Below are 55,212 nucleotides of genomic sequence, written 5' to 3'. Positions count from 1 at the left end.
GGCGACACGGACATCTGGGCCGCGATCTCGTCGTTGCCGAGACCGCTCGCGATGAGGACGACCACGTCCCGCTCCCTGGGGGTCAGGGCGCCGAAGCGCTGCAACAGCTCCCGGTCGACCACCGGGGGCGGCCGGTCGGTCATGTGGCCGATGAGCGCGGCCGTCGCCGCGGCCGACAGCGCGCCGCCGCCGGCGACGACCTCGGTGATCCCGGCGACGAGTTCGGCGGGGCTCACGGTCTTGCTCAGGAAACCGTTGGCGCCCGCGCGCAGGGCGGCGAGAACGATGTCGTCCTGGTCGAAGGTGGTCAGCACGATGACCCGCGTCTTCTCGGCGGGATGCTCCGCGCGGATCCGGCGGGTGGCCTCGACACCGTCGATGCCGGGCATCCGGATGTCCATCAGGACCAGGTCGACGGGGTGCTCCCGGAGGAAGGGGACGACCTGGAGTCCGTCGGAGAGATCACCCACGACGACGAGGGCCGGGTCGAGCCGGAGCATCACCCGGATCCCGGCCCTGATGTCGTCCTGGTCGTCGACGATCAGGATCCGTGTCATCGGACGACGGCCCCCAGGGGGCTGAACTCCGCGTGGACGCGGAACCGCCCGTCGTGGCTGTCGATCGTCAGGCGCCCGCTGGACGACTCGACGCGTTCGCGCATCCCGACGAGTCCGAGTCCGCTGCCCGGGCCGGAGCCGCGGGGTGCGGGACCGACGCGGTTCTCCACGCTGACGCGGATCCTGCCGTCGTGCTCGCGCACGTCCACCGTCGCCGTCCCCTCTCCGTGCCGGTAGGCATTGGTGAGTGCTTCCTGGACGACCCGGTAGACCGTCACGCCGACGCTGGGCTCCACGAAGCCGGCGGGGATGTCGAGGGAGGGCCGGACGTCGAGCCCGATGCTCTCGAAGGAGGCGATGAGTCCTTCCAGGCCGCTGAGAGCCGGGGTCGGCCGGAGCGCCTCGTCGTCGGAGACCTCGTCCCCGAGGCGGAGGAGCGCGAGGATGCGCTGCGTCTCGACGACGACGGTGCGGGCGCTCGCCCTGGCCGACACGAGGGCCTGCCGGGAGGACTCGGCGTCCTCGGGCAGCCCGATCTCCGCCGCACCGAGGTGCAGGCTCAGCATCGCGACCTGGTGGCCGATGACGTCGTGGAGATCCCGGGCGATCCGCAGTCGTTCCTCGGTGACCCGTCGGGTGGCTTCGATCTCACGGGTGGCGATGGCGCTCTCGGCGCGTTCCTCCAGGATCCACCAGTGGGCCCGGTGGATGCGGAGCGCGGCCCCCGTCGCGCCTCCGGCCACGGCCGAGAACACGGCGGCGGCCCCGACGACCGCGCCGCCCCGGAACCCGCCGAGCGTCATGAACGCCCCCAGGAAGAACGCCGCCACGATGCCCGTTCCGGCCAGCGGCTGCTTGCCCCTGAGGGTGACCGAGAACAGGACGAGCACGGCCATCATCCACACCGACAGGGGGTCGTGGCCCACCGCTGTGACGGCGAAGGACGCCGCGCTCGTCACGACCAGTCCCGCCCACGGCCTCCACCACGACAGCGTGACGCCAACGCCGGCGAGGAGCACGGCCAGGGCCGTCGGCCAGTCCGAACCCCGCAGGACCACGGCCGCGATCTGCCCGGTGAACGCCAGCGCGGCCAGTGCGTAGGCGCCGCGGTGCAGCACCTCGGGGCGGCGGACCCACAGCGGTGCCGCGAGCACGTCCTGACTGTTCTGCGCCTTGACCATGAGCCGATTGTCGTCCACGGGTGCGGCGGGCGTGTACTTCGAACGATGTAGACCGCGCGGCCGTACCGGTCGACCGGGACGGCGGGGACGCGTGCCGTCGAAGCGGAGGGCGGAACTACTTCGTTCGAAGTACGCGGCCCTTCCCGAGGCGCCCGAGACTCGTCCTCGAGGCGACCGCCTCACACCGTCACGATCACCACGGGACACCCGATGACTCAGACCACCGTAACCTCGGCCACTTCCCCGACCCCGGCCACGACGACGCCTTCCGGGCTGCGATCGCTCCACCTGATCCGGGTCGTCTTCTCCCTGATCTGGGTGGCGCTCCTCGCCACGACCTCCGCCTCGCTCGTGTCGGCGGACAGTCCCACGGTGATCGCGGCCGTACTGCTCGTCGTCTACCCGCTGTGGGACGTGATCGCCACGCTGCTCGAACGCCGCCTGGCCGGCGGCGGCGCCGCGGACCGGGTCGGTACCGTCAACATCGGTCTCGGCCTCGCCGCCACGGCAGGCATGGTCAGCGCCGTGTTCTCCACCATCGGGACGGCCCTCGTCGTGTTCGGCGTCTGGGCCCTCCTCGCCGGAGCCGTCCAGCTCGTCGTGGCGATCCGGCGCCGGCGCAGCGTCGGCGCCCAGTGGCCCATGGTGATCAGCGGCGCACAGTCCGTCCTCGCCGGCGCCACGATCGCCGCCACGTCCGCCTCCGCGACGAGCAGCCTGTCCACCGTCGCCGGCTACTCGGCCTTCGGCGCCTTCTGGTTCCTCGTCTCCGTCGTCGCCCTGAGCGTCCGCGGCCGCCGCGCACAGCGTTGACCAGCGACTTTCCGGCCACCTTGAGGTGAGCCCTGGCTTCGACGGCGGTCGTCGGGCACCGGCGGCGGGCCGGTGGGAACGGTGTGCGGCCGGTGAGTGTGAGCCACGCCGCAGATTCCGCCGGCCCGCAACCCTAGCCTCGGCTGGGCGTCCAACGTGAGGGGACAGCCGTCCCCCGACACCTAGGGCCTCGAGGTCACGCACATGTTCGAACATCACGACACCTTCGGCGCGAGCGCGCCGCCCCGGCTGCCCGGCTGCGGCCCGTTCTTCGCCGGGGCCTCGATCCCACAGACGCCCGGGTCCGGCCGGGGTTGCTTCCGGGGGTGGTGCGTCCCACGTCACGCCCGCGCCGGCACCGGCCGCGCTCGGCTGAGCGCCGACCTGATCACCGTCGTACGGGCCGGCCGGACAGGCGCCCGTACGACCGGGCCGTCGCCGGCGAGGCGTCGCGGCCACCATCCGGGCCGGGCGGCTGCGTCAAGGCGGCGGGACCCGTCAGCGAGCCACCGTGTCGGCCCGCTGCTCACGCAGGACGCGCTCCCGCAAGGTCAGCCCGACCTGCCGTATCCAAGCCACCGGGAGGAAAACGTCGCCGGCGGCACACAGGACCGAGGGTCTCGACGTCCGCTCTCCCCCGCGGACTTCGAGACCCTCACCCGATCCCGGTCAGGTCATGCCTGGGTGAGCACGATCTTCTTCCCTGCGGCCCGTCCGTTGACCACCCGGACGAACGCGGCCGGTCCCTCGCTCAGCGGCACGGTTTCCGGTACGAGTTGCAAGGTTCCCGCGGCGGTCCGCTCCGCCAGCCGGGCAAGCTGCGCGCCGTTGGGCTCGATGTAGAGGTCCCAGCTCGTGATGCCCCGTTCCTCCGGCGGCGCGTCCGAGGTCAGGGAGCACAGCCGGCCGCCGTCCCGCACCAAGGGCAGGGCGGCGACCGCCGTGCCGGCGGCGATGATCAGGGCGGCGTCGAACCCGCCGCGCACCTTGGCCGGCCAGTCCGGGTCGTGGTAGTCGACGACCTCCACCGCCCCCAGACCGAGCAGGCGCTTCTCGGCGGCGGGGGACGCGGTCGCGGTCACCTCGACGCCCTCGGCCGCGGCGAGCTGGACGGCCAGGGCACCGGTGGCCCCGGCTCCGTTGGTGATCAGGAGCCGCTGCCCACGGCTGAGGTCCAGCTTCTCCAGGGCCTGCAGCGCGGTGAGTCCGTTCACCGGCAGCGCCGCGGCCTGCACGGCGTCCAGCCCGGGCGGGCAGGCCGCCGTGTGATCCGCGTCGATCAGAACGCGTTCCGCCCAGAAGCCGCTGCCCGCGGGCAGCGGGGCCTCGTGCGCGAGCACCCGGTCGCCGACGCCGAACCCGGTGACACCCGCGCCGACGGCCAGCACCTTCCCGGCGCCCTCCACTCCCAGCGCCGCCGGCGGGCGCAGCCCCACGTCCCAACTGGCGTCGATCGGCAGTTCGTCCCACGGGCCGACCCCGGCCGCCTCGACCGCCACCAGGATCTGACCGGGCCCGGGAGACGGCGGTTCTGGCAACTCCAGCAGGGTGACTTCCTTCTCCGCCCCGAGCACTCCGCACGCCTTCACAGCAGCTCTCCGTCCTCTCACCGGGTCCGGCCGACAGGGAGTACGGGCCGGAAACCGACAGCAGGCACCAGTGTCGACCTCGGGACGCCCAGCGAGGGTCGTTCGCGGTCGCGGCAGCATTCGTGTCGAGCCCAGGCAGCCGGCGTCCAGGACGTGTGGTCCAGTTGACGAGCGACCGGCTGGGCCATTCGTGGAACGGGGCACCCGGACGGCACTACGACGCGGCCACCGGACCCCGTGCACGGTCCCACGACTACGGCCGCGGGCTCCCGGGCGCCGGAACACCGTGGCCGATCAGGCGGCGCAGCGAACTGCGAGCACGGTCGCCGGTCACCCGCTGCCGGTCACCCGGCCGGCGGACCCCCGCCGCCCGGCACACCCGCCGAGCGACCCGCGACGCAGCACCCAGGTCGCGGTGCGTGGGGGAAGGAATCGCACGCCCCCGCGCCGGCCCGAGTCATTCCCCGGACGTGCTCCGGGCCCGCCGCTCCGGTGCAGGGTGGTCGACTTGGGCCGGTGCCGAGACCGGCACATGACCAGGAGTCGGCCTCGTCCGGTCGGCCAAGGGTCCGCATGGCGTGCGCCGACGCGTGGCGGATGGCGGACGGGCAGGGTGCGGGGGCGGCCCTCACCAAGAAGTCGCCGTGCCCTGATGTCGGAGGCCGGCGGCATGATGAGCCCCGTGACGCACAGCGCAGAGATGCACCCGGACCGGATCCCGGGCTACGACGGCGGCCCTCTCGCCCACCTTCCCGAGCTCCTTGACGAGCCCCTGTTCTGGCTGGGGCACCTCTACTCCTGCGTGCAGAGCGAGGAGGCCGAGGAACTCCTGTTCGGCGCTGACTTCGACGCCGCCGAGGACTTCCACCGCCGGCTGTCCGGACGTACGGACTGGCCCACCTTCACCGTCCCGGTCACCGCGGGCCGCCTGCACATCGTCCACCGCAACCTCGAAGGAGACATGGGCACCGACTACCTCGTTCACCACCCCGGCTGGGACCGCGCCGAACTGCTCGCCCGGGACGACGGCCACTTCATGGGGCCCGGCCTGTCCTGGCCCGAGCTGGCAGCAGCCGCGGACAACGGCTTGAGCGGCGGCTCCACCACCGACCCGAACAGTCGCCTGCTGCTCCTGTGGCCCGCTTTCGGAGACGACGCCGTACCCGCCGCGGCCTCCGAACGCCTGGTGGCAGCGCTGCGCGCCCGAACCGCGGTGGAGGACCCCGAACAACTCGCGGCCGCCCTGTTGGAAGGCCAGGGTGCCTGCGGCCCGGCGCGCTGGACCGCAACCGGGGACGGGCCGCGCATCAACGACGGCCGCTACTCGTTCCGCAACCCCGCCAACCGCTTCGCCCTGCCGCCGGACCGCCTCGCCCGGGTGACGACAGCACTGGCTCCCTGAGCAGGGTTTCGGCGTGTTTGCGTGAGGCCAACGCGCCCCGCACGATGGCCACCTGGCGCAACCTTGCCATCGGCGCCCTACGGCTCAACGGCCCCCGCGACATCGCCGCCGGCCTGCGGCACGACGCCCGCGACGTGACCCGTCCCCTCACGCTCCTCGGGCTCACACGACCAGGAACCGGCATCCCGCCGAATCCCTGCCCACAGACCTACTCGCCCGGCAGGACTCGAACGAAGCCCTCGGTCCACTCGTCCTCATCGAGCTCGTAGGGGTCGAAGTAGAAGCACTCCGGTTCATCACGGAAGCCCGGGAGCAGCCGAGCCTGCCGCACACGCTCCTCCACCCGTTCGAGGGTCGAGTAGATGCCGAGCAGCTTCACGTCGTCACCATCCGACTCATCACAGAACACGCCACCTCCATCGACGTGCACGGTCGAGCCGTCGTCGCCGGCTTCGTTCTGGTGGCCGACATGCCACAGCGGATACACGATCACGGGCGCGAAGCTATCAGCACTCGGGTTCATGGGGCCCGCGCTGTTCGGCCCGCCTCACCTTCCAGAACCCCGAGATCACGAACCGGGCATCACGCGCCTTCGCTGAGACCCTGGCTCCCTGAGCGAGGCCGTCCTGGGACGACCTCCGCAACGACGGCAGAGCCTGAGGGGAGCGGCGCCCTGGCCGGGGGCCGGTCGGTCGGTCTCAGCTCTTCTCGACCTTGATCGAGGAGACCCTGTCGTTGAACTCACCGTCGAAGCGGGCGAGGTCGGCCGTCAGGACCAGCGAACGCCCCTTCAGGCCGGGATCGGTGTAGAGGGTGACCTTCCATCCGGCCGGGACCCGCACCGAGCTGATGATGTCGTCACCGACCTGCTCATCGGTGAGCACGGTGTACGTGCCCGCCTCGAGCTCCGCGGCCCGCCCTCCGAAGTCGTGGTGCTCGAAGACCCTGGGCACGGGTGAATCGGAAAGGCTTTTCCCGTCGATGAAGGAGCTCAACGAAAGGGTGGCCCCCTCGCGGATGCGCTGTTCAAAGCCGAATCCGAGCTGCGATTGGTCGTTTGCCTTCGCCATGCGGCTGCGCTCCTGACTTCTCGGCACTGTTGCCAGGGACAACCGGCCCATGCCGCGTTTCGGCGTCACGGACTGGGCACCCGTTCGAGCGTATGAGCGGGTCACGTCGGGTGGCGCGCAGGCTTGGCCCGATAGGGCCACACGGATGCCTCGTGCCCTGGACAGGGCCGGTTTCCCGTGCGCAACAATTCACCCCGTGCGGAAATCCTCACGATGGGGCAAGGTGGAACCGAGGGCCGAAGCGCCGGGACAGCGCCTCTTCGGAGCACAGGCTCCGGGGCGCACCGACTTGATTGCTGCTGCTCGGTGCCGGACGTCCGCACCGACCCACGGCACAGGCCCCTCGCCACCGGATCGGAAGCGCTCCGGACAGGCATCCGCCCGACCGGATGCCTATCGCACCGGTGGCCCGTCATCGCGTGAGGAGCGGCAGGTGGAAATAGAGAGGGCCGACACGGCGGTCGTGTTCATTGACCCACAGAACGACGTTCTGAGCAAGGACGGAGCGAACTGGGACGCGGTGGGGGCGAGCGTCACGGAGAACATGACCGTCGAGAACATGGAGAGGATCTTCGAGGCGGCGAAGAAGGGCGGGTACGAGGTCTTCATCTCGCCCCACTACTTCTACCCGACGGACAACGGGTGGCGAATGAACGGGCCGCTCGAGACACACGAATTGGAGACACACACGTTCGCGCGGTCGGGCCAGCTCGATCTGACCGGGTTCCGGGACTCCGGGGCGGACTGGCTGGAGCGGTTCAAGCCCTACATCGAGGACGGCAGAACGGTCGTCGCCAGCCCGCACAAGGTGTTCGGACCGGAAAGCAATGACCTGGCACTGCAACTGCGCAAACGCGGAATGCAGAGGATCATCCTCGGCGGGATGCTGGCGAACATGTGCGTCGAGTCCCACATGCGTCACCTCATCGAGGAGGGATTCGAGGTCGCCGTGGTCAGGGACGCGACGGCCGGGCCCCGGCACCCGGTCTGGGGCGACGGCTACCAGGCGGCGATCATCAACTACGGCTACTTCGCGCATGCGTTGCTGTCGACGGACGAAGTGATCGACAAGATGCACTGAGCCTTTCCACGGTAGCGCCCGCGATAATGGCGTGGTCCGGATCAAGAAGACCAGCGGGGGGCGCATGTGGCCGGGTTTCGGGTGAGTCGGGGGATGCCGCTCCCGAAGTGGAGGAAACCGGCGATCGCTGCCGAGGTCTACGCGAAGTGCGTCACTCCCCGCGGCGAAGCGACCCTGGTCCGGGAACGCGGGCCGCGGACCCGTCCGGAGGGACCACGCCGACGCGGTGGAGAACTGGACGGTGTCCCTGCGGCAGGGGGAGGCCACGCTCACGGTGCACCGGCTCGTGGCGGATCCCGTGTTGCTCCGGTGGCGGGTCCGGAAGGGCTTCGAGGGTGAGGTGGACGGGGAACCGCTCCGTTTCAGCGGTACGTCCGCGTTCCGGCGTTCCCGCCGATCGGTCACGTACGAAGGACCCGCGATCGACGTCCGGATCGTGCCGCGCGCTTTCAGCCTCCGGCTTGTCGTGAAGGGGGCGGAGGCCGGCTTCCGCTCAGGGAACAGCGTGTGGGAGCTGCCGGAACCCACGGATCACGCCGTGCTGGCCGCCTGCCTCTTCGAGTGGGCCGGGCTGGATCACCTGCTCGGGACACCCGTGCTCCGGGACCTGTGACAGGCCGACGCGAGCTTCGCCGTTGCTCTGCGCGGGCCTGGCCCCTGGCTGCCCGGGGACGGATTGTCAGTGGGGCGGCCTAGGGTGGGGACGACCAGGAACCGCGACGAGAGACTGGAAGTCCCATGACGACCCTTTCCGACCGTCCGAACACCGCGCTGCTCGTCATCGACGTGCAGAACGGGGTGGTGACCGGCTCCCACAACCGGGACGACGTCATCGCGAACATCAACACCCTGATCGGCAAGGCGCGAGCCGAGGACGTGCCGGTGATCTGGGTGCAGCACTCGGACGAGGACCTCGAGAAGGGCAGCGAGGGCTGGCAGTACGTGCCGGAGCTCGTGCGTGAGGAGTCGGAGCCGCTGATCCACAAGCTCTACGGCGACTCCTTCGAGGACACCGAGCTGGAGGCGGTGCTCGCCGACCGCGGCGTGGGCCGGCTGGTCGTCACGGGCGCCCAGACCGACGCGTGCATCCGCTCGACCCTGCACGGGGGGCTCGTCCGCGGTTACGACGTCACCCTCGTCGGCGACGCGCACACCACGGAGGACCTGAGCTCGTACGGGGCGCCCGCGCCGGAGCAGGTGATCGCGCACACCAACCTGTACTGGAAGCACCAGAACGCCCCCGGGCGCCGTGGCGGCACCCTCGACACCGCCGAGGTCTCCTTCGCGGCGGCCGACGCGGGCTGAGCCCGCCGGGCCCTACGGTCCGCCTCGGAGTGGGCCGTGCGTGCGGCCCACGCCGACGGGACCGGGCGGACGGCGTCCGGTCAGAGGGCGCCGCGGCCTGCGTGGACCGCCGGGGCGTGGATCGGTCCCGCCGTGCCGCTGAGCGGGGACCCGGAGCCGCCGCGCCGCCCCGCGATGATCTCGGCGGCGATGGACACCGCCGTCTCCTGCGGGGTCAGGGCACCGATGTCGAGCCCGATCGGCGAACTCAGGCGCGTGAGTTCGGATTCGGTCAGGCCCGCGCGCCGGAGCCGTTCGAGGCGGTCCTCGTGGGTGCGCCGGGAGCCCATCGCCCCGACGAACCCCAGGAACGGCAGCCGGAGCGCCACCTCCAGCAGCGGTACGTCGAACTTCGGGTCGTGGGTGAGGACGGCCACCATCGTGCGGGCGTCGACGCGGCCGGCCTCCGACTCCGCCGCGAGGTAGCGGTGCGGCCAGGCGACGACGACCTCGTGGGCGTCGGGGAAGCGGGCCGCGGTGGTGAACACCGGGCGTGCGTCGCAGACCGTGACCCGGTGGCCGAGGAGCGCGCCCTGCCGGGCGAGGGCGGCGGCGAAGTCCGTGGCGCCGAAGACCAGCAGACGGGGCGGCGGCGCGTAGGAACGGACGAAGATCCGCCGATCGCCGTGGCGGCGCAGCCCGCTCGTGCCACGGGCCAGCATGGCGCGGGCGTCGTCGGTGACGGCGTCGTCCAGTGCGGCGGAGCCGAGCCCGCCCGAGCGTCCCTGGGGGCGTACCACCAGGCGTGTGCCGGTGCCGGGGCCGGAGACGGTCGTGGCCACGGCGACGGCCCGGCCCTCCGCCATGTCGTCGAGGACGGCGGGCAGTTCGGGGAAGCCGGCCGGGGAGACCGGCTCGACGAACACGTCGATGGTTCCGCCGCAGGTGAGACCGACGGCGAAGGCGTCGTCGTCACTGATCCCGTACTGGTGCAGTTGCGGCGTCATCGTACGGACGACCTCGCGCGCCACCTCGTACACGGCGGCTTCGACGCAGCCGCCGGACACGCTCCCGGCGACCTCGCCCCCGGCGGACACCGCCATCGCCGCGCCCGGGGGGCGGGGCGCGCTGCGGTAGGCGGCGACGACGGTGGCGAGTCCGACGGTGCGTCCCTCCTCGTACCAGGAGCGGAGGGGGCCGGCCAGCTCACGCATCGCGGGCCTCAGACGAGCCAGACGACGAGCAGGACCAGCACGACCACCGCGACGGCGGCCGGGATCGCCCGCTTGAGCACGGCGCCCCTGGCGACGCCCATGAGGTCGATCGGCTCCGGCTCCGGCGTGGTCCGCACCGGGGCGGGGGGCGGTTCGGGGGCTGGTTCGGGGGAGGGCTCCGGGGCCGGCGGCGCGCCGTCCGCGTCATGCCGGGGCTCGCCCTGCGCCTCGCCTTCCGCAAGGTCTCCCGCGGCCGTGGACGGAGACGGCGCCACAGCCGCAGCCGGGACCGAGGCCGCGGCCTCGCCCCCACCGACCGTCGCCGGCTCCGGGGTGCGCTCCTGCGCCAGTTGCCGCTCCAGGGCCTCCACGAACTGCCCGAGCAGCTTCCGGCTGACCTCCTCGATCATGCCCTTGCCGAACTGCGCGACCTTGCCGGTGATCGTCAGCTTGGTCCCGACCGTCACCAGCGTCGATTCGCCGTCGGGAACCAGCCGCGCGGTGATGCGCGCGTCCGCGTTCCCCTGCCCGCGGGCGTCGCGCCCGCGTGCCCGCAGCACCGCCGTCCGGCTGCCGGGGTCCTGCTCCTCGAAGGCGGCGGTGCCCTTGTACTGGACGGTCACCGGGCCGACCTTCACCTTCACCAGCCCGGTGTACGTGTCGCCGTCCCGCCCGGTGAGCTGGGCGCCCGGCATGCAGGGCGCGATGCGCTCGACGTCGGTGAGCAGCGCCCAGGCCTGGTCCGGCGGCAGGCTCACTCGGAACTCGTTGGTGAAGTCCATCGAGGGCAGACCTCTCTTCCGGTGGGGGCGTCGCCGGCGGTCCCGGACGGTGCCCACACCTTGGGCCCGCCGCCGCGGGCCGTCAACGCGCAGTTCAGCGTTCGCTTAAGACACCGGCTCCCTGGGCCGGACCGCCTCCGCGGTGTCCCGGACCGGCGGAACGGATTGTGTCGCAGGGTAATTGACGGTCCGTCACGCTGTTGGGGGCCTGTTCACGCGCCGTACAGCGTGCCGTGGCGTCCCATGAGCCTCCGTTGCCGATCATTCGTTCCTTCCGGGACGGCACTCGGGCAGGGGGACGGGAGTGTTCGACACGATCGCCGACTTCTTCGGCGGGCTGAGCGACGGGCAGATGTGGGCGGGCGCCGTGGTCTGCGCCGTCAGCGCCAGCGTCGTGGCCTTCTGGCTGGACCGCTACCAGGGCTGGCGGCGCATCAGCTGGAGCGAGGTCTACAACGGGCCCATCAACAAGCACATCAACAACCAGCCGCCGCCCGGGATGTGGGAGATCCACTGGCAGGGCCAGCAAATCAGCGAGGGCAGCCTGGTCATCCTGGAGGTCCGCAACTCGGGGGTGCAGACGCTCGAACCGGAGCACTTCCCGGGGCCGCTGACGTTCACCTTCGCGGGCCGGAAGGTCGTGCACTTCAAGGTCCGGGACGCCAACGAGACGCTGGAGACGGCCCTGCGGCCGCGGGTGCCCGTGCAGTCCGCCCCGGTGCCGGCCGACACCTCCCCGGCCGCCGCCCACCCTGCCGGGGCCGACTCCGGCCCCGCCGTCCGGCAGTCCGCCGCCGAGGACGCCCTGCCGCGTACGGACACGATCACCCTGCCGCTGTTCACCCTCAACCGGCGCGACCGCTTCCGCCTGCTGGTGCTCCTGGAGGACAGCCGGAACGGCTCCACGGCCAAGCCGCCCAAGATCACCGCGGGCGGGAAGGTACGCGGCGGGCGCATCAAGCGGACCGCGGGCCGGGCCAGGCGCCGGTGGGCGGCCGGCATCGTGGTGATGCTGGTGGCGGCCTTGAGCCTGGGCGCGGGCACCTACGCGAACAACCGCAGCCTCGCGCTGAACGCCACCTGCTCCGGCAGTGAGCTCACCGTGGCCGGGTCAACCGCCTTCTCCCCCCTCGCCCACCAGGTCAAGGAGTCGTACGAGGAACGCTGCACGGGGGCCAGGGTGTCGCTCGAGGCGACCGGCAGCCGCCAGGGGCTGGCGAAGCTGCGGGCCGCCCCGGCCGACGAGACCATCGCGATGGTGGACACCGTGCCCGGGCAGCCGCCGGAGAAGGGGCTCGACGGCCACCACGTCGGGGTGCTCGTCTTCGCCGTCGTGGCCAACGAGGATCTTTCCGACGACCCTGAGCTGTGGGAGCGCGGGCTGACCCAGGAGGAGCTGCGGCAGGTGTTCGCCGGAGGCACGGTGGACGACGCCGACGAGCGGTTCGAGCAGCCGCCCGTGGTGGTCGTCCGCGCGGAAGGCTCCGGGACCCGGGACGTCTTCGAGGAGCGGGTGCTCGGCACGCGCCCCACCACGCCCGCCTCCCCCTGCCCGGTCCCCGAGCGGAGCAGTGACGGTTCCGACGGGGCAGACAGGGCCGACGCGGCCGACGACAAGGGCTCCGCGAACGCCCCGAGGATCTGCTCCGTCGGGTCCACGATGGAACTGCTGGACTACGTCAACCGCACCAAGAACGCCGTGGGTTACGCCGAGGCCGACGCCCTGCCCTTCTTCCCGCACGTCCGGACCGTCCCGGTCAACGGCACGGCGCCCACGAGGGAGAGCGTGCTCGCCGGCGACTACCCCTTCTGGGCCTCCGAGGTCCTCTACACCCGCGAGGACGCGACCGGGATCACCCGCGCCTTCCTCGACTTCCTGCGCAGCCGCGGCGTCTCCAAGCTCCTCGAGGGCCGGGGCTTCCTGCCGTGCCGGGAACTGGAGGACTCCCGGGTGGAGGAGATGAAGTGCGGTGACGGCTGACGCGCGCCGGCGCGCGGGGGCGGCGGCGGGTCAGCTCCAGAGGGTGACGTGGACGGGCGGCCGGAACTCCGTCAGCGGGACGCCGTTGGAGCGGGCCAGCAGGGCCTGGGTGGCGGCGGGGGTCGTGACGAACCGGCACAGTGCGGCGGCGACGGCGGAGCGGCGGTCCGGGGCGAGTGTGCTCGCGTAGAGCATGCCGTTGACGGGCAGGCCGAGGACGTCGAGGACGACGAGGTGGGAGCGGCGCAGCTCCTCGCGCACGACGTGCAGCAGGGCCAGCGTCACCCCGTCGCCCGCGGCGACGGCGTTGAGCGAGGCGGTCACGCTCGGGAAGGCGGTGGCCTTGGCGGGGTCGACGCCGATGCGGGAGAGGAGGGCGCCGGCGAGGGTGTCGGGGTCCATGCCGGCGGGGCCGAGGAGCCAGGGCTCGCGGCTGAGCCGGCCGGGCGCGATGCGGGACTGCTGCCGCAGGGGGTGACCGGGCGCCGCGACGACGACCAGCTGGAAGCGGAGGAAGGGCACGGACTCGATCGCCGGGTGCGCTGCGGGCGCGGGCCCGATCGTGACGTCGGCCCTGCGGTCCCTGAGGAGTTCGCCGAAGACCCCGACGGGCACCGCGAGGGTGTCGGCGTCCAGGTCGGGCTGGCGCCGCCCGAAGGCCGCGAGCAGGGCGGGGAGCACCTGCTCGGCGCCGGTCTCGGTGGAGGCGACGCGCAGTTGGGCGGTGCCGGCGCTGGCCTGCCGCACCCGGTGGCGGGTCTCCTCGGCCAGGCCGACGATCTCGGCGGCCCCCGCGGCGAGGCGCTGGCCGCCGGGGGTCAGGCTGATGCCGCCGCCGGAGCGGATGAACAGGACGTCGCCCAGTTCGCGGCGGAGCGCCGCGACGGCCCCGGAGACGGCGGGCTCGGTGACGCCCAGCGACTCGGCGGCGGCCTTGACCGATCCCAGCCGGGCCACGGCGACGAAGGCCCGCAACTGCGTGAGCGTCATGGGGACATTACATCTGTTCGAGCGTCAACTGTCGCAGTCCGTATTAACCATTCTCTTCAGTTGCCGTTGACCGGTCCCGTCCGCGGCGCGAGTGTTCCCCCCACATGCACCCCGCAACGACCCACACCGTCCACCGTCCGGGCAGGGAAGGAGGGTGCCGTGCAGGTACCCGCTTCGTTCGAGTACCAGCGGGCGCAGAGCGTGGAGGAGGCCCTGGAACTGCTGGGGCGCTTCGGCGAGGAGGCAAGGGTCCTCGCGGGAGGGCACAGCCTGCTCCCCATGATGAAACTGCGTCTGGCCGGGCCGGAGGTGCTCGTCGACATCAACGACCTCACCGAACTCGACCACATCGACGAGACCGGCGGCGAGCTGCGGGTCGGGGCCCTCACCCGGCACCGCACCCTCCTGGAGTCGCAGCTGGTCGGCCGGCACTTCCCGATCATCCACGACGCCGAGCGGGTGATCGCCGACCCGCCGGTCCGCAACCGCGGCACCATCGGCGGCTCTCTGTGCCAGGCCGACCCCTCCGAGGACCTGTCGGCGGTGTGCGCGGCGCTGCACGCGGTGGCCGTGATCCGCGGCGCGGACGGCGAACGCGTCGTCCCCATGGCCGACTTCCACCGCGGCCCGTACGAGACGGCGATCGGCGCCGGGGAGATGCTCACCGAGGTGCGCTTCCCCGTACGGCCGGGCTCCGGCAGCGCCTACGAGAAGCTGGAGCGCAAGGCCGGCGACTGGGCGGTGGCGGCGGCCGGGGTGGCGCTCTGCCTGGACGGCGGGCGCATGACGCACGTCGGGGTCGGTCTGGCGGCGGTCGGCGCCGACGGGCTGCACGCGCAGGCGGTGCAGGGGCTCCTGGAGGGCCGTGAGCCGTCGCCGGAGCTCGTCGAGGAGGCCGGGCGCGTGGCGTCGGCGAGCTGCTCGCCCGTCACCGACAGCCGCGGGAGCGCGGACTACAAGCGGCACCTGGCCGGAGAACTGACCAAGAGGGCCCTGCGGCGCGCCGTCGCCCGGGCCGCCGCCCCGGCCACGGCCGCGAAGGAGGGATGACGGACGTGCGGATCACGGTGAACGTCAACGGCGAGGACCACACCCGTGAGGTGGAGGCCCGCCATCTGCTCGTCCGCTTCCTCCGTGACGACCTGGAGCTGACCGGGACGCACTGGGGCTGCGACACCAGCAACTGCGGGACCTGCGTGGTGCTGATGGACGGCGAGCCGGTCAAGAGCTGTACGGTCCTGGCCGCCATGGCCGAGGGCCACGAGGTCCGCACCGTCGAGGGGCTCGCGGACGGGGACCGGCTCGACCCGGTGCAGCAGGGCTTCATCGAGGAGCACGGGCTGCAGTGCGGCTTCTGCACCCCGGGGATGATGCTCAGCGGCCGGGCGCTGCTGGACCGCAACCCCGACCCGACGGAGGACGAGGTCCGCGAGGCCATCTCGGGGCAGCTGTGCCGGTGCACGGGCTACCTCAACATCGTCAAGGCCATCCGGTGGGCCGCCGCCCACGAGTCCGCCGGCCGTGAGGAAGCGGGGAGCCAGGCATGACCACCGTCGAGGAACCCGCGGGCCCGGCAGCTCCCGCCGCCGCTCCCGCCGCCCCCGCCGAGGAGCGGCCGATCGGCTTCGGCCGGATGAAGCGCAAGGAGGACCCGCGCTTCGTCCGCGGCAAGGGCCGCTACGTGGACGACGTGAAGCTGCCCGGGATGCTCCACGGGGCGGTGTTGCGCAGCCCCTTCGCGCACGCCCGGATCGTGTCCGTCGACACCTCCGCCGCCGAGGCGCACCCCAAGGTGAAGGCCGTGATCACCGGGGCGACGCTGGCGGGGCTGGGCCTTGCGTGGATGCCGACGCTGTCGATGGACACCCAGGCGGTGCTCGCCACCGACAAGGTGCGCTTCCAGGGCCAGGAGGTCGCCTTCGTCGTTGCCGAGGACCACTACGCGGCCCGTGACGCCATCGAGCTGATCGACGTGGACTACGAGCCGCTCGACCCGGTCGTCGACGCCCGCCGCGCCCTCGACCCGGCCGCGCCGGTCATCCGCGACGACCTGGAGGGCCGTACCGACAACCACATCTTCGACTGGGAGGCCGGCGACCGGGCCGCCACCGACGAGGTGTTCGCCGGCGCGGACGTCGTCGTCGAGCAGACGATGCTCTACCCGCGTGTGCACCCCGCGCCGCTGGAGACCTGCGGCGCGGTGGCCTCCATGGACCCCGTCGACGGCAAGCTGACGCTGTGGACGACCACCCAGGCGCCGCACGCGCACCGCACCCTGTACGCGATGGTCGCGGGGCTGCCCGAGCACAAGATCCGGGTCATCTCCCCCGACATCGGCGGCGGGTTCGGCAACAAGGTCGGCATCTACCCCGGTTACGTGTGCGCGGTGGTCGGCTCGATCGTCACGGGCCGGCCGGTGAAGTGGGTGGAGGACCGCTCCGAGAACCTGATGAGCACCTCCTTCGCCCGCGACTACCACATGACCGGGCAGGTCGCGGCGACCCGCGAGGGGCGGATCCTCGGGGTGCGCGTCAAGGTCCTCGCCGACCACGGCGCCTTCAACTCCACGGCGCAGCCCACCAAGTACCCGGCGGGCTTCTTCCACATCTTCACCGGTTCGTACGACATCGAGGCCGCGCACTGTGAGGTCACCGGCGTCTACACCAACAAGGCGCCGGGCGGGGTGGCCTACGCCTGCTCCTTCCGCGTCACCGAGGCCGTCTACCTGATCGAGCGCATGGTGGACTGCCTGGCCGCCGAACTCGGCGCCGACCCGGCGGAGCTGCGGATGCGCAACCTGCTGCGGCCCGAGCAGTTCCCATACCAGAACAAGACGGGCTGGGAGTACGACTCCGGCGACTACCCGGCCTGCCTGCGCAAGGCGATGGACCTCGCGGGGTACGAGGATCTGCGCCGCGAGCAGGCGGAGAAGCGCGAGCGCGGCGAACTGATGGGCATCGGGCTGTCGTTCTTCACCGAGACGGTCGGCGCGGGCCCGCGCAAACACATGGACATCCTGGGCCTGGGCATGGCCGACGGCTGCGAGCTGCGCGTCCACCCCACCGGCAAGGCCGTGGTGCGGCTGAGCGTGCAGACGCAGGGCCAGGGCCACGAGACGACGTTCGCGCAGATCGTCGCCGAGGAACTGGGCATCCCTCCCGAGGACATCGACGTCGTCCACGGCGACACCGACCAGACGCCGTTCGGCCTGGGCACCTACGGCTCGCGCTCCACCCCGGTGTCGGGCGCGGCCGCCGCGCTGGTGGCGCGCAAGGTGCGCGACAAGGCGCGGATCATCGCGGGGGCGATGCTGGAGGTGTCCCCGGAGGACCTGGAGTGGACCAAGGGCCGCTGGTCGGTCAAGGGCGACCCGGCGATGACCCGGACGATCCAGGAGATCGCCCTGGCGGCGCACGGCGCGCTGGAGCTGCCGGAGGGCGTCGAGGGCCATCTGGAGGCCACGACGGTCTACAACCCGCCCAACCTGACGTTCCCGTTCGGGGCGTACGTCTGCGTGGTCGACGTCGACCCGGGCACGGGCGCGGTGAAGGTGCGCCGGTTCATCGCGGTGGACGACTGCGGGACGCGCATCAACCCCATGATCATCGAGGGGCAGGTGCACGGCGGCCTCGCGGACGGGGTCGGCATGGCCCTGATGGAGTTCATCGGCTTCGACGAGGACGGCAACTGCCTGTCCGGCTCCTTCATGGACTACCTGCTGCCGACCGCGCTGGAGGTGCCGGCCTGGGAGCTGGGGCACACCGTGACGCCGTCCCCGCACCACCCGATCGGCGCCAAGGGCATCGGCGAGTCCGCGACGGTCGGCTCGCCCCCGGCGGTGGTCAACGCGGTGCTGGACGCGATCGGCGTGCGCCACGCCGACATGCCGCTCACGCCCGGCCGGGTGTGGCAGGCGATGCGGCACGGCCAGGTCGAGGCGCCGCAGTGAGCGGGGCTCCGGCGCTGGACGAGCGGATCGCCGAACTCACGGCGCCGCACGTCCCGTTCGTCCGGGCGACCGTGGTGCGCGCCCGCCGCCCGGCGAGCGCGCGCCCCGGCGACACCGCCGTGGTGCTGGAGGACGGCAGGATGGAGGGGTTCGTCGGCGGCGTCTGCGCGGAGGCGACGGTCCGCGCGCAGGCGCTGCTGACGCTGGCGAGCGGCGAGGCGTTGCTGCTGCGGATCTCCCCGGAGGCGGCCGAGGAGGACGCCGCCGGGGCGGCGGAGGCCGAGGAGGGGGCGCTGAGCCTGCGCAACCCGTGCCTGTCGGGCGGCGAACTGGAGATCTTCCTCGAACCCCGGCGCCCCGTCCCACGGGTCCTCGTACTGGGCGACACGCCCATCGCCCGCGCCCTGACCGGCTTCGGCCCCGCCCTCGGCTACGAGGTCGCGGGGCCCCCGGCCGGGGGGTTCGACGCGGAGGCGCTCGCCGGCGTCCACGCGGTCGTCGTGGCCTCGCACGGGCGCGAGGAGGAGGCCGCGCTGACGGCGGCGGTGCGCGCGGGAGTGCCGTACGTCGGCCTGGTGGCCAGCCCGCGGCGCGGGGCGGCGGTGGTCGGCGGGCTGGACCTGACGCGCGAGCAGCGCGAGGCGGTCAGGACGCCGGCGGGCCTGTGGATCGGCGCCCGCACACCGGGCGAGGTCGCGCTGTCCATCCTCGCCGAGGTGGTCGCCTCGGTGCGGGGCGGGGACGGGGGGCGGGGCCCGGCCGCCGCGGAGGTGCCCGCGGGCGGGCCGGAGGGCGGGGAGGGCGCGCCCACCGCGCTCGACCCCGTCTGCGGGATGACGGTGGCCGCCGTGCCCGGCACCCCGTACTCCGACGCCGGGGGCGAACGCCGCTGGTTCTGCTGCGAGGGCTGCCGCACCGCGTTCGAGGCCGGCCGCGGCGACCGCGCGGAGGCGCGGTGAGCACGTTCACCGAGCGGCGCGTCCCGGACCCGGCCGGGCTGCGCCGCGCCCTCGACGAACTCGGCTACCTCGCGGACCCCGGACTGGTCACCGCGCTGTTCCTGGCGCTGCGACTGCCGCAGCCGCTGCTGCTGGAGGGCGAGGCCGGGGTCGGCAAGACGGAGGCCGCGAAGGCGCTGGCCGAGGTGCTGGGCGGACCGCTGGTGCGGCTGCAGTGCTACGACGGCCTCGACGCGGCGGAAGCGCTGTACGAGTGGAACCACGCGCGTCAACTGCTGGGCATCCGGCTCGCCGAGTCGCGCGGTGAACGGCTGGCCGAGGCCGACCTGTTCACGGAGGAGTACCTGCTGCGGCGCCCGGTGCTGACCGCGCTCACCCATCCGGGCCCGGAGCCCGCGGTGCTGCTGATCGACGAGATCGACCGGGCGGACGACGACTTCGAGGCGTTCCTGCTGGAGGTGCTGGCCGAGTCGGCGGTGACGATCCCGGAGGTCGGCACCGTCCGGGCCGTGGTGCCCCCGGTGGTGGTGCTCACCTCGAACCGGACCCGTGATCTGCACGACGCCCTGAAGCGGCGCTGCCTCTACCACTGGATCGACTACCCCGACCCCGAGCGCCTGGTGCGGATCGTCCGCCGCCGGGTGCCGGGGACCTCGGCGGAACTCGCGGAGGCGATCTCGGCGGCGGTGCGGCGGCTGCGCGGCCTGGGGATCCAGAAGGCCCCGGGCATCGCCGAGAGCATCGACTGGCTCGCGGCGCTCGCCCTGCTCGGCGTACGGCGGCTGGACGCGGAGGCCGCCGGGGCGACGCTGGGCACGCTGCTGAAGTACCGGGAGGACCAGGAACTGGTGCGGGAGCGGGGCCTGGAGTGGCTCGTGGGCAGCGGCCGTGACACCTGAACCGGCGTCCGCGCCACCGGTGGGGCCGCCGCTCCCGCGGTTCGACACGGCCGAGTTCGGCGGCCGGCTCGGTGAGGCGCTGCGCCGCGCGGGCCTGCCGGTCACCCCCGACCGGACGGTGTGCTTCCTGCGGTCGCTGCGGCTGGTGCCCCCGGTGGACCGCGACGCGCTGTACTGGACGGCGCGGCTCGCCTTCGTCACCGACCGGGAGCTGATCGCGCCCTTCGAGGGCGTCTTCGAGGCCGTCTTCGGCGGGCTCGGGGGCGTACCCGCGGAGCGCGGCGACCGCGCCGGCGCCCCGCAGGGCGCCGGCGAGGAGGGCGTGCGGGCCCCGTCGCCCGGCGCCCGTACGGCACCGGGCCGGGCCCCCGCCGGCGCGGGTCCGGTACGGGTGGCGGGCACCTCCCGCACCGGGGAGGACGCGGACGGCCCCACGGGGACGGCGCCGACGCTGGGAAGCACCGCGGAGGTCCTCGCGCACAAGGACTTCGCCGCCCTGGAGGCCGCGGAACTGGCCGACCTGGACCGGCTGATGGAGCTGATCGCACTGCACACCCCGCTGCGCAGGACCCGGCGCCGCGACGCCGACCCGCACGGCCGGCGGGTGGACCCGCGCCGCACGCTGCGCGCGATCCGCGCGACGGGACTGGAACCCGTGCGCCTGGCCCGGTCGCGCCACCGGACGCGGCGCCGCACGCTGGTGCTGCTGTGCGACGTCTCGGGCTCGATGGAACCGTACGCCCGTGCCTACCTCAGGCTCTTCCCCCGCGCGGCGGCGGTGGGCGTCGCCGCCGAGGCATTCGTCTTCGCCACCCGCCTGACCCGGCTCACCCCGGTGCTGCGCCACAGCGGGCGGTACGGGGTGGACGCGGCGCTGCGCCGGGCCGGGGCCGCGGCCCCCGACTGGTCGGGCGGCACCCGGATCGGGCACGCGCTGGCGGAGTTCAACGACCGGTTCGGGCGCCGGGGCATGGCACGAGGCGCGGTCGTGGTGATCTTCTCCGACGGGTGGGAGGGCGAGGACCCGCGGGCCGTGGGACGCGAGACGGCCCGGCTGCGGCGGCTGGCCCACCGTGTGGTGTGGGTCAATCCGCGCAAGGCGGCTCCGGGGTACCGCCCGCTGGCCGGCGGCATGGCGGCGGCCCTCCCCCACTGCGACGCGTTCGTCAGCGGGCACACCTTCGCCGCGCTCGCGGAGGTGGCGGAGGCGATCGGCGGGAGGACGTACCGGGACGGGCACCGGAGCGCGAACCGCGGGGGAACCCGAACACGCCGAAGTGCGGCGGGAAAAGAAAGGGAATGGGGAAGCGGACGGGGGCCGGGCTGACGGGAAACGAGATCCCGGCGGCCCGGCCACCTGTTCTCACCTTCGTTCGCTGGTATTTCAGTCCCGGTATTCGCGGGAATCGCGGTACGGGTCGACCTGACCGCCTCCGAATGCCTCGAAACGCGAGGCGGGTGCCGGGACGTGATAAGTCGCCGGCGCCGCGTGGCGCGGGGCTTCGGGGGCCGGACGGTTCTCGTGCGGCAGGGGCGTGAATTCCTGCCGCGGCGCCGTCCGGGCGTTCCCGGCGGCCGCGACGGGATTGACCAGGACGGCGAAGAGGACGAGCAGCACCTCGATGCCGCGGCCGATGACGAGCGGCGCGACGAGGGCAATGCCGGTGACGCCGTCCCTGCTCGCGATGCCGGTCACGCTCCGCACCGTGACGGCCGTCATCCCCGTGTAGTGCATGCCGCTGATGGCGATCGCCATCACCAGCGAGGCCCCCACCGTCGCGCGGGGCCCGGTCACCCGCAGGGTGAACCACAGGGCCGCGGTGGCGGCCACCACCGCGACGCGGGCGGCGCCCCGCGGCGATGTCGCGGGGGACGCCGCGGGCGTTCCCAGCGAGGACAGCGCACGTGACCGTCAGGTCGAAGCCGCTGCCGCGCTTGGGACTCCAAGCCGGACTGAGGCGTGACGTACGGCGGCGCCGCTACGGCCGCGCGCGGTGCCGGAGGGTGCTCGCGTACGCGCGCAGGAGGGTGAGCAGGGCGGGGCCCAGCGGACGCGGCGCGGGCCGCCGGGCCAGCGTCGCGCCGGCGCGCTCCGCGCTTCGCAGCCGGTGGCCCTGGAGCGTGATGAGGGCGCGCACCATGGGCCGGTTGGGCCCGGGGACGAGGTCCACCAGTGCGCGCGCACCGGCGAGCCCCGCCCGGACCAGCCCGGCCTGCTCGCGGACGAGGGCCGAGACCTGCTCCGGGCGCGACTCCGGTCCGGAGTCCCGCTCCAGCGCCGCGCGGTCCAGGCCGTGGCGGGCGAGCGCGTCCTCGGGGACGCCCAGCCGCCCTTCCGCGAGGTCCTCCGCCATGTCCTCCAGGAAGTCCAGTCGCTGGGCGGCCTCGATGAAGGTGCGGCAGGCGGCGCGGTAGGCGTCGAAGCCGCCGTCCGGCGCGAGCAGTCCCGCGACCAGGAGGAAGGCGGGCAGCGAGTACGCGTCGACGTAGGCCTGGAAGTCGTCCTCGGTGGCGAAGCCGCGCCACTCGGCGTCGGCGGGGGCGGCGACGAGGTAGTCCGCGACGATGCCGCGCAGCACCGGCCGCCGGGTGACGGTGTGCGCGAGGGCGCGCGTCAGGGCGTCCGCCGGGTCGGCCCCGGCGAGGGCCGCCGTGACCTGCTCCTCCCATGCCCCGAAGGCACGGCGGCCGTCCGCACCACGGTCCAGGAGGTTGTCGCCGTGGTGCATGAAGGCGGTGGCCGCGAGGGCGTCGGGGACGAGCGGCGCCGGCAGCAGCAGCCGCACGGCCGCGTACGAGGCCCGGTCGAAGCCCGCGACCACGCCGCGTTGCGCGGTGTACGCCTCGCGCAGGGCGGGGTCGGTGATGCCGGCCCGGTCGAGGGTCTTCCGCCAACTGGTCATCGCGCCGCCCCACTCCCGTCGTCCGCCGGCCGGACACCACCGATGATCACCCAAACGCAGAAAAACCCGCAAACTCACTGGCGTGATCCCGCCGCACCCCCGCTGACCTGGGCCACCCCCCTTCCGGGAGCGGGCAGAAACGGGCGTACTCCGGCCTTGTACGGGCTGACCGCCCCGCTCCCCCCGGCGGTATAAATCTCGGGCGGGCAGAAACGGGCGGCCGATGCCCGAACGGCCATGACGGAACCGGGACCAGGGAGGTGCGGCCATGCGCGGCGACGAACGGCAGCACAGGATCCTCGCGCTGGTGCGGCAGGCCGGACGGGTGGAGGTCACGGCGCTGGCCGCGGACTTCAAGGTCGCACCGGAGACGATCCGCCGCGACCTGAGCGAGTTGGAGCGGCGCGGACTCGTCCGCCGTACCCACGGCGGGGCGTACCCCGTGGAGAGCGCCGGCTTCGAGACCGACCTCGCCCGCCGCGAGACCCACCAGGTGGAAGGCAAGCGTCGGATCGCCGCGGCGGGGGTGAAGCTGCTCGGCGAGGCGGAGACCGTCTTCGTCGACGAGGGCTACACCCAGCAGTTGCTGGCGGCGCTGCTCCCCACCGACCGGCCGCTGACCGTGGTGACCGCCTCGCTGCCGACCGCGGCGGCGGTCGCCCAGTCCCCCGAGACCACCGTGCTGCTGCTCGGGGGCCGGGTACGGGGCCGCACCCTGGCCACCGTCGGCTCCTGGGCCACCCAGATGCTGTCCTCCTTCGTCATCGACCTGGCGATCATGGGGGCCAACGGCATATCCCGCGACTTCGGCCTGACCACCCCCGATCCCGTCGTCGCGGACGTCAAGGCGCAGGCGGTGCGCTCCGCGCGGCGCCGTGTGCTGGTCGGGATCCACACCAAGTTCGGCGCCTCGAGCTTCTGCCGGTTCGCGGAGGTCGGCGACTTCGAGACGATCGTCACCGACACGGGCCTGCCGGCCCCCGAGGCCCACCGCTACTCGCTGCTCGGCCCGAACGTCATCCGCGTCTGACCCACCGCACCTCCGTCCAGCCTGCGCGCGAGCCGCCGCAGGTCGCCCCGGCACACCCCGAAGCGCCCGGCACGCCGGCGCGCCGCCGGGTTCCCCCTCACAGGAAGGCCTCCCCATGCCCAGGACCGACACCGACCGCGGAAGGGCGCCACGGCGCCGCCCCACCGTCCCGCTCACCGCACTCGGGGCCTGCGCGGCCCTGCTCGCCACCGGCTGCGCCGGGGCGGGCGGCAGCGGAGGGGACGACGGGGGCGGCGGCGCCTCCGTGAACGTCCTGATGGTCAACAACCCGCAGATGCTGGACCTGCAGAAGCTGACGGCGTCGGACTTCACCAAGAGCACCGGCATCAAGGTCAACTTCACCGTCCTGCCGGAGAACGACGTCCGCGACAAGATCAGCCAGGAGTTCTCCAGCCAGGCCGGCACCTACGACGTCGCCTCCATCAGCAACTACGAGGCACCGATCTACGGCAAGAACGGCTGGCTGGCCCCGCTGGACGACACGGTCGCCAAGGACCCGGACTTCGACCAGGCGGACGTCCTCCCGTCGATGCGGGAGAGCCTGACCGGCGCCGACGGCAAGCTCTACGCCGAGCCGTTCTACGGCGAGTCGTCGTTCCTGATGTACCGCAAGGACCTGTTCGAGGCGAAGGGCCTCACCATGCCCGAGCGCCCCACCTGGCAGCAGGTCGCCGACCTCGCGGCGAAGGCGGACGGCGCCGAGTCCGGCATGAAGGGCATCTGCCTGCGCGGACTGCCCGGCTGGGGCGAGGTGATGGCGCCGCTGACCACCGTCGTCAACACCTTCGGCGGCACCTGGTTCACCAAGGACTGGCAGGCGCAGGTGAACGCGCCCGCCTTCAAGAAGGCGACGAAGTTCTACGTCGACCTGGTCCGCGACCACGGCGAGGCGGGCGCGCCGCAGGCCGGCTTCGCCGAGTGCCTCGGCGCCTTCCAGCAGGGCAAGACCGCCATGTGGTACGACGCGACCTCGGCCGCCGGGATCCTCGACAGCGCCGACTCCCCCGTGGCCGGCAAGGTCGGCTACGCCCCGGCCCCCGTGGTGAGGACCGACAGCTCCGGCTGGCTGTACACCTGGGCCTGGGGCATCCAGAAGGCGAGCAAGCGCCAGGACGACGCGGCGAAGTTCGTGGCCTGGGCGTCCGGCAAGGGGTACGAGGAGCTCGTCGGCAAGAAGCTCGGCTGGGCCCGCGTCCCCGCGGGCAAGCGCACCTCCACCTACGAGAACGCGGACTACCTGAAGGTGGCGGGCCCGTTCGCCAAGGCCACCGAGGAGGCGATCGCCGGCGCCGACCCGCGCGACCCCGGCGTCCAGCCGCGGCCCACGCTCGGCATCCAGTTCGTCGACATCCCCGAGTTCCCGGACCTGGGCACCAAGGTCTCGCAGGAGATCGCCTCGGCCATCGCCGGGCGCACCTCGGTGGACGCGGCGCTGGACAAGTCCCAGCAGCTCGCGGAGAAGGTCGCCGCCCAGTACCGGAACGGGTGATTCGGCCATGAGCGGTACGTCGAGTGCCGTCACCGAGGAGGTGCGCGGCCGGGCGGCGGTCCGGGCGGTGCCCACCCGCGCCGCGGGCCCGGGCCGGGCCGCGGCGTGGGCGCGCCGGGCACCCCTGATGCCGGCGCTGGTGTTCATGGTGGTCGTGACCCAACTGCCCTTCGTGGCCACGCTGGTGATCTCCTTCATGGACTGGAACGCGCTCTACCCCGACCGGCGCGGCTTCACGAGACTGACCAACTACGCCGATGTGTTCGGGGACGCCGACCTGCGGGCGTCCGTGCTGACCACCGTCTGGCTCACGGCCGGCGTCGTCCTCGTCAGCCTCCTGCTGGGACTGGGCCTGGCCCTCCTGCTCGACCGGCGCTTCCGCGGCCGCGGGCTGGTGCGGACCCTGCTGATCGCGCCGTTCCTGCTGGTCCCGGTCGCGTCGGCGCTGCTGTGGAAGCACGCCCTCTACAACCCCGAGTACGGGCTGTTCAACGGCGCGCTGACCTGGCTGTGGCAACTGTTCGGCAGCGAACGCCCGCCGCAGCCGGACTGGATCACCTCGATGCCGCTCGGGGCCATCGGGGCGTCGCTGGTGTGGCAGTGGACCCCGTTCATGATGCTGATCCTGCTCGCCGGGCTGCAGAGCCGCTCCACGGAGGCGGTGGAGGCGGCCCGGGTGGACGGCGCGAACGCCTGGCAGGTCTTCCGCTTCCTGACCCTGCCCCACCTGCGGCGCTACCTCGAACTGGCCGCACTGCTGGGCTCGATCTACATCGTGCAGAACTTCGACGCGGTCTTCACCCTCACCTCGGGCGGCCTGGGCACCGCCAACCTGCCGTACACGATCTACGAGTCCTTCTACAAGGCGCACGACTACGGACGGGCGTCGGCGGCCGGCGTCGTCGTGGTCGCCGGGACCATCGTCGTCGCCACCCTCGCGCTGCGCCTGGTGTCGACGCTGCTGAAGGAGGAGTCCTCATGAGCACCGTGGCCGCGCCCGGTGTCCGCAGGCGTCGTTCCGGCTCCCTGTGGGGGCTGGTCGCCTGGGCCGCCGCCCTGCTGTTCGTCCTGCCGATCGCCTGGATGGTGCTGACCTCGCTGCACAGCGAGACGGACGCCGCCACCAACCCGCCCTCCCTCGGCGCCGGGCTCACCCTGGACGGCTACCGCGAGTTCTTCGGCGCCTCGACCGGCGCGAGCCCCTGGCCCGCCCTGGTCAACTCGGCCGCGGCGAGCGTGGTCTCCACCCTGCTGGTGCTGGCGCTGGCGGTACCGGCCGCGTACGCGCTGTCGATCCGGCCCGTCCGCAAGTGGTCCGACGTGCTGTTCTTCTTCCTGTCGACGAAGATGCTGCCCGCGGTGGCCGGACTGCTGCCCGTCTACCTCGTGGCGCAGGACCTCGGGCTGCTCGACAACGTCTGGCTGATGGTCCTGCTCTACACCTCGATGAACCTGCCGATCGCGGTGTGGATGATGCGGTCCTTCCTCGCCGAGATCCCGGTGGCGATCCTCGAGGCCGCCGCGATCGACGGCGCCGGGCTGCCGGCCGTCTTCCGCCGCATCATCATCCCCGTCTCCGCCCCCGGCATCGCCGCCACCTCGCTGATCTGCTTCATCTTCAGCTGGAACGAGATGCTCTTCGCCCGGGTGCTCACCGGTGTCCGCTCGGTGACCGCGCCGGTCTTCCTCACCTCCTTCGTCACCAGTCAGGGACTCTTCCTGGCCAAGGTCTGCGCCGCGGCCGTCGTGGTGTCCCTGCCCGTCCTCGTCGCCGGATTCGCCGCCCAGGACCGCCTGGTCCAGGGCCTGTCACTGGGAGCCGTCAAGTGAAGGCAGTCGTCATCGCCGAGCCCGGGAAGATCGAGCTCGCCACCGTCGAGGACCCCGCCCCCGGGCCTCGTGACGTGGTGGTCGCGGTCGCGGCCTGCGGACTGTGCGGAACCGATCTGCACATTCTGCAGGGCGAGTTCGCACCGACGCTGCCGATCGTGCCGGGCCACGAGTTCGCCGGGGAGGTGGTCGCGGTCGGCTCGGCCGTCACGGAGGTGGCGGTCGGCGCCCGGGTCGCCGTCGACCCCTCGCTGCACTGCGGCGAGTGCCACTACTGCCGCCGGGGCCGCGGCAACCTGTGCGAGCGGTGGGCCGCGATCGGGGTCACCGAACCGGGCGGCGCCGCCGAGTTCGCCGTCGCGCCGGTCGCCAACTGCGTGGTGCTGCCCGACCACGTGGCGACCGCCGACGCCGCGCTGATCGAACCGCTGTCCTGCGCCGTGCGCGGCTACGACGTGCTGCGCGCCCGGCTCGGCTCCCATGTGCTGATCTACGGCTCGGGAACGATGGGCCTGATGATGCTGGAACTCGCCAAGCGCACGGGCGCCGCGAGCGTGGACGTCGTCGACGTCAACCCCGAACGGCTCGCCACCGCACGCCTGCTGGGCTGCGACAACACGGCCGCCTCGGCCGAGGAGATCCTGCGCCCGCGCGGCTGGGAGGTCGTCGTGGACGCCACCGGCAACGCCGCCGCGATCCAGGACGGGCTGCGACGGGTCGGCAGGGGCGGCACCTTCCTGCAGTTCGGGGTCGCCGACTACGCCGCCCGCGCGGTCATCGAGCCGTACCGGATCTACAACCAGGAGATCACCATCACCGGCTCCATGGCCGTCCTGCACAGCTACGAGCGGGCCGCCGAACTCTTCGCCGCCGGGGTGCTCGACCCGGGGGTGTTCATCAGCGACCGCTTCCCGCTCACCGACTACCCGCACGCCATCGAACGCTTCAAGGCGGGCATCGGCCGCAAGATCCTGGTGCAGCCGTGACCGTGCCCGTGACCGCGCCCGGCACCCTGGTCGCCGGCGAGGCGCTGACCGACGTGGTCGTCGGGCCCGACGGGACAGCGCGGGCCCACCCGGGCGGCAGCCCGGCCAACACCGCGCTCGGGCTCGCCCGGCTGGGGCACCCGGTCACCCTGGCCACCCGCATCGGCCGGGACCCGCACGGCGACGCGCTGGTGGAACGGCTGACGCAAGGTCGGGTGCGGCTGCTGCCGGGGTCGGTCGTCCACGCCCCCACCTCCACGGCCAGGGCCGAACTCGACGGCGACGGCAGCGCCGCGTACCGGTTCGACATCGTGTGGGACCTGCCCCCGGTCGGACCGTCCGACGTGCCGGGGCACCTCCACACCGGTTCGATCGCCACCGCGCTCGAACCGGGCGCCGGACGGCTGCTCGCCCTGGTCGCGGCGGTCCGGCTCCGGGGGCACACCGTCTCGTACGACCCGAACCTCAGACCCGCGCTGCTCGGCCCGCCGGAGACCGAACGCCCGCGTGTCGAACGGATGGTGGCGCTCGCCGACGTGGTGAAGGCCAGCGAGGAGGACCTCCGGTGGCTGCACCCGGGACGCGATCCCGCGGAGGTCGCGGCCGGCTGGGCGCGCCGCGGTCCGCGCCTGGTCGTCCTCACCCGGGGCGCGGCGGGCGCCGAGGCCCTCTGGGGCGCGGACGGAAGGCACCGCGTCGCCGGCCACCGGGTGCGCGTCGTCGACACGATCGGCGCCGGTGACGCCTTCATGGCGGGCCTGCTCGCAGGCCTCCTCTCCGCCGGGCTGCTCGGCGGGACGACGGCCCGGCAACGGCTGCACGCGGCCGAGGACGGCGGTCCCGTGCCCGAGGCGGTGGCCGGTGCCCTGGAACTCGCCGCGCGGGTCGCGGCTCTGACCTGCGGGCGCGCCGGTGCGGACCCGCCGTTCCTGGCGGAGGTGGCGCCCGCCGTGTGATGATCCGGCCGACGGCACCCCCACGCACCGAGGGGCGGTACGACGATGTGGCCGCGGGTCGACGGAATGCGCTCCATGGAACCGGGTACGCCCGACGCGCTGCGGGACGAGCTCGACTTCCTGGTCCTCGCGGGCCGGAGGACCGCTGCGACCGGGCTGCTGTCCGAGTACGTCGAGGAGACCGAGGGCCTGGAGTTCGTCGGCGAGCGGCCGGCCCTGCTGGACCGGGAGAGCCGCTGCATCGAGGTCGGCGGCGTGGAGGTGACGTCCTTCGCCGAGGTGACGTGGGAGCACGCCGCCGCCGAGGGCGACGCCTCCCTCGCCGACTGGCGCGCCGGGCACCGCCGTTCCTGGGAACGGGCGGGCACTCCCGTCCAGGACGCGACGCGCGTGGTGTGCCCGGCGTTCCGGCTCGTCACGGCGGGCGGCTGAGCGTGCGGATCCGCGTCGAGGCGCACGACCTGCCGGGCCGTACCTATGGCGGTTACCTTGGCGTCCACGTCGCCGTGCAGCGCCGCGCCCGTCCGGCGGAACTGCTGGACCCCCGTCCCGGCGACGCCGCGGAGGCGACCTGGGACCTGGACTGCCGGGTCCGGGAGACCCCGGACGGGCCTGACGTCACGGGCCCCTGGATCCAGGGCGGTCCGGGCGCCCGCTTCGTCTACCTGTCCTGGGGGACGGTGGCGGGGCCCGGGGACTTCACGATGTTCCGCCGCGCCAAGCTCATGCTCGACGGCGTCGAGCCCGGCATCCTGCGCGCCGCCGTCCGCTCCGGGACGCTCGTCGGGCGGCTCGGCCTGACCGACGCCCGGGGCGGGCCGCTCTGCGCGGCCGTGCGTCCGCCGCTCGTCACCTGGTCGGCGGGGACGCCGGAGGCGGGGGGCCGGCCGGGCTGACCGGGGCCACCGGGACATGAGAACGGAACCACCACCCCGCCGGTGGGCGCGCCCACGGTCCGCACGACCGCTTACGCCTTCCCACCGGCGCCGGGCAGTGGTCCCGCTCGGTCACTCGGGGTCCGGGCCCCTCAGTCCTCTCCCCTGACGATGTTCCAGTCCTTGCCGCTGTCGGGCTCCCGTTGCGGCGGATTGCCCCGGCCCTCCTTCAGTACAGCAGGCCGGCACGTACGTATCTGCTGGTCTCGGGGGATGCGGGTGATGGTCGGGTGGCCGTTGCGTGTGTCCACGGCTGGGCGCCTCCTCATGTCTTCTCAAAACCGCATACCCATTCGAACGTGATTTACACGACATACATTCCGGATCTGGACATGTTCGTCCGGGGCATCCGCACGGTGTCCGACGGCCGTCGCGCTGCGCGCCGGCCCCGGCACCGGCCGTGTCCGCCGTCCCGCGGACGGACGGGCCCACCCGTCGAGGTGCGGCTGCCCCGCCCGGCGCGGCGGAAACCGCCCGGGCACGCGGGATCAGCGGGTGGGGTGCCACTCGGCCAGCAACACGGTGGCGTCGTCGTCGAGGCGGCCGTGCCGGTGTGCCAGGACGGCGTGGACGAGTCGCCGCAGGACTTCCGGCGCGGGGTCGCCGAGCGCGGTGGCGTGCACGACGTAGTCGGTGAGGCGCCGCTCGCCGAAGTCGTCGCCGCCCTCGGCGCGGGACTCGGTGACGCCGTCGGTGTGGACGAGGACGCGGTCACCGGGCTCCAGGCGCGTGGAGTGGACGGTGCGCGGCCGGCCGCCGTAGTCGGGGCCGAGGCCGAGGGGCAGCTCCGCCTCGCGTTCCAGGGCACCGGTGACGACGTGCCGGGCACGGATCAGCCGGGGCGTCGGGTGCCCGCAGTTCACCCAGGCGAACTGGCCGCTGCGAACGTCGAGATCGGCGAAGACCGCGGTGGCGAGCCGGTCCGGGATCCACTCGGCGAGCGTCTCGTCCACGGTCCTGACGATCTCGCCCAGGTCGGCGCCGGCCCGCCGGGCCGCGCGGCAGCCGGCGAGCGCGACGGCCGCGGTGAGCCCCGAGGCGAGGTCGTGGCCCATCGCGTCGAGGACGGTCAGGTGCAGGTGGTCGTCGTGGAGGCTGTGGTCGAAGGCGTCGCCGCCGATCTCGTACGCGGGTTCCAGCACGGCGCTGGAGGTCACCTCTCCCGTCCCGAGGGTCCGCGGCGGCAGGAACGCCCACACGAGCTCCGCGGCGGTGGTCATGGGACGGCTGCGGACGAGCCGCAGCAGGTCGTCGCTGAACCCCGACTTCGAGACCAGCGCCAGGGTCGTGACGTCGGCGAGCGCCCGGCAGCGGGAGAGCAGTTCGGGGTCGATCCGGTGGGCGGTGACCTCCATGACGCCGACCCGCTCCACTCCGTCGACGAGGGGGAGCCACATCGTGATCCGGTCGTCCCGCTCGCTCAGGCGCAGCGAGACCGTCCGGTAGGCGGCGCCCGCCGGCGTGCCGTCGACGGCCACGGCGCGGCGGGCTCCGGAGCCCGGCTCGCCGGGCAGGGGCACGAGCCGGGCCTGCTGGACGTCGGCGAGCAGGACCGTGACGTCGTCCAGGCCCACCTGGTGCGCGGCACGTGCGAGGGTGGCGCCCCAGTCCTCCGGGGCGACCTCGTGCGAGCGTTGCAGGAGCCCGCTGAGCAGGGTGCCGAAGCCGGTGTCGTCCAACGCCACCATCGCCTGTCGGTGCGCCGCCCCATGGCGGGGCCGGAACGTGGGGTCCCCTGCCCCGGGCGCCACGCCCGAAACATCGCACCGCCCCTGACCTGCGGCTCCACGGGGGACCGGCACGCACGGGCCTCCCCGGATCGCCTACAGCCGCCGGTTCCGCAGAACGTCATTTTCCAGCAAATCGAGTGCCAAAACGGGCGCGCCGCACCTCGACGGGCACGCCGAGGCCCGAGGCTTCTCGTGTCCCACCCGTCACGGGTGCCCACGGCACCCGCGGAGACAGGAGTCGATCCATGCGCGTTTCCCGTTTCGTTGCCGCGGTCGGTGTGGCCGTGGCCGTCGTCCTGGGCGGTGCGGCGGGCGCCGGTGCCGTCACGCCGGAGTCCTTCGGCGGCCACGGCACGCACGCCACGCACGGCGACCACGGCCGCGGTCACCACAGCCACCACGGCAAGCGTCACCACCACCGCTGGCACGGTCACCGCCTGCACCGTCACCACCACGTCGTCAACCACCACCGCCGCTGACCCGCGGCCCGGCCCCGCGGAACCCCGGTGGCGCCCTCCGTCCGCACGGAGGGCGCCACCGGCGCGTGCGCACCCGCCGTCGGCCGGGCCGTAGGGCGGTCCCGGTCGTCAGGCGTCCGGTCGTCAGGCGGTCCGGTCGTCAGGCGGTCTGGGCGCTGCGCAGTGCGGCGTACGGGCCGCCGGAGCGCAGCAGTTGATCGTGCGCGCCGACCTCCGTGATCCTCCCGTCCTCCATGACGACGATGCGGTCCGCGTTCCGGATGGTGGACAGCCGGTGGGCCACCACGAAGACGGTGCGGTTGCGCACCAGGCGCTCCAGCGCCTGCTGGACGAGGGCCTCGGAGCGGGAGTCGAGGGCGGAGGTCGCCTCGTCCAGGACCAGTACGCGCGGGTCGCGGATCAGCGCCCGGGCGATGGCCAGTCGCTGCTTCTGCCCGCCGGACAGCCGGGCGCCCCGCTCCCCGACGACCGTGCCGAGGCCGGCCGGCAGCCGCTCCACGAACTCCAGGGCGTTGGCGGCCCGCAGGGCCTCCCGCACCGCCTCCTCGGGGACGCCCGGCATGCCGTAGGCGACGTTCTCCCGGATGGTGCCCTCGAAGAGGATGGACTCCTGGGGCACCACGGACACGAAACGGCGGTAGCTGCGCAGGTCCAGGTCCTCCATGTCGGCCCCGTCCAGCAGGATCCGGCCCTCGGTGGGGCGCAGGAAGCCGATGACGAGGTTGAGGACGGTCGACTTCCCGGCGCCCGAGGCGCCCACCAGCGCGACGGTCTCGCCCGGGCGGACGGAGAGCGAGAAGTCGCGCACCGAGTGGCCGGCGGCGTCGTCGTAGGTGAAGCCGACGCCCTGGAAGTCCACCCGCCCGCGCACGGCGGCCACCTCCGCCTTGCCCGCGTTCTGTTCCAGGTCGGGCGCCTGCAGCACCTCGCCGACCGAGCGCACCGACTCCAGCCCCTTGCTCACCACGGGGGTGAGGCTGAGCAGGGTGGTCACGGCGGCGGTCAGGGCGGAGAAGTAGGTGGTCAGCATGACGACGTCGCCGGGAGTGACACCGAGCCAGCCGTGGTAGGCGGCGAGCGCGGAACCGAGCAGGCAGCAGACGCCGAGGACGTTGAGGACGATCCAGGCGAGGGAGCCGAAGCGGCCGTTGAGCCGGTCCAGGCGCAGCCCCGCGGTGAGCACCTGGCTGAGCGTGCCGTCGACCCGGCGCAGCGCGGCGGACTCCAGGCCGTGGGCGCGGGTGATGGGGATGAGCGTGGTCATCTCGGTGACCCGGGAGGAGAGTTGCTCCACCTCCTGGCGGAACGATTCGTTGGACTCGCGCAACCGTCCCCGCAACCACATCACCAGCGCGGACGTCGCGGGCACCACGACCAGGAAGACCGGCAGGAAGGACGGCGCCTGCACGGCGATCACCACCAGCGCGCCCAGCAGCGTGGCGAGCGCGGACAGGCCCATGTCGCCGGTCTGCTGGACCGCCTGCTCGATGGCCTCGACGTCACGGATGACCTTGGTCTGCAGGACGGCGGAGTTGACCTTCGTGTGGTAGCCGATGGAGAGCTGCTGCATGCGCTGGCAGAGCGCGGAGCGCAGCCGGGTGCCGGTACGGCGGGCGCTGCCGTACCAGCAGCGCACGTACAGCAGGTGGAAGGGGTAGTTGAGGAGCAGCATCAGCAGCAGCACACCGGTGCCGAGCAGCATGCCCGACAGCGGACGGTGCTGCACGATGACGTCGATGACCTGCGCGGTGACCAGCGGTGTCAGCCAGATCGGGGTGTGCTTGACCATGAACGCCAGCACCGCCAGGGCCAGTCGGCCGCGGTCGTGGCGGAAGAGGTAGGCGAGGGTGCGGATCGGGTGCTCACCGCGGTAACGGTGGTCGAGCGGGCCGTGCGGCGACGCCATGCGGGGACTCCGGGGGCACGAGGGCGCGGGGTGATGAGACGGCGCTGGCTCATCGTCCGGTCACCGCGGAATCCTAGGCCGTGAGCGCTCCCACGGACACCGCGCGGGGCCCGCTGACCGGTCCCGGCCGACTGGGTGGCCGCTCCCGGGGCACACGGTGGGTGAAGGGGCGGCGCGAGGGCGCGCCCCCGGACCACTGGGAGGGCCGATGCTGGCCATCGTTGCGGCCGTCGTGTTCGCGGTCGCGTTCGTCATCAACGCCACCGGGACGGCGACGGAGGACGTGTTCACCCCGACGAGCCTGCTGCTGGTCGGGCTGACACTGCTGGCCGCCCACCTCGGCGGGGTCGGCTCGGGCGCGGGCGGCCGCTGGTCGGGGTACCGCCGGCGGGGGCGCTGAGCCCTCGGGGAGGGAACGGACATGACGCACCGTCGAGACACGGGGTCCGGGGTCGGGCCCGCGCGCCGTCCGGGCTTCACCAGTCCGGGGTTCTCCACGTCCGCCGACGTCCCCGGTCCGGACACCGGGGACGGCGCAGCGGTTCCGCCGCCCCCGCGGATCCCGGAGTACGAGGTCCCGCAGCCGGAGGTCGCGGGCATCACGGAGCCGGGGTTCGAGTCGCCCGGCTTCGAGTCCCCCGGCTTCGAGTCGCCGGGCTTCGAGTCCCCCGGTTTCGAATCGCCCGGCTTCGAAGGGCCGGGATACTCCAGCCCCGACTTCACCGGCCCCGGGCCGGTGGGCGGCGCCGACCCCGCCGGCGCGGACCGGGACGAGGGCCGCTCATGACGCGGGCGGCACCGCGTCCGGCGTGGCCGCCGGGGAGGTGACACCCATGCGGGCCCGGCTCTCGGCGACGAGCCGCTGGACGTTCCGCTCGACCTCCTCGGGGTCGAGGCCGAGGGCCTGGCCTATGTGCGCGGTCCAGACCTCGGAGCGCACGTTGGTCTCGAAGGCGAGGTCGGCGCGGATGTTGTCCCGGGCGGCCTGCCGGTTCTGACTGACCATGACGAAGGTGGAGAGGAAGATCGCCTCCAGGCTGACGATCATGGTGAGCAGCCCGAAGGGGTAGGGGTCGAAGACCCCGCCCGGCCCGGCGAGCCCCTGGTTCAGCAGGATCCAGACCGTGAACCAGACGATGTGGACGTAGACGAAGGCCATCGAGCCGGCGAAGGCGGTGATCACGTCCGCGACCCGGTCCTGGGCACCCCTCCCGCGGGCGAAGAGGACCCGCTCGTGCGGGGAGCGGACGACCGGGCACGGCGGCGTGGGGACGGCGGTGCCGTCGGCGGGGGAACTCATGCCCCTCATTCTGCTTTCGGCCCGCCACGGCGACGGCACCGGGAAGCCGGGAAGAAACCGCACCCTCCCTGCGTTGGCATGGGCGGATCAAGAACCGCCCGAAAGGAGGCGACCGGTGAAGGTACGTGCCTCGCTGCGTTCCCTCAAGAACGCCCCCGGCTCGCAGATCGTCCGCCGTCGCGGTCGTGTGTACGTGATCAACAAGAGGGACCCCCGCTTCAAGGCCCGCCAGGGCTGACCTCAGCGGGCCGAGCCCCGGAACACCACGGGCGCCGCGCGCCGTCCCCCCGGACGGCGCGCGGCGCCCGTCGCCGTCCGGGTCACCGCTGCCCGGTGAGGGAGCGCAGCAGCAACAGCGCGATGTCGTCGGTGCGCCGCCTGCGTTCGGCGGTGAGGGCGAGCACGCCGTCGGCGACCCGGTCCAGCGGCAGCCCGCCGGCCGTGCGGAGGTGGTCCGCGAGGCCGGCGAGCTCGTCGTCGACGTCCGTTCCCGGGCACTCGACGAGCCCGTCGGTGTAGAGCATGAGCACCGAGCCCGGCGGGAAGGGGAACTCGACCGTGCGGTAGACCGCCTCGGCGTCGATGCCCAGCAGGGGTCCCTGGGCGAGGTCGAGCGCCCGCACCCGGCCGTCCGGCTCCCGCAGCAGGGGCAGCGGGTGGCCCGCGCCCGCCGCCATCGCCCGCTCCCCGTCGGGGTCGAGGTGCAGGTAGAGGCAGCTGGCGAGGAGGTCCACGTCCAGGTCGAGCAGCAGCCGGTTGGTGCACTCCATCACCTGGCCCGGGGACTGGCCGACGGCGGAGTACGCCCGGACCGCAGTGCGCACCTGGCCCATCAGGCCGGCCGCGGTGACGTTGTGGCCCTGCACGTCGCCGATCACGGCGGCCGGGCGGTCCCCCACGCGCAGCAGGTCGTAGAAGTCGCCGCCGATGTCCATCCCCTCGGTGCCCGCGAGGTACCGTGCGGCCGCCTCGAGGCCGGGCAGCTCCGGCAGGCTCCTGGGCAGCAGCGCGGACTGCAGGCCGTGGGCCAGCCGGTGCTTGGCGTCGTAGAGCCGGGCCCGCTCCAGGGCCTGGGCGATCAGGCCGCCGAGGCTGGTGAGCAGCGCCCGCTCGTCGGCCCCGAAGCGGTGCGGCCGCGGGTACCCGAGCACGCAGGTGCCGACGGGGCGGCCGGAGGCGATCAGCGGGAGGTAGGCCCACGCCGCCATGCCGTCCCGGACCGGAGGGCGGTCGGGGAAGTGCTCGCGCATCTCCCGCTCGGACTCCAGGAACGCCGGCGCGCCGCTGGCCAGCACCTGGGCGGCGGGCGTCGGCAGGGACATCGCCATGCCGTCGTAGCGGTCGACGATCGCCGGATCGTGGTAGCCGCGGTGGCCGAGCACCCGCATCCGCCCCGCCTCCGGGGCGACCACGGCCACCACCCGGCTGCCGACCGCGGGCATGATCTCCTCGGCCACCAGGTCGATCACGTCCTGCACGCCGACGGCCTCCGTGAGCGCCCCCGACAGGTTCACGAGGTGGGAGATGGCCACCAGGCCGACCGCGGGCCGCGCCGCACCGCTCGGCTCACCGGGCACCGGGGGCTGCTCCGCCGGGCCGCGGGCCGTCGAGATCCGCACGCTCACGCCGTTGCTGCTGGGATGGAGCTGGAAGGTGAGCCGGTCGCCCGGCGGTCGCAGCGCCGTGAACGAGGTGGGCTGCCTGCTGATCAGCGCCGCGCGGTGGCGCTCCTGGTGCACGGGGTCCTCGAGCCAGGGCAGCGTCCGCCACAGCGGGTGCCCGAGCAGCTTGCGCACGGGTACGCCCAGTTTCCGGGACGCCGCCCCGTTGGCGTAGGTGACCCGTCCGTCGAGGTCGAGCGAGCACAACCCGTCCGGCAGCCGGCCCACCATGCGCACGGCCTCGACCGCCGAGGACACCCCGGCGACCGGGGGACCGATCGTCACGTCCCGGCCGCGGCGGACCGGCCGGCCCGCGGCGGTCTCCTGCTCCAGGCAGCGGGCGAGCCGGTCCCAGCCGGTGACCAGGCGGTCGCGTTCCCAGTCGGACAGCTCGGGCGGATGGGCGCCGGGCCAGGTGACGAACACCGAGCCGAAGGCGGCGCCGGGGGTCGCGACGGGGAGCGCCGCGAGGGTGAACGGGTACGGCAGGACGAGGGAGATCCGCGGGTAGCGGCGCGCCATCTCCTCCTCGCCGCCGACCCAGACCAGCCGGCGTTCGCGCAGTGCCTCCGCCACGGGGATCGGGGCGCCCAGGCCCACCCGTTCCCAGGGTGCGGCGAACGCCCGGGGCAGGCCCGCCATCACGGCCATCTCCAGGACCGGCTCGCCGGGCGCGAGCAGGTAGACGCCGCCCGCGTGCGCCCGTACGCCGTCCATCATCGCGAACAGCGCGGGGGCCAGCAGGCCTTCGTCCGTCCGCATCCCGGTGCCGGGGCGGGACGGTGCGGGAGGGGACCCGTCCGGCACGGGCATCACCTCCTCCGCCTCTTCCCGTCCAGACTGCATCCGCGCCGCGGACCGCGCATGCGGGGGACGCGCGGTTCCGGGCGGTCGCGCCCGGCCGGTCGGTGGGTAAAGCCAACTCCCTTGATTCTTCGGCCAGATGGCATGAGGCGTTTTTGTTCGAACCCCTTGGCGTTCGACCGGCGCGGTGCTTCAATGTGGCGCTGTTAGGAAGGTTTCCTAACTTCTAACCGAACGGAGTCACCGTGCAGATCCCCCCACAGCGTCATGCACGCACCCTCCCGCGCCGGCGCGTCGTCCTCTACGCGACCGCGGCGCTGACCGCCGGCGCCCTGACCGCCGGCATCGGGACGCTCGCCTCGGCGGCACCGGGCCGGCCGGCCGCCGCGGCTGCCGGCGTCGGGCTCGACGACCCGCACAAGAAGGACATCGCGATGCAGCTGGTGTCCAGCGCCGAGAACTCCTCGCTGGACTGGAAGGCCCAGTACAAGTACATCGAGGACATCGGTGACGGCCGCGGCTACACCGCGGGCATCATCGGCTTCTGCTCCGGCACCGGCGACATGCTCGAACTCGTCGAGCTGTACACCGACCGCAAGCCCGGCAACCCGCTCGCCCGCTACCTGCCGGCGCTGCGCCGGGTCAACGGGACCGACTCGCACAGCGGGCTCGGCTCCGGCTTCGAGAGCGCCTGGCGCAGCGCCGCCGCGGACACGGCGTTCCAGCAGGCGCAGAACGACGAGCGCGACCGCGTCTACTTCGACCCCGCCGTCCGGCAGGCCAAGGCCGACGGGCTGCGCGCGCTGGGCCAGTTCGCGTACTACGACGCGATCGTGATGCACGGCCCCGGCGAGGACAAGGTCAGCTTCGGCGGCATCCGCAGGACCGCCCTGTCCAAGGCCAAGAGCCCCGCCCAGGGCGGCGACGAGACGGCGTACATCAACGCCTTCCTCGACGCGCGCAAGGCGGCGATGAAGACCGAGGAGGCGCACAGCGACACCACCCGCGTCGACACGGAGCAGCGCGTCTTCCTCAACAACGGCAACCTCGACCTCAACCCTCCGCTCAAGTGGAAGGTCTACGGGGACAGTTACACCATCAACCAGTGACGTCCCCGCGCCCGCCATTCCGGGCGGCCTCCCCCACCCGGGGGGCCGCCCGGAGCGGTGCCGGGCGAGGCGTCCGGGCTGACACGCCTAACCGAGTTCCAGGCTGGTGACGCCGTACATGCCCGCCAGGTCGACGTCGGGGACCGGGCCCGTGTACATGCGCGCGGCCTCGAACGAGGGCGTCAGGCCCAGGTGTTCCACCAGGCGCACGGCGGCCTCGTTGGGCTCGGGGACGTCGATCACCAGGGGCTCCCCCGGCGCCGTCCGGGACAGCCCCATGAGGAGCGCGAGGGCGACCTTCCCGGACGAGGCGTAGAGCGGGCCCACGCGGGACGGCCCGCGGGCGGCCCGCAGCACCCCCAGGCCCTGCAGCCGTCCGTCGGCGACGGCCGCGAGCGCCGTGCGGTCCGGGAGGGTGATCCAGGAGGCGAGGAAGGCGTCGCGCGCGGCGGGGAAGAACCGCCGGTCGTAGCGGGCCAGTTCGCCGAACCGGACGCTCCTCGCGTCGATCAGCGCGACGCCGCCGGGCATGACCCCGCCGGACGGCGTCCCCTGGTAGCGGATGTTCCGCCACGCCGTGCTGAACCCGGCCTTGCGGTAGTTCTCCTGCTGCGCGACGACCCCGTCGAGGCCGACGTTGCGCCCGGCGAGGTGCGCGAGCCCGGCGCGCCAGACCCGGATCCCGTAGCCGCGGCCGCGGAAGGGCGGCCGGGCGATGTAGAGGCCGACGAAGCCGAAGTCCGTCCCGTAGCGCACCGCGGAGACCGAGGCGACGGGCTCGCCGTCGAGCCTCCCGAACAGGAAACCGGCCGGATCGGCGGGGAAGAAGGCCTGTCCGTCGGACCTGCCGGGGTTCCATCCCTCGTCGTCGGCCCAGTCGGAGAGCCGGCTGATGTCCTCGGCGCCCGCGGAGGAGACGTGGAAGGCGGTCATGGGGAGCTACCTCGGGGATCGGTTGCCGGGGGACGGCGCCGCGCACCGGGGACGCGAGGACGCCGGGGAGGCGGCTCGGGTGCGGGCGATGAGGAGGGTGACGTCGTCGGGCGGCGTCGCGCTGGGCAGGGTGCCGAGCACCGCCGAGCACAGGTCGTCCAAGTGGAGCCCGGGCCGGTCGAGGGCGCGGCGCACGCGCTCCATCCCGGTGTCGAAGCCGTGCCGGCGGTCCTCGATGAGCCCGTCGGTGTAGAGGGCGATGAGGCTGCCCTCGGGCAGCTCCACCTCGGCGGCCTGGTACGGGGGCATCCCGAGGCCGAGCGGGGTGCCGTTGGGCAGGTCCAGGAAGGTGACGCCGCCGCCGGGGTCGCGGACGGCGGGCGGCGGGTGCCCGGCCCTGGCCATGGTGCAGCGCCGGCTGGCGGGGTCGTAGACGGCGTACAGGCAGGTGGCGCTCACCGACGGTACGTGGAGGCCGTCGCCCTCCTCCTCGGCGAGGCGGATGATCGTCTGGTCGAGGTGGGCGAGGAGCTGTTCCGGCGGCAGGTCGAGGTCGGCGAGCGTCCGCACCGCCGTACGGAGCCGGCCCATCGTCGCCGCGGCGTCGATGCCGTGCCCGACGACGTCGCCGACGACCAGGGCCACCCGGTCCCGCGGCAGCGGGATCACGTCGTACCAGTCGCCGCCCACCCCGTCCTCGAGCTCCGCCGGGAGGAAGCGGGAGACCACGTCCAGGCAGGGGCCGCCGCACAGGCGGCGCGGGAGCAGGCCCCGCTGGAGGGCGAGGGCGGTGGCGCGTTCGTGGGTGTAGCGGCGCGCGTTGTCCAGGCTCAGCGCGGCCCTGGCGACCAGTTCCTCGGCGAACAGCAGGTCCTCCTCGTCGAACGGCCGCGGGTCGCCGGAGCGCAGGAACAGCACCACGCCCAGCACGACGCCGCGGGCCCTGATCGGCACGATCATCAGCGAGTGCAGCCCGAACCAGTCGATCTTCCGGGCCCGTGCCGGGTCGCGGGTGAGCCACGGGGAGGCGGTGTCCAGCACGGGCTCGAGCAAGGCGCGGCCGGAGGACAGCACACGCGTGAGGGGCGAGGAGGACGGCACGTACACCACGTCGCCGACCTGCGAGACCGCCTCGGGCGCGCCCTCGTGGACGGAGGACAGTCCCGCCCGGCGGAACACCGGGACGTAGTCGCCGTCCGGGCCGAGCCGGGACAGCGGTTCCTCACCGAGGCGCAGGGTGTCGGCGAGGTCGACGGTGACGAAGTCGGCGAGGCAGGAGACGCTGAACGCGGCCAGTTCCTGCGCGGTGCGCATGACGTCCAGCGTGGTGCCGATACGGGCACCGGCCTCGCCGAGCAGCGCGAGGCGGTCGCCGGGGCGGCCCTGCCGCGTGATCCGGAGGACGACCAGGCACACGCCCATCGGCCGGCCCTCGGCGTCCTCCAGGCGGATGCAGGAGGCGGAGTACGCCTCGTCGGGGCGGACGCCGTCCACCGCCGGCACGGCGTACTCGCGCCCGGTCACGGGGGCGCCGGTCGCCAGCACCTGGCGCATCACCGCCTCCAGCCCGCGGGCCCCGGCCGGCAGCGCCGCCTCGGGGCGGTGTCCCAGCCGCCGTTCCCTCGGGATGCCGTCGTGGCCCTCCAGCGAGTCGTTGACCCAGGTGCACCGCAGGTCGGTGCCCCACAGGGCGAGGCCGATCGCCGAGGGGGCGAGGGGGGATCCCAGCGCGGCCCCGGTGACGCCCACCGCCCGCTGGAGCAGGCCGGCCAGGTCGATCGGTGCGGGTGATGCCATGTCACGTAGGTCCTTCGTCTGGGCTGTGGGGGGGTGTGCCGGGGCCCGGTCCGGCCGGTGGGGGCCGGAGCCGGGCCGGGAGGGTCAGCGCTTGAGGAGGTCCGCCGCGCGTTCCGCGACCGCGTAGACCGTGGCGGCGATGTTGCCCGAGGGGATGGTGGGCATCACGGAGGCGTCGGCGACCCGCAGGGCGTCGACACCGTGGACCCTCAGGTCCGTGTCGACGACGGCCAGGTCGTCGGTGCCGATCCGGCAGGTGCCGACGGGGTGCATGTACGAGGCCAGGGCGCCACGCGCGTAAGCCCGCAGGCCGGCGTCGTCCTTCACGTCGGGGCCGGGCAGGACCTCGTGGGCGCGCCAGCCGTCGAGGGCCCGCGCCTGGCCGATCTCCCGTGCCAGGAAGAGCGCTTCCACCATCGTGCTCAGGTCGCGGTCGTCGCCGAAGTAGTCGGGGTCCACCAGCGGCAGGGCGCCGGGTTCCGCGTTCGCGAGCCGGACGGTGCCGCGGCTGTGCGGCCGCATCGGGGAGACCGCGATCCGGTACCCCTGGCCGTCCGGCACGCCGGCCGCGGCCGGGTGGCGCCCCGGGGCGTCGACCAGGAGCACCTGCACGTCGGGGTGGCAGATGCCGAGCCGGCTGCGCACCAGGCCGAGGGCCTCGCCGTGGTTGTTGATCCCGGGCGGGACGGGCCGGGCCGCGCGGTGGACGATGTCGGTCAGCGGGTGGTCCTGCAGGTTCGCGCCGACCCCCGGCAAGTGGAGGGCGACGTCGATGCCCGTGTCCCGCAGGTGCGCCGCGGGGCCGACGCCGGAGAGCATCAGCAGTTGCGCCGTGCCGATGGTGCCGGCGGTGAGCACGACCTCGCCGTGGCAGCCGACCCGGGCGGTGCCCGTACTGCCGGCCCGCCCGTACTCCACCCCGACGCACCTTCCGTCGCGCAGCAGCACCCGGTGGACCAGGGCGCCGGTCACCACGGTGAGGTTGGGGCGGTGCCGGGCGGGGGTGAGGTAGGCGTCGGCGGCACTCTGCCGACGCCCGCCGACGATGTTGAGGTCGCTCCAGCCGAAGCCCTCCTCCACGCCGGCGGCGATGTCGGACGCCCGCCGGTACCCGGTCTGCGTCGCCGCCGTGAGGAGCGCGGCCACGACGGGGTGGGGCGGGCTGGCCGGCCCCACGGTCAGGGGGCCGCCGACGCCGCGGAGCACCGGGTCCCGCCCGGGGGCGTTCTCGCTGCGCTTGAAGTACGGGAGCAGGTCGTCGTAGCCCCAGCCCTTGGCACCGCCGGCGGTCCACGCGTCGTAGCCGGAGTGGTGGCCGCGCACGAACGTCATCGCGTTGATGGTGGACCCGCCGCCCAGGCCACGGCCGCGCGCGAGCGGTGTGGTGGTGCCCGTCGCCGACTGCCGGACGGTGGTGTCGCCCCAGTTCGCGGGTGTCCCCAGCAGCGACGGCCAGGCGGGCGGCGTCGCCGCCGCGGCCGGGGGCCGGTCCTCCCCCGCCTCCAGCAGGAGCACGCGTGCGCCGTCCGGCTCGGAGAGGCGCGCCGCGAGCACACTGCCCGCGGTACCGCCGCCGACGACCACGAAGTCGTAGCTGTCCGTCATCGCATGCATGGATCACCTCTGACCGGCCGCGACCGGCGTTTCCGGTGATAGCCCAGGTCGGCTAACACCGGACACGATAACCCCGACCACCCCTAATCGAACAGATTGGTCGTTATCGCCTCCATTACGGATCGATATGGGCGAACCGGAATCCGTACGCCGTACCTCCGCACGCCGGGCCGCGCGCGAGCGGACAGGCGCGGACGAATGCCGCACGGAGCCGGACTGGCCCACCGCTCCGGCGAGTTCATCGCCGAACGCCCTACCCAGCGATGAATGAAAGTTGTACGGTCCACGGGATCATGTCCCCTCACGGAGGTACTCGCCATGGCGTCAATGGGCGTACCGGACGTCCTCACCCGTGCCCGCACCGTCGCACCGCCGGGCTGGAGCCGCTGGCTGGTACCGCCGGCCGCGCTCTCCATCCACCTCGCCATCGGGCAGGCGTACGCCTGGAGCGTGTTCAAGCCGCCGCTGGAGTCCTCGCTCGGGCTGAGCGGCACCCAGTCCGCGCTGCCGTTCCAGCTCGCGATCGTCATGCTCGGGCTGTCGGCCGCGTTCGGCGGCACGCTCGTCGAGCGCAACGGGCCGCGCTGGGCCATGTGCGTGTCGGCGATCTGCTTCTCCTCCGGCTTCCTCATCTCGGCCCTCGGCGCCGCCACGCGCCAGTACTGGCTGATCGTGCTCGGTTACGGCCTCGTCGGCGGCATAGGCCTCGGCATCGGCTACATCTCGCCGGTCTCCACGCTCATCAAGTGGTTCCCCGACCGGCCCGGACTCGCCACCGGCATCGCCATCATGGGCTTCGGCGGCGGCGCGCTGATCGCGTCGCCCTGGTCGACGGAACTGCTCTCCTCCTTCGGCGCCGACTCCTCCGGCATCGGCCAGACCTTCCTGGTGATGGGCCTGGTCTACGCGGTCTTCATGACCTTCGGCGTGCTGCTGGTCCGGGTCCCCGCGGACGACTGGCGGCCCTCCGGCTGGAACCCGTCGGCCACGGTCGCGCGCCCGCTCGTCACCAACGCGCAGGTGTCCGCGCGCAACGCGCTGCGCACCCCGCAGTTCTGGTGCCTGTGGGTGGTGCTCTGCATGAACGTGACGGCGGGCATCGGCATCCTGGAGAAGGCCGCGCCGATGATCACCGACTTCTTCGCCGAGACCTCCACCCCGGTGACGGCCACCGCCGCGGCCGGTTTCGTCGGCCTGCTCTCGCTCGGCAACATGCTCGGCCGCATCACCTGGTCCTCCACCTCCGACCTGGTCGGGCGGAAGAACATCTACCGCCTCTACCTCGGCGCCGGGGCGCTGCTGTACCTGCTGATCGCGCTGCTCGGCGACGACTCCAAGCCGCTGTTCATCGTCGCCGCCGCCGTCATCCTGTCCTTCTACGGCGGCGGGTTCTCCACCGTGCCCGCCTACCTCAAGGACCTGTTCGGGACGTACGAGGTGGGCGCCATCCACGGGCGGCTGCTGACCGCCTGGTCGACCGCGGGCGTACTCGGGCCGCTGATCGTGAACGCGATCGCCGACCACGAGAAGTCGGCCGGCCGGACGGGACCCGACCTCTACTCCACGTCCTTCGTCATCATGATGGTGCTGCTGGTGATCGGCTTCGTCGCCAACGAGCTCGTACGCCCCGTCCATCCGCGGCACCATGACGGCCCGTCCGCCGGGGACAAGGCCACGACCGGACCCGAGACGGAAGGAGCCGTCCGATGACCGCCCCGAACCCCGTATCCCCCGCCGAGGCGCCCGCCGGGAACAACCGGGTGCCGCTGATGGCCGTCGCCTGGCTGTGGGTCGGCGCGCCCTTCGCCTACGGCGTGTACGAACTCATCCTGAAGCTCAAGCAGTTGTTCACCGGCTGACCTCTGCCGGCATCCGCCGCGGGCCGCCCCGTCCCCTCGGACGGGGCGGCCCCGTCATGCGGCGACCCCGCTGGCGCGGCGGATGAGGGCGTCGAAGGCGCGGTCGGGCAGGACCCTTCGGGCGGCGATCATCGGCCTGGCCGCGAACCCCGTGGCGTAACGGGTCCTCGGGCGGCGGGCCGTGGCGGCCCTGGCGATGGTGTCGGCGATGACCGAGGGCGGCGAACTGCGCCGTGCGGTGGACTCGGAGGCGAGCGTCCCGGCCATCGCCATGGCCCGCTCCGCGTACGCGCCCCGCTCGGAGACCGCGCGGAGCCGGTCGGCGGCGATGCCGCTCCATTCGGTGCGGATGCCGCCCGGTTCGATGACGACGACGTCGATGCCGAAGGGCGCGAGCTCCATGCGCAGGCTGTCGCTGAAACCCTCCAGCGCGAACTTGGTGGCGTGGTACCAGGCGCCGAACGGGGTGGAGATCTTGCCGCCCATGGACGAGACGTTGATGACGCGGCCGCCGCCCGCCGCGCGCATGTGGGGCAGCACCAACTGGGTCAGCCGGGCCGCGCCGAAGACGTTCACCTCGAACTGGCGCCTGGCCTCGTCGAGCGGCACGTCCTCGACCGCGCCGTAGGAGCCGTAGCCGGCGTTGTTGACCAGGACGTCGACGGACCCGGACTCCGCGACGACCCGTTCGACCCCGGCCCGCAGCGACTCCTCGTCGGTGACGTCCATCGCCAGGAAGCGCACGCCCTGTTCGGCGAGTCCGGTCATGCGGTCGACGCGGCGGGCGGCGCCGTGGACGGTGAAGCCGAGGGCGCGCAGCCGGAGGGCGGCGGCCTCGCCGATGCCGGAGGAGGCGCCGGTGACGAGGGCGACCTTGGATGACATGGGGTGATCCTTCGTGTGGGTGCGGGGGAACGAGCCGGTCGAACATGAACCATGGCTCATGTTCACTCATCATGAACCCGGGTTCATGTTCCTGCAAGCCCCGCCGGCCGCTGCGCGGGGAAATGTGAACCATCGCTCACGATAGATGCTGAATTATCATTCACATTGGTTGGCGACCGGCAGGAGGAACCGATGACCCAGGCCCGACCACTGCGTGCCGACGCCGTCCGCAACCGGGCGCGGATCCTGGCCGCGGCACGCGAGCAGATCACCCTCCTTGGGCCGGACGCGCCCATGGACACCATCGCCGAGGCCGCCGGTGTCGCCGTGGGCACCCTGTACCGCCACTTCCCCACCAAGACCGACCTCGTCGGCGCCGTGATCGCCGAGCACACCGAGCGCATGGCCGCCGAGGTGGAGGCCGCCGCGGCCCGCGTGGCCGAAGGGGCGGGGGCGCTGGAGGAGATCACCGCGCTCGTCCACCGCATCGTCGAGGCCGCCGCCGAGGACCGGGCCGTGAAGGCCGCCGCCCAGGACCTCGGCGCCACCGACCGGGCCCGCCCCTACGAGGAGCGCGGCGGCGCGGCGATGGGCCGGCTGGTCGCCGCCGCCCAGACCGACGGCGACCTCCACCCCGACGTGACCGTCGACGACTTCTTCCTGCTGCTCGGCACCGCCCCCACGGACCGGGACCAGGCCGCGCGGGCACGCTGGCTCACACTCTTCCTCCCCGGGTTCACCACCCGCGGCCGCCCGGCGGGCTGACGGGTGGTGAGCGCGCCGGACGGGGGTATCCGGACCACGTAGCGGACCGCGCGTTCCGTACCGCGGAGCGGGCACCGACCACGGAGGAAGGAACCATGCCCCACAGCAGCCGTACGCGTACCGGCGCGAGCCCCGAGACCCTGGGCGTCGTCGGCCTGGTCTGCGCCGTCGCCGGATTCTTCGTCCTCGGCATCGTCCTCGGCCCGGCCGCGGTGGTGTGCGGCTGGCTCGCCATGGGCCCCACCTTCCGGGGCGCCAAGCCGGTGCTCCCGCTGATCGCCGTCGTCCTGGGCGCGATCGACACCCTCGTCGCGCTGCTGTGGCTCACCGGCACCCACTGGAGCGGCACCGGCGGCCTCATGTGACCCGCGGCGCGGACCCGGTCGAGGGCGGCACGGGACCGGACGGGAGGATGGTGGTCCCCGTCCGGCCCCCGCCGCCCAGGAGCGCGTGTGCCCCTCGCAAAGCCGTCGCCGGTGCCGCGTGCCGTGGCCGCCGTCCTCGCAGTCCTCGCCGTCGTGGCGGCCCTTGCGCTGACGACGGGGTGCGGCCCGGGCGGGACGTCCTCCGGCGCGGGGTCCTCGGCCGCCCCGCGCGTGGTGCCGCCGCGGGCCGGGGCGTCCTTCGACTACCAGATCGGCGGCGGCTACCCGCCGCCCGACGGCGTGCGCGTGGTCTCCCGCGACCGCGCGGACCGGCCCGCCCCGGGCGTCTACTCCGTGTGCTACGTCAACGCCTTCCAGGCCCAGCCCGGCGAGTTGTCCCGGTGGCGCGACCGGGGCCCGGAGCTGCTGCTGCGCGACGCGGACGGTGACCTCGTCATGGACGACGAGTGGGACGAGGCCCTGCTGGACACCTCGACGGCCGCCAGGCGGGCGGCCCTGGCCGGGATCGTCGGCGGGTGGATCGAGGACTGCGCGCGGCGCGGGTTCGACGCCGTCGAGCCGGACAACCTCGACTCCTTCGAGCGCTCCGGCGGCCTGCTCACGCCCGCCGACAACGCCGCGTTCGCCCGGCTGCTCGCCGCGCGCGCCCACGCGGCGGGGCTGGCGTTCGCGCAGAAGAACACCACCGAACTCCTCCCCCACCGGGCCGGCGTCGGCTTCGACTTCGCGGTCGCGGAGGAGTGCGGGGCGTACGGCGAGTGCGGCCGGTACGCGGCCGCGTACGACGACCGCGTCCTCGTCGTGGCCTACGACGCCGCGGAATTCGCGGCGACCTGCCGCCGCTGGGGTGACCGCCTCGCCGTCGTGCTCCGCGACCGCGACGTCGCCCCCGCCGGGGAACCGGGCCACGTCTTCCGCACCTGCTGAGCGGGCGTGGCGGACGGCGATCGGACTCGGCCGGCGCCCGGGGGCACCCGGCACGCCGCGGGCCGGCCGCCACGCCCGGGGGTCACGAGGTCGTCACCGCGTACCAGCGGCCGTCCCGCTGGTGGACCAGGTGGTGAGCGGCGAGGCTGTCGATGTGCCGTGCGATGGTGGCCGGCTGGTAGCCCACGCTGGCGCTCAGGGCGTCGATGGTCGTCCCGTCGCTGCCCGCCGCGCGAAGCTGCTGGAGGGTCTTGAGCGCCGTACGGGCGAGGCCGGACTCCTCGGGACGGGGCTCGGCGGGAGACGGCACGGCGGGCAGGGCGGGTGACGGATCCGGGGCGGCGGCCGGAGCCGGGACCGTGGACGTAGGCGTAGGCGCGGACGGAGCCGGGGCCGGGGCGGGGGCGGGGGCGGGCGACGGGACCGTGGACGTGACCGGGGGCGCGGCCGGGGCGGGAACGGAAGCGGGAGCGGCTGCCGCGGTGCGGGACGGGGTGGCCGGGGCGGACGGGGCCGGTGGGGTGGCCGTGGCGTCCGCCGTGCCGGTGGGGACGGGTGCGACGGGCCTCGGCGTGCGATTGACCGTGCGGTGCTTGCGGCCCTTCTGGTGACGGCGGGTGCTCATCGGGCGGTCCTCCTTCACAGTGATCTTGAAGGCCCAACGGGGGACCGCCGCCGGAGTCACGCAGATGCGTGCATGCGGGGGAACCCGCCCGCACCCGGGGAATGTGCGGCGGCACCGTCGCCGTTGCACCGGATCCCGACGGACCCGAGGAAGGGAAGCCCATGCCCCCCACGGACAGCCGCCGCGGTCACCGCGTCGACGCGGTACCCGGCACGCAGCACGTGACCGTCACGATCGACGGCAAGGTGGTGGCCGAGACCCGGCGGCCGGTACTGGTCCGCGAGACCGGCCTGCCGGTGCGCTACTACATACCCCCGCAGGACGTGGACCTCGCGCTCTTCCGCGGCAGCGACACCAACACCGTCTGCCCCTACAAGGGCGTCGCCTCCTACTGGTCGTACGGCGACCACAACGACGTCGCCTGGGCCTACGAGGAGCCGCTCGCGTCGGTGCCGGAGATCACCGGCCACCTCTCCTTCTACGACACGGTGGCGGACGTCTCGGCCGAGGACGCCTGACCGGACGGACGGTGCGCGCCGCCGCACCGTCCGTCACCGCCCTCCCGGACCGGCGCCGGGGCATGTGCCCGTGTCCCGTGCGGCACTTGAAGCACGACTGTTCGGTTTGCTGCGCGCGACGGCCGCCGGGGAGCAATGATGGTCACATGGCGAATCCGACGATCCTGACCGTCGACGACGATCCCGCAGTCTCCCGGGCCGTGGCCCGGGACATTCGCCGCAGGTACGGCGACCGCTACCGGGTGGTCCGCGCCACCTCGGGGGACGAGGCCCTGAGCGCGCTGCGGGAGATCAAGCTGCGAGGGGAGCAACTCGCGGTGATGCTCGCCGACTACCGCATGCCGAAGATGAACGGGGTGGAGTTCCTCGAGGCGGCGATGGACCTCTTCCCGCTCGCCCGCCGCGTGCTGCTCACGGCGTACGCCGACACCAGCGCGGCCATCGACGCGATCAACATCATCGACCTCGACCACTACCTGCTGAAGCCGTGGAGCCCGCCGGAGGAGAACCTCTACCCGGTGATCGACACCCTGCTCGACGTGTGGATGGCCACGCCGGACCCGACGGCGTCCGAGACGCGCGTGGTCGGCCACCGCTGGTCGGCGCCCTCGTTCAAGGTCCGCGACTTCCTCACCCGCAACCTGGTGCCCTACCGCTGGCTGCCCGCGGAGGAGCCCGAGGCCGCGCAGCTGCTGGCCGCGGCCGGGCTGACCCCCGCCGACGTGCCGCTGGTCGTGACCGACGACGGGACGACGCTGGTGCGTCCCACCGAGGCCGAGCTCGCCGCCCACGTGGGGCTGAGCACCGTACCGGCCTCCGACTTCTACGACCTGGTGGTGGTCGGCGGCGGCCCCGCGGGGCTCGGTGCGGCGGTGTACGGCGCGTCCGAGGGCCTGCGCACGGTGCTCGTGGAGCGCAGGGCGACCGGCGGCCAGGCGGGGCAGAGCAGCCGCATCGAGAACTACCTCGGCTTCCCGGACGGCGTCTCCGGCGCCCAGCTGACCGACCGCGCCCGCCGCCAGGCGACCAAGTTCGGGGCGGAGATCCTCAGCACCCGCGAGGTGGTCGCGCTGGAGGCCGCGGGCACCGGACGCGTGCTGTCCTTCGGCGACGGCTCCTCCATCGCGGCGCACACGGTGGTGCTGGCGACCGGCGTCGCCTACCGGCGGCTGGAGGCGCCGGGCCTGGCGGAGTTCACGGGCGCAGGCGTCTTCTACGGTTCGGCGATGACCGAGGCCATGAACTGCGCGGGCCAGGAGGTCTACATCGTCGGCGGGGCCAACTCGGCGGGGCAGGCGGCGGTCTACTTCTCCCGCAACGCGTGCCGGGTGCACCTGCTGATCCGCGGCGCGGACCTGCACCGCTCGATGTCGCAGTACCTGATCGACCAGATCGCGGCCATCGACAACATCCAGGTCAGCCCCTGCACCGAGGTCGTCGGCGGCAAGGGCGGCGACCACCTGGAACAGCTGATGCTGCGGGACGCCAAGACCGGCGACGTGACCACCGTGGACGCCTCGTTCCTGTTCGTCTTCATCGGCGCCGAGCCCCGCACGGACTGGCTGGAGGGCGTCATCGAGCGGGACCGGCGCGGCTTCGTCGTCACCGGCCCCGACCTCATCACGGGCGGCAGGCGCCCGGCGGGCTGGCCGCTCCCCCGCGACCCGTACCACCTGGAGGCCAGCGTGCCCGGCGTCTTCGCCGCCGGCGACGTGCGGGCGGAGTCGGTCAAGCGGGTGGCCTCCGCGGTCGGCGAGGGCGCGATGGCCGTATCCCTGGTGCACCGTTACCTGGAGGCGCAGTGACCACGACGGACCGGCTCGGGCCGGAGCAGCTGCGGACCCTGTTCCTGTTCGAGTCGCTCGGCGAGAAGGAACTGGACTGGCTGGGCGAACAGGGCCGGGTGGAGCGGGTCGCGGCGAACGACCCCGTCTACGCCGAGGGCGATCCGGCGACCTGCTTCTACGTGCTGCTGAGCGGCACCGTGTCACTGGGCCGGCTGGTCCACGGCGACGTGGTGGAGGTCAACCGCACCGACCAGCGCGGCGTGTACGCCGGGGCGACGCAGGCGTACCTCGGGGACCGGGTGGAGCAGACGTACCCCAACTCGCTGCGGGCGGTCACCGACTGCGAGTTCTTCGTGGTCCCGGCCGACGAGTTCGCCGGTGCGATGCGCCGCTGGTTCCCGATGGCGGTGCACCTGCTGGAGGGGTTGTTCTTCGGCTACCGCAAGCAGAACACGATCATCGGGGAGCGCGAACGGCTGCTGGCGCTGGGCTCGCTCTCCGCCGGGCTGACCCACGAGCTGAACAACCCGGCCGCCGCCGCGGTGCGGGCCACCTCGGCGCTGCGCGACCGGGTGGCCGGCATGCGGCACAAGCTGGCGATGATCGCCGACGGCCGGCTGGACACCCGTCAGCTGCACGAGCTGGTCGAACTGCAGGACGCGGCGATCAAGCGCATGGCGTCGGCGCCGGAGCGGTCGGCGCTGGAGGCGTCCGACGCCGAGGACGAGCTGACGGACTGGCTGGAGGACCACGGGGTCAACGGGTCCTGGGAACTGGCCTCGACGCTCGTCGCGGGCGGCGTGGACACCGAGTGGCTGGACTCGGTGGTCGACGCGGTCGGCGAGGAACGGCTGGAGGCGGCGATCCGCTGGCTCACCTACACCCTCGACACCGAACTGCTCATGGGCGAGATCGACGACGCCGTCACCCGGATCTCCGGACTGGTGGGCGCCGCGAAGCAGTACTCGCAGCTCGACCGGGCCCCGCAGCAGACCGTGGACGTGCACGCGCTGCTCGACGCCACGCTCACCATGCTCCAGGCGAAGATCCCCGGCGGGGTGCGGGTCGTCAAGGAGTACGACCGCAGCCTGCCGCAGATCCAGGCGTACGGCGCCGAACTCAACCAGGTGTGGACCAACCTCGTCGTCAACGCCCTCGACGCCATGGACGGTTCGGGCACCCTGACGTTGCGCAGCGCCTGGGACGGGCCCGACCGCCTGGTGGTGGAGGTGGGCGACACCGGTCCCGGCATCTCCCCGGAGATCCGGCCGCGGATCTTCGAGCCGTTCTTCACCACCAAGCCGGTCGGCGAGGGCACGGGGCTGGGCCTGGACATCTCGTACCGCATCGTGGTCAACAAGCACCACGGCGACATCCGCGTCGAGTCGAGCCCGGGCGACACGCGCTTCACCGTGTGCCTCCCGGTCGCCCAGCCCGCGATGGAGCCGGGGGACGCGGAACGGACGGGCTGAGCCCCCGCCCGGCCGGCGGGCTCGTTCAGGCCACCGGACTCTTGGACTTGGGGAGCGCGCCGCTGCGGTCGCGGCCGACGGGCAGTTGTCCGTCGGCCGCGCTCTTGAGCGAGCGCAGGGCCAGCAGCAGCACACCGATGTCGTCGATGAGGATCGGATCGGGCAGCAGGTCCACCGGGCAGACCAGGTAGACCAGCGCGGCCCAGAAGGCCAGTTTCCCGGAGCGCGGCACGTCGGCGCTGCGCAAGAGGGTACGGATACGCGCCATCTTCACCACGAGCACGACGGCCACCACGAGCATCACCACGACCGCCACCGCGGCGATCACGAGGGCCGTGGCCGACCAGTCACCCAGGTCCATGTCTGCCTCCTGCGATCCCGTGTACCCGGCCGGTGTGCGCGGAAACGGTGGCCGGCCCCTGCCGAGAGGAAGCACAGATTACATGATCACACCCGACGGGATCTGGGAGGCCGCGGGCCTTCCCGCACGCCGGCTCGCCGGCCTGGCGCTCAACCCCGCGGCCCCCGAGGACGTCCTCCTGCGGCTGCTCGCCGACGGCCCGCCCGCGGCACGGATGGTGCTGTGCCGGGACCGGACACTGCCGGACGCCGTGGTCGACGCCGTCGTCCGCCACCCCGACAGGTACACCCGCAGCTTCCTCGCCCGCAGTCCGCACGCCGAGCCGGCCCAGCGGGCGCGGCTGCTGGACCGGAGTGGTTCGTGCGGGCGCACCTGGCCGAGGCCCCCCGGACGCCGTGGGGCGTGCCCCCCAGGCCGCTCCCGGACCGGGCCGTCGTCCACATGATCCTGACCTACGAACCGGAATTCCTGAACACCCTCTACCGCCAGGCCTCCCCCGGGCTGATGGAGTCGATGCGCACCCATCCGGAGCCGAAGGTCCGGCAGATGGGTGTCGCCTGGCGCGGCGTGCCGGACGAGGCCCGCGACGCCCTTCTGGCGGATCCGGACGACGAGGTACGGGACGCGGTGCGGCGCCGTCTGCAGTCCGAGGACCCGGCGTGGGTGGAGCGGGAACTGCCCGACCGGCCGTGCCATGGGCGGACCCATGCGCTGCTGAACTGCGCCCTGAGCCGAGGCGTCGTGGAGGGTGTGCTCAACGCCCCCGTGGGCAAGGGGGACCGGTGGATGATCGCGGGCAACACCACCCTTCCCGCCGATGTGGTGCCCCTGCTGGCCGCCGACGCGGACCCGGAGGTGCGGGAGCAGATCGCGTACCGCTCCGACCTCGGGCCGGAGGAACGCCGGGTGCTCGCCGCGGACGCCGATCCGCGGGTGCGCCTCGCGCTCTCCGTGCATCCGGCGCTCAGCGAGGCGGAACGCGCGGCGATCGACTACGAGGTGCCGGTGGGCGGCACTTTCGGATGGACGTTCCAAAGCGTGGTGCCGCGGGACCCCGCCGAGGTGCGCCGTGACGCCCTGTCCGCCCACCCGTTGCTGCGGCGGCGCGCCGCCGGCGATCAGAGCCTGCCGGCCGACCTGGTGGCACGGCTGGCCTCGGACGAGGACCTCGGCGTGCGCGTACTGCTCGCGCAGAACCATCCGGAAGCGCCGGCCGAGCTGCTGCTGAGCGCCTTCCTGGAGTACACCGGTCACGAGCGTGAAAACCTGCTCACCCGCCCGGGGTTCCCCACCGCGGGGCTCGCGCGGTTCGCCCGGCACGAGGATCCCGCTGTCCGTGCCCTGGCCGCCCGGGACCCGGCGGCCGGTGCGGGGACGGTCGACCGGCTGACCCGGGACCCCGATCCCGGTGTGCGGGAGGCCGGGGCACGCCATCCGAACCTCCCGGCCGCCCGGCTCGCGGAGCTGCTCGACGACGTCGAACTGGCGCACCACGCGGCGGCCAACCCGGCGCTGGCGCCCGCCGTCATGCTCCGGCTGGTGGCGAGCCTTCCGCTGCCGGAGGATGCCATCGGATGAAGTCGGTCAACCGGCCGAAGGCGTCGCGCAGTTCACGCCGGGCGTATTCCTCGCGGACGTCGATGAGGGCGCCGTGGGCGGCCGTCGGGTCGACCGTGAAGCGGTCGTGCCAGCCACCCCCGGAGGCGATGATCACGGGGGTGTCGACCCCGTCGAACTGGTCGGCGGTGATGTCGACGCGCAGTCCGTTCTTCTCGATCCACGCGTGGGTGGCGCGGTTCTCCCAGGCGCTGACGTAGGTCCACACCCCCTGGCCGTTCTCGTACAGGTACTGACCGAGGAGGATCGAGGCGTCCCCGCAGGAACCGTGCGGGAAGCGCTCCAGGGAGACCAGTCCGGGATCGGGGCAGTCGACGATCGCCTGCCGGAATCCGGCGACCAGTGTGCGGAGTTCGGACACCCGCGGAGTCTAACCCGTGAAGATCATTTGTGGGACCTGTGGAACCGGCCCTTCTGCTCGGCGCGGGCCCGGAGGGCGGGGGACGTGGGGGCGGGGGACGTGGGGGACGTGGGACGTGGGGGCGGGGGACGGCATGGTGGTGGCAGCGGCCGGAACCGGCGCCCGAGCCGGTTCCGGCCGCTGCGGCGGCAGTCAATCGAGCGGTCCGGGGGCCGTCAAGACTTCACGTCAGGATTGGTGCGGAACGCTTGCGGTGGCCCGGATGGACCTTTCCGCGTTCAAGTCCCGAACGGTTGCGACTCCTTGCAGGTCACAGCCACACCCGTGCGCGCAGCGGCGGCCGAGCCGCCGATCCGTCAGAAACACTTTCTGCGAGGACTCTTGACCGCGACTTCTGTCACGTCTTAACTCACGC

General features: G+C 73.3%; 57 protein-coding genes (1 of these 57 only partly in view). 35 read left to right on the top strand and 22 right to left on the bottom strand.

Annotated elements, in window-relative coordinates:
* Both ACFZAU_RS01530 and ACFZAU_RS01525 read right to left on the bottom strand, forming a co-directional pair.
* Window positions 1–557, bottom strand: partial view of a response regulator transcription factor gene (locus ACFZAU_RS01530; RefSeq protein WP_500550567.1) — the 5' portion only. Its footprint begins 103 nt before the window's first position; 557 of the gene's 660 nt are visible here — the first part of the coding sequence; its start codon is at window positions 555–557; its stop codon lies beyond the left edge, outside the window.
* On the bottom strand, window positions 554–1,738 hold the full coding sequence (locus tag ACFZAU_RS01525; protein ID WP_500550566.1) for a sensor histidine kinase: 1,185 nt from the start codon (window positions 1,736–1,738) through the stop codon (window positions 554–556). Before ACFZAU_RS01525 ends, ACFZAU_RS01530 begins: the two co-directional genes overlap by 4 nt.
* 210 nt (window positions 1,739–1,948) lie before the next feature.
* On the opposite strand from ACFZAU_RS01525, the gene ACFZAU_RS01520 reads away from it, so the two are divergent.
* Complete coding sequence (locus ACFZAU_RS01520; protein ID WP_500550565.1) at window positions 1,949–2,551, top strand: DUF308 domain-containing protein; 603 nt, start codon at window positions 1,949–1,951, stop codon at window positions 2,549–2,551.
* Window positions 2,552–3,225: 674 nt separating this feature from the next.
* On the opposite strand, the gene ACFZAU_RS01515 is transcribed toward ACFZAU_RS01520, so the two are convergent.
* Window positions 3,226–4,140, bottom strand: a complete 915-nt coding sequence (locus ACFZAU_RS01515; RefSeq protein ID WP_500550564.1) for an NADP-dependent oxidoreductase — start codon at window positions 4,138–4,140, stop codon at window positions 3,226–3,228.
* Window positions 4,141–4,822: 682 nt separating this feature from the next.
* Here ACFZAU_RS01515 and ACFZAU_RS01510 point away from each other — a divergent pair.
* A complete protein-coding gene (locus tag ACFZAU_RS01510) occupies window positions 4,823–5,542 on the top strand; it encodes a hypothetical protein (protein ID WP_500550563.1) in 720 nt (239 codons plus the stop codon).
* Between the two features lie 208 nt (window positions 5,543–5,750).
* On the opposite strand, the gene ACFZAU_RS01505 is transcribed toward ACFZAU_RS01510, so the two are convergent.
* Window positions 5,751–6,035: a DUF7336 domain-containing protein gene (locus ACFZAU_RS01505; RefSeq protein WP_500550562.1), complete on the bottom strand. Its 285-nt coding sequence runs from the start codon at window positions 6,033–6,035 to the stop codon at window positions 5,751–5,753.
* A gap of 205 nt (window positions 6,036–6,240) precedes the next feature.
* Window positions 6,241–6,495 carry a beta/gamma crystallin family protein gene (locus ACFZAU_RS01500; protein WP_500550561.1) on the bottom strand — a complete coding sequence of 85 codons (255 nt, stop codon included), beginning with the start codon at window positions 6,493–6,495 and terminating at the stop codon, window positions 6,241–6,243.
* Between the two features lie 550 nt (window positions 6,496–7,045).
* On the opposite strand from ACFZAU_RS01500, the gene ACFZAU_RS01495 reads away from it, so the two are divergent.
* From ACFZAU_RS01495 to ACFZAU_RS01485, 3 genes are all read left to right on the top strand, one after another.
* Window positions 7,046–7,693 carry a cysteine hydrolase family protein gene (locus tag ACFZAU_RS01495; RefSeq protein WP_500550560.1) on the top strand — a complete coding sequence of 216 codons (648 nt, stop codon included), beginning with the start codon at window positions 7,046–7,048 and terminating at the stop codon, window positions 7,691–7,693.
* A gap of 226 nt (window positions 7,694–7,919) precedes the next feature.
* A complete protein-coding gene (locus ACFZAU_RS01490; RefSeq protein ID WP_500550559.1) occupies window positions 7,920–8,306 on the top strand; it encodes a hypothetical protein in 387 nt (128 codons plus the stop codon).
* Between the two features lie 125 nt (window positions 8,307–8,431).
* A complete protein-coding gene (locus ACFZAU_RS01485) occupies window positions 8,432–8,998 on the top strand; it encodes a cysteine hydrolase family protein (protein ID WP_500550558.1) in 567 nt (188 codons plus the stop codon).
* Window positions 8,999–9,078: 80 nt separating this feature from the next.
* On the opposite strand, the gene ACFZAU_RS01480 is transcribed toward ACFZAU_RS01485, so the two are convergent.
* Together ACFZAU_RS01480 and ACFZAU_RS01475 are read right to left on the bottom strand one after the other, a co-directional pair.
* Complete coding sequence (locus ACFZAU_RS01480) at window positions 9,079–10,191, bottom strand: XdhC family protein (RefSeq protein ID WP_500550557.1); 1,113 nt, start codon at window positions 10,189–10,191, stop codon at window positions 9,079–9,081.
* 8 nt (window positions 10,192–10,199) lie between these two features.
* Window positions 10,200–10,973 carry an SRPBCC family protein gene (locus tag ACFZAU_RS01475; protein ID WP_500550556.1) on the bottom strand — a complete coding sequence of 258 codons (774 nt, stop codon included), beginning with the start codon at window positions 10,971–10,973 and terminating at the stop codon, window positions 10,200–10,202.
* 304 nt (window positions 10,974–11,277) lie between these two features.
* Here ACFZAU_RS01475 and ACFZAU_RS01470 point away from each other — a divergent pair, with 304 nt between their 5' ends.
* The gene (locus ACFZAU_RS01470; protein WP_500550555.1) at window positions 11,278–12,954 is read left to right on the top strand and encodes a substrate-binding domain-containing protein; all 1,677 of its coding nucleotides are present in this window, start codon (window positions 11,278–11,280) and stop codon (window positions 12,952–12,954) included.
* Window positions 12,955–12,984: 30 nt separating this feature from the next.
* Here the strand turns inward: ACFZAU_RS01470 and ACFZAU_RS01465 are convergent, their stop codons facing one another.
* Window positions 12,985–13,944, bottom strand: a complete 960-nt coding sequence (locus ACFZAU_RS01465; RefSeq protein WP_499602895.1) for a LysR family transcriptional regulator — start codon at window positions 13,942–13,944, stop codon at window positions 12,985–12,987.
* Between the two features lie 159 nt (window positions 13,945–14,103).
* Here ACFZAU_RS01465 and ACFZAU_RS01460 point away from each other — a divergent pair, with 159 nt between their 5' ends.
* From ACFZAU_RS01460 to ACFZAU_RS01435, 6 genes are read left to right on the top strand one after another with little or no spacing between them, the layout of a single operon-like run.
* On the top strand, window positions 14,104–14,994 hold the full coding sequence (locus ACFZAU_RS01460; protein WP_500550554.1) for an FAD binding domain-containing protein: 891 nt from the start codon (window positions 14,104–14,106) through the stop codon (window positions 14,992–14,994).
* Window positions 14,991–15,491 (top strand): (2Fe-2S)-binding protein, encoded by a 501-nt coding sequence (locus tag ACFZAU_RS01455; protein WP_499602898.1) that lies wholly within the window; start codon window positions 14,991–14,993, stop codon window positions 15,489–15,491. Before ACFZAU_RS01460 ends, ACFZAU_RS01455 begins: the two co-directional genes overlap by 4 nt.
* Entirely contained in the window at window positions 15,488–17,893 is a 2,406-nt protein-coding gene (locus ACFZAU_RS01450) for an aerobic carbon-monoxide dehydrogenase large subunit (RefSeq protein ID WP_500550553.1), read from the top strand. Before ACFZAU_RS01455 ends, ACFZAU_RS01450 begins: the two co-directional genes overlap by 4 nt.
* The gene (locus ACFZAU_RS01445; protein ID WP_500550552.1) at window positions 17,890–18,852 is read left to right on the top strand and encodes an XdhC family protein; all 963 of its coding nucleotides are present in this window, start codon (window positions 17,890–17,892) and stop codon (window positions 18,850–18,852) included. Before ACFZAU_RS01450 ends, ACFZAU_RS01445 begins: the two co-directional genes overlap by 4 nt.
* Complete coding sequence (locus tag ACFZAU_RS01440; protein ID WP_500550551.1) at window positions 18,849–19,751, top strand: AAA family ATPase; 903 nt, start codon at window positions 18,849–18,851, stop codon at window positions 19,749–19,751. The genes ACFZAU_RS01445 and ACFZAU_RS01440 overlap by 4 nt, the downstream gene beginning before the upstream one ends.
* Window positions 19,741–21,078, top strand: coding sequence for a vWA domain-containing protein (locus ACFZAU_RS01435; RefSeq protein ID WP_500550550.1), 1,338 nt, complete (start codon window positions 19,741–19,743; stop codon window positions 21,076–21,078). The genes ACFZAU_RS01440 and ACFZAU_RS01435 overlap by 11 nt, the downstream gene beginning before the upstream one ends.
* A 57-nt stretch (window positions 21,079–21,135) precedes the next feature.
* Here ACFZAU_RS01435 and ACFZAU_RS01430 read toward each other — a convergent pair whose 3' ends face one another.
* Both ACFZAU_RS01430 and ACFZAU_RS01425 read right to left on the bottom strand, forming a co-directional pair.
* Window positions 21,136–21,582 carry a hypothetical protein gene (locus ACFZAU_RS01430; RefSeq protein ID WP_500550549.1) on the bottom strand — a complete coding sequence of 149 codons (447 nt, stop codon included), beginning with the start codon at window positions 21,580–21,582 and terminating at the stop codon, window positions 21,136–21,138.
* Between the two features lie 148 nt (window positions 21,583–21,730).
* Window positions 21,731–22,654 carry a squalene/phytoene synthase family protein gene (locus ACFZAU_RS01425; protein WP_500550548.1) on the bottom strand — a complete coding sequence of 308 codons (924 nt, stop codon included), beginning with the start codon at window positions 22,652–22,654 and terminating at the stop codon, window positions 21,731–21,733.
* A 268-nt stretch (window positions 22,655–22,922) separates the two neighbouring features.
* On the opposite strand from ACFZAU_RS01425, the gene ACFZAU_RS01420 reads away from it, so the two are divergent.
* From ACFZAU_RS01420 to ACFZAU_RS01385, 8 genes are all read left to right on the top strand, one after another.
* The gene (locus ACFZAU_RS01420) at window positions 22,923–23,684 is read left to right on the top strand and encodes a DeoR/GlpR family DNA-binding transcription regulator (protein ID WP_500550547.1); all 762 of its coding nucleotides are present in this window, start codon (window positions 22,923–22,925) and stop codon (window positions 23,682–23,684) included.
* Window positions 23,685–23,799: 115 nt separating this feature from the next.
* Window positions 23,800–25,194 carry an ABC transporter substrate-binding protein gene (locus tag ACFZAU_RS01415; protein ID WP_500550546.1) on the top strand — a complete coding sequence of 465 codons (1,395 nt, stop codon included), beginning with the start codon at window positions 23,800–23,802 and terminating at the stop codon, window positions 25,192–25,194.
* A 7-nt stretch (window positions 25,195–25,201) separates the two neighbouring features.
* Window positions 25,202–26,176, top strand: a complete 975-nt coding sequence (locus tag ACFZAU_RS01410; RefSeq protein ID WP_500550545.1) for a carbohydrate ABC transporter permease — start codon at window positions 25,202–25,204, stop codon at window positions 26,174–26,176.
* The gene (locus ACFZAU_RS01405; protein ID WP_500550544.1) at window positions 26,173–27,024 is read left to right on the top strand and encodes a carbohydrate ABC transporter permease; all 852 of its coding nucleotides are present in this window, start codon (window positions 26,173–26,175) and stop codon (window positions 27,022–27,024) included. The genes ACFZAU_RS01410 and ACFZAU_RS01405 overlap by 4 nt, the downstream gene beginning before the upstream one ends.
* A complete protein-coding gene (locus tag ACFZAU_RS01400) occupies window positions 27,021–28,010 on the top strand; it encodes a zinc-dependent alcohol dehydrogenase family protein (RefSeq protein ID WP_500550543.1) in 990 nt (329 codons plus the stop codon). The genes ACFZAU_RS01405 and ACFZAU_RS01400 overlap by 4 nt, the downstream gene beginning before the upstream one ends.
* Complete coding sequence (locus tag ACFZAU_RS01395) at window positions 28,007–28,966, top strand: carbohydrate kinase family protein (protein WP_500550542.1); 960 nt, start codon at window positions 28,007–28,009, stop codon at window positions 28,964–28,966. The genes ACFZAU_RS01400 and ACFZAU_RS01395 overlap by 4 nt, the downstream gene beginning before the upstream one ends.
* A 75-nt stretch (window positions 28,967–29,041) precedes the next feature.
* Complete coding sequence (locus ACFZAU_RS01390; protein ID WP_500550541.1) at window positions 29,042–29,398, top strand: ASCH domain-containing protein; 357 nt, start codon at window positions 29,042–29,044, stop codon at window positions 29,396–29,398.
* A 2-nt stretch (window positions 29,399–29,400) separates the two neighbouring features.
* Complete coding sequence (locus ACFZAU_RS01385; RefSeq protein ID WP_500550540.1) at window positions 29,401–29,862, top strand: DUF5990 family protein; 462 nt, start codon at window positions 29,401–29,403, stop codon at window positions 29,860–29,862.
* Window positions 29,863–29,993: 131 nt separating this feature from the next.
* Here the strand turns inward: ACFZAU_RS01385 and ACFZAU_RS01380 are convergent, their stop codons facing one another.
* Both ACFZAU_RS01380 and ACFZAU_RS01375 read right to left on the bottom strand, forming a co-directional pair.
* Complete coding sequence (locus ACFZAU_RS01380; protein ID WP_499602921.1) at window positions 29,994–30,152, bottom strand: hypothetical protein; 159 nt, start codon at window positions 30,150–30,152, stop codon at window positions 29,994–29,996.
* A 237-nt stretch (window positions 30,153–30,389) separates the two neighbouring features.
* Window positions 30,390–31,589 (bottom strand): PP2C family protein-serine/threonine phosphatase, encoded by a 1,200-nt coding sequence (locus ACFZAU_RS01375; RefSeq protein WP_500550539.1) that lies wholly within the window; start codon window positions 31,587–31,589, stop codon window positions 30,390–30,392.
* 287 nt (window positions 31,590–31,876) lie between these two features.
* Here ACFZAU_RS01375 and ACFZAU_RS01370 point away from each other — a divergent pair, with 287 nt between their 5' ends.
* Window positions 31,877–32,110: a hypothetical protein gene (locus ACFZAU_RS01370; RefSeq protein WP_499602924.1), complete on the top strand. Its 234-nt coding sequence runs from the start codon at window positions 31,877–31,879 to the stop codon at window positions 32,108–32,110.
* Between the two features lie 139 nt (window positions 32,111–32,249).
* Here ACFZAU_RS01370 and ACFZAU_RS01365 read toward each other — a convergent pair whose 3' ends face one another.
* On the bottom strand, window positions 32,250–34,016 hold the full coding sequence (locus tag ACFZAU_RS01365) for an ABC transporter ATP-binding protein (RefSeq protein ID WP_500550538.1): 1,767 nt from the start codon (window positions 34,014–34,016) through the stop codon (window positions 32,250–32,252).
* Between the two features lie 208 nt (window positions 34,017–34,224).
* On the opposite strand from ACFZAU_RS01365, the gene ACFZAU_RS01360 reads away from it, so the two are divergent.
* Both ACFZAU_RS01360 and ACFZAU_RS01355 read left to right on the top strand, forming a co-directional pair.
* Window positions 34,225–34,416, top strand: coding sequence for a hypothetical protein (locus ACFZAU_RS01360; RefSeq protein ID WP_499602927.1), 192 nt, complete (start codon window positions 34,225–34,227; stop codon window positions 34,414–34,416).
* A 21-nt stretch (window positions 34,417–34,437) separates the two neighbouring features.
* Window positions 34,438–34,803, top strand: a complete 366-nt coding sequence (locus ACFZAU_RS01355) for a hypothetical protein (RefSeq protein WP_500550537.1) — start codon at window positions 34,438–34,440, stop codon at window positions 34,801–34,803.
* Here the strand turns inward: ACFZAU_RS01355 and ACFZAU_RS01350 are convergent.
* The gene (locus ACFZAU_RS01350) at window positions 34,798–35,316 is read right to left on the bottom strand and encodes a DUF1003 domain-containing protein (RefSeq protein WP_500550536.1); all 519 of its coding nucleotides are present in this window, start codon (window positions 35,314–35,316) and stop codon (window positions 34,798–34,800) included. The genes ACFZAU_RS01355 and ACFZAU_RS01350 overlap by 6 nt on opposite strands.
* Window positions 35,317–35,431: 115 nt before the next feature.
* Between ACFZAU_RS01350 and ykgO the strand changes: the two genes are divergently transcribed.
* Window positions 35,432–35,554, top strand: coding sequence for a type B 50S ribosomal protein L36 (ykgO, locus tag ACFZAU_RS01345; protein ID WP_018562490.1), 123 nt, complete (start codon window positions 35,432–35,434; stop codon window positions 35,552–35,554).
* Between the two features lie 82 nt (window positions 35,555–35,636).
* Here ykgO and ACFZAU_RS01340 read toward each other — a convergent pair whose 3' ends face one another.
* Window positions 35,637–37,790, bottom strand: coding sequence for a SpoIIE family protein phosphatase (locus tag ACFZAU_RS01340; protein WP_500550535.1), 2,154 nt, complete (start codon window positions 37,788–37,790; stop codon window positions 35,637–35,639).
* Window positions 37,791–38,026: 236 nt separating this feature from the next.
* Between ACFZAU_RS01340 and ACFZAU_RS01335 the strand changes: the two genes are divergently transcribed.
* A complete protein-coding gene (locus tag ACFZAU_RS01335) occupies window positions 38,027–38,890 on the top strand; it encodes a chitosanase (protein ID WP_500550534.1) in 864 nt (287 codons plus the stop codon).
* Between the two features lie 87 nt (window positions 38,891–38,977).
* Here ACFZAU_RS01335 and ACFZAU_RS01330 read toward each other — a convergent pair whose 3' ends face one another.
* From ACFZAU_RS01330 to ACFZAU_RS01320, 3 genes are all read right to left on the bottom strand, one after another.
* Window positions 38,978–39,823, bottom strand: a complete 846-nt coding sequence (locus ACFZAU_RS01330; protein ID WP_500550533.1) for a GNAT family N-acetyltransferase — start codon at window positions 39,821–39,823, stop codon at window positions 38,978–38,980.
* 6 nt (window positions 39,824–39,829) lie between these two features.
* Window positions 39,830–41,620, bottom strand: a complete 1,791-nt coding sequence (locus ACFZAU_RS01325) for a SpoIIE family protein phosphatase (RefSeq protein ID WP_500550532.1) — start codon at window positions 41,618–41,620, stop codon at window positions 39,830–39,832.
* An 84-nt stretch (window positions 41,621–41,704) separates the two neighbouring features.
* Entirely contained in the window at window positions 41,705–43,234 is a 1,530-nt protein-coding gene (locus ACFZAU_RS01320) for a GMC family oxidoreductase (protein ID WP_500550531.1), read from the bottom strand.
* Window positions 43,235–43,552: 318 nt separating this feature from the next.
* On the opposite strand from ACFZAU_RS01320, the gene ACFZAU_RS01315 reads away from it, so the two are divergent.
* Window positions 43,553–44,944 (top strand): L-lactate MFS transporter, encoded by a 1,392-nt coding sequence (locus ACFZAU_RS01315; protein ID WP_499602940.1) that lies wholly within the window; start codon window positions 43,553–43,555, stop codon window positions 44,942–44,944.
* Window positions 44,941–45,093: an MFS transporter small subunit gene (locus ACFZAU_RS01310; RefSeq protein WP_500550530.1), complete on the top strand. Its 153-nt coding sequence runs from the start codon at window positions 44,941–44,943 to the stop codon at window positions 45,091–45,093. The genes ACFZAU_RS01315 and ACFZAU_RS01310 overlap by 4 nt, the downstream gene beginning before the upstream one ends.
* A 54-nt stretch (window positions 45,094–45,147) precedes the next feature.
* Here the strand turns inward: ACFZAU_RS01310 and ACFZAU_RS01305 are convergent, their stop codons facing one another.
* Window positions 45,148–45,978: an oxidoreductase gene (locus ACFZAU_RS01305; protein WP_500550529.1), complete on the bottom strand. Its 831-nt coding sequence runs from the start codon at window positions 45,976–45,978 to the stop codon at window positions 45,148–45,150.
* A 192-nt stretch (window positions 45,979–46,170) separates the two neighbouring features.
* On the opposite strand from ACFZAU_RS01305, the gene ACFZAU_RS01300 reads away from it, so the two are divergent.
* The 3 genes from ACFZAU_RS01300 (at window position 46,171) to ACFZAU_RS01290 (ending at window position 48,056) form a co-directional block, all read left to right on the top strand.
* Entirely contained in the window at window positions 46,171–46,743 is a 573-nt protein-coding gene (locus tag ACFZAU_RS01300; protein ID WP_500550528.1) for a TetR family transcriptional regulator, read from the top strand.
* A gap of 95 nt (window positions 46,744–46,838) precedes the next feature.
* Window positions 46,839–47,108 carry a hypothetical protein gene (locus tag ACFZAU_RS01295; protein ID WP_500550527.1) on the top strand — a complete coding sequence of 90 codons (270 nt, stop codon included), beginning with the start codon at window positions 46,839–46,841 and terminating at the stop codon, window positions 47,106–47,108.
* An 87-nt stretch (window positions 47,109–47,195) separates the two neighbouring features.
* Window positions 47,196–48,056: an endo alpha-1,4 polygalactosaminidase gene (locus ACFZAU_RS01290; protein WP_500550526.1), complete on the top strand. Its 861-nt coding sequence runs from the start codon at window positions 47,196–47,198 to the stop codon at window positions 48,054–48,056.
* Window positions 48,057–48,138: 82 nt separating this feature from the next.
* Here the strand turns inward: ACFZAU_RS01290 and ACFZAU_RS01285 are convergent, their stop codons facing one another.
* The gene (locus tag ACFZAU_RS01285) at window positions 48,139–48,366 is read right to left on the bottom strand and encodes a hypothetical protein (RefSeq protein ID WP_500550525.1); all 228 of its coding nucleotides are present in this window, start codon (window positions 48,364–48,366) and stop codon (window positions 48,139–48,141) included.
* 476 nt (window positions 48,367–48,842) lie between these two features.
* On the opposite strand from ACFZAU_RS01285, the gene ACFZAU_RS01280 reads away from it, so the two are divergent.
* The 3 genes from ACFZAU_RS01280 to ACFZAU_RS01270 all read left to right on the top strand — a co-directional run bounded on the left by ACFZAU_RS01280 (window position 48,843) and on the right by ACFZAU_RS01270 (window position 52,458).
* On the top strand, window positions 48,843–49,199 hold the full coding sequence (locus tag ACFZAU_RS01280) for a DUF427 domain-containing protein (RefSeq protein ID WP_500550524.1): 357 nt from the start codon (window positions 48,843–48,845) through the stop codon (window positions 49,197–49,199).
* A gap of 146 nt (window positions 49,200–49,345) precedes the next feature.
* Window positions 49,346–51,004 carry an NAD(P)/FAD-dependent oxidoreductase gene (locus ACFZAU_RS01275; protein ID WP_500550523.1) on the top strand — a complete coding sequence of 553 codons (1,659 nt, stop codon included), beginning with the start codon at window positions 49,346–49,348 and terminating at the stop codon, window positions 51,002–51,004.
* Window positions 51,001–52,458: an ATP-binding protein gene (locus ACFZAU_RS01270; protein WP_500550522.1), complete on the top strand. Its 1,458-nt coding sequence runs from the start codon at window positions 51,001–51,003 to the stop codon at window positions 52,456–52,458. The genes ACFZAU_RS01275 and ACFZAU_RS01270 overlap by 4 nt, the downstream gene beginning before the upstream one ends.
* Window positions 52,459–52,483: 25 nt before the next feature.
* Here the strand turns inward: ACFZAU_RS01270 and ACFZAU_RS01265 are convergent, their stop codons facing one another.
* Entirely contained in the window at window positions 52,484–52,819 is a 336-nt protein-coding gene (locus ACFZAU_RS01265; protein ID WP_499602956.1) for a YkvA family protein, read from the bottom strand.
* Between the two features lie 82 nt (window positions 52,820–52,901).
* Here ACFZAU_RS01265 and ACFZAU_RS01260 point away from each other — a divergent pair, with 82 nt between their 5' ends.
* Window positions 52,902–53,264, top strand: coding sequence for a hypothetical protein (locus ACFZAU_RS01260; protein WP_500550521.1), 363 nt, complete (start codon window positions 52,902–52,904; stop codon window positions 53,262–53,264).
* The gene (locus ACFZAU_RS01255) at window positions 53,261–54,397 is read left to right on the top strand and encodes a hypothetical protein (RefSeq protein ID WP_500550520.1); all 1,137 of its coding nucleotides are present in this window, start codon (window positions 53,261–53,263) and stop codon (window positions 54,395–54,397) included. The genes ACFZAU_RS01260 and ACFZAU_RS01255 overlap by 4 nt, the downstream gene beginning before the upstream one ends.
* On the opposite strand, the gene ACFZAU_RS01250 is transcribed toward ACFZAU_RS01255, so the two are convergent.
* Window positions 54,345–54,797, bottom strand: coding sequence for a hypothetical protein (locus ACFZAU_RS01250; protein WP_500550519.1), 453 nt, complete (start codon window positions 54,795–54,797; stop codon window positions 54,345–54,347). The two genes, ACFZAU_RS01255 and ACFZAU_RS01250, sit on opposite strands and share 53 nt — an antisense overlap.
* Window positions 54,798–55,212 lie beyond the last annotated feature (415 nt).

The organism is Streptomyces sp. NPDC008238 (assembly GCF_042956445.1).
GTDB lineage: Bacteria > Actinomycetota > Actinomycetes > Streptomycetales > Streptomycetaceae > Actinacidiphila.
This window is presented reverse-complemented; position numbering and strand designations above follow the sequence as displayed.

Coding starts and splice junctions, on each gene's coding strand:
- ACFZAU_RS01525 (WP_500550566.1), bottom strand. CDS start 1,738: ATGGTCAAGGCGCAGAACAGTCAGGACGTGCTCGCGGCACCGCTGTGG.
- ACFZAU_RS01520 (WP_500550565.1), top strand. CDS start 1,949: ATGACTCAGACCACCGTAACCTCGGCCACTTCCCCGACCCCGGCCACG.
- ACFZAU_RS01485 (WP_500550558.1), top strand. CDS start 8,432: ATGACGACCCTTTCCGACCGTCCGAACACCGCGCTGCTCGTCATCGAC.
- ACFZAU_RS01480 (WP_500550557.1), bottom strand. CDS start 10,191: ATGCGTGAGCTGGCCGGCCCCCTCCGCTCCTGGTACGAGGAGGGACGC.
- ACFZAU_RS01475 (WP_500550556.1), bottom strand. CDS start 10,973: ATGGACTTCACCAACGAGTTCCGAGTGAGCCTGCCGCCGGACCAGGCC.
- ACFZAU_RS01465 (WP_499602895.1), bottom strand. CDS start 13,944: ATGACGCTCACGCAGTTGCGGGCCTTCGTCGCCGTGGCCCGGCTGGGA.
- ACFZAU_RS01455 (WP_499602898.1), top strand. CDS start 14,991: ATGACGGACGTGCGGATCACGGTGAACGTCAACGGCGAGGACCACACC.
- ACFZAU_RS01450 (WP_500550553.1), top strand. CDS start 15,488: ATGACCACCGTCGAGGAACCCGCGGGCCCGGCAGCTCCCGCCGCCGCT.
- ACFZAU_RS01425 (WP_500550548.1), bottom strand. CDS start 22,654: ATGACCAGTTGGCGGAAGACCCTCGACCGGGCCGGCATCACCGACCCC.
- ACFZAU_RS01420 (WP_500550547.1), top strand. CDS start 22,923: ATGCGCGGCGACGAACGGCAGCACAGGATCCTCGCGCTGGTGCGGCAG.
- ACFZAU_RS01415 (WP_500550546.1), top strand. CDS start 23,800: ATGCCCAGGACCGACACCGACCGCGGAAGGGCGCCACGGCGCCGCCCC.
- ACFZAU_RS01410 (WP_500550545.1), top strand. CDS start 25,202: ATGAGCGGTACGTCGAGTGCCGTCACCGAGGAGGTGCGCGGCCGGGCG.
- ACFZAU_RS01405 (WP_500550544.1), top strand. CDS start 26,173: ATGAGCACCGTGGCCGCGCCCGGTGTCCGCAGGCGTCGTTCCGGCTCC.
- ACFZAU_RS01390 (WP_500550541.1), top strand. CDS start 29,042: ATGGAACCGGGTACGCCCGACGCGCTGCGGGACGAGCTCGACTTCCTG.
- ACFZAU_RS01375 (WP_500550539.1), bottom strand. CDS start 31,589: ATGGTGGCGTTGGACGACACCGGCTTCGGCACCCTGCTCAGCGGGCTC.
- ACFZAU_RS01370 (WP_499602924.1), top strand. CDS start 31,877: ATGCGCGTTTCCCGTTTCGTTGCCGCGGTCGGTGTGGCCGTGGCCGTC.
- ACFZAU_RS01365 (WP_500550538.1), bottom strand. CDS start 34,016: ATGGCGTCGCCGCACGGCCCGCTCGACCACCGTTACCGCGGTGAGCAC.
- ACFZAU_RS01360 (WP_499602927.1), top strand. CDS start 34,225: ATGCTGGCCATCGTTGCGGCCGTCGTGTTCGCGGTCGCGTTCGTCATC.
- ACFZAU_RS01355 (WP_500550537.1), top strand. CDS start 34,438: ATGACGCACCGTCGAGACACGGGGTCCGGGGTCGGGCCCGCGCGCCGT.
- ACFZAU_RS01350 (WP_500550536.1), bottom strand. CDS start 35,316: ATGAGTTCCCCCGCCGACGGCACCGCCGTCCCCACGCCGCCGTGCCCG.
- ACFZAU_RS01340 (WP_500550535.1), bottom strand. CDS start 37,790: ATGCCCGTGCCGGACGGGTCCCCTCCCGCACCGTCCCGCCCCGGCACC.
- ACFZAU_RS01330 (WP_500550533.1), bottom strand. CDS start 39,823: ATGACCGCCTTCCACGTCTCCTCCGCGGGCGCCGAGGACATCAGCCGG.
- ACFZAU_RS01325 (WP_500550532.1), bottom strand. CDS start 41,620: ATGGCATCACCCGCACCGATCGACCTGGCCGGCCTGCTCCAGCGGGCG.
- ACFZAU_RS01320 (WP_500550531.1), bottom strand. CDS start 43,234: ATGCATGCGATGACGGACAGCTACGACTTCGTGGTCGTCGGCGGCGGT.
- ACFZAU_RS01315 (WP_499602940.1), top strand. CDS start 43,553: ATGGCGTCAATGGGCGTACCGGACGTCCTCACCCGTGCCCGCACCGTC.
- ACFZAU_RS01310 (WP_500550530.1), top strand. CDS start 44,941: ATGACCGCCCCGAACCCCGTATCCCCCGCCGAGGCGCCCGCCGGGAAC.
- ACFZAU_RS01305 (WP_500550529.1), bottom strand. CDS start 45,978: ATGTCATCCAAGGTCGCCCTCGTCACCGGCGCCTCCTCCGGCATCGGC.
- ACFZAU_RS01300 (WP_500550528.1), top strand. CDS start 46,171: ATGACCCAGGCCCGACCACTGCGTGCCGACGCCGTCCGCAACCGGGCG.
- ACFZAU_RS01295 (WP_500550527.1), top strand. CDS start 46,839: ATGCCCCACAGCAGCCGTACGCGTACCGGCGCGAGCCCCGAGACCCTG.
- ACFZAU_RS01280 (WP_500550524.1), top strand. CDS start 48,843: ATGCCCCCCACGGACAGCCGCCGCGGTCACCGCGTCGACGCGGTACCC.
- ACFZAU_RS01275 (WP_500550523.1), top strand. CDS start 49,346: ATGGCGAATCCGACGATCCTGACCGTCGACGACGATCCCGCAGTCTCC.
- ACFZAU_RS01265 (WP_499602956.1), bottom strand. CDS start 52,819: ATGGACCTGGGTGACTGGTCGGCCACGGCCCTCGTGATCGCCGCGGTG.
- ACFZAU_RS01260 (WP_500550521.1), top strand. CDS start 52,902: ATGATCACACCCGACGGGATCTGGGAGGCCGCGGGCCTTCCCGCACGC.
- ACFZAU_RS01255 (WP_500550520.1), top strand. CDS start 53,261: ATGATCCTGACCTACGAACCGGAATTCCTGAACACCCTCTACCGCCAG.